We start from the raw sequence: 57,671 nt of genomic DNA, 5'->3' as shown, positions 1-57,671 counted from the left end.
ATGCCACGGTTAGCAACAAGCTGCTTAAGGGATCTTGCAGGCGATTAAAAATCGGCAAGCAAAGATAGCCTAAAACTGCTCCTAGGAATACGCCACCCAGGGAAACCAACAGCATCTCTTTGATGCCTTGACTGACGGTAATGCTACCGGTGGAGTAAATGACCAACAGCAGATTGAAGGAAACTAAGGCGGCGGCATCGTTAAATAATGTTTCGCCTTCAACGATCGTTGAAAGCCGCGAAGGCACTCGCAATTCTTTAAAAACCGCGATCATGGAAACGGTGTCGGTGTTAGCCAAAATTACACCGATCAACAGCGCATTAATCCAATTCAGCCCTAGGCTCAGTTTCACCAAAACAGCAATGATCCCTGAGGAGAGCAAGGAGCCAGGAATTGCGAGCAGGGCGATCGGTTTGAAGGTGCTGCGAAGACGACTAATATCCGTGTTGATTGCCGCTTCAAAGATCAGAATTGGCAGAAAAAGATTGAGCACCAGCGACGGATCCAGGCCAAGGCGCTGGGATAGCAAGTCGGTGATGGGTAGCCCCGCCAGCACCAAGCCAGTGACATAGGGAATTCTCAACCGCTGAGTCACCAGAGCAACGGTGGTTGCCAGCAGGAGCAGGATAATGAGGATATTAATCAGTTCGGGAATGCTGCCGGTCGCTAAACTGCTGACCACTGAATCATTGGAATTGTGAACTGAATTGCTGTTTGCTAGGGATTGTGGCCGGGAGGAAAGAGTCAGAAACCAATCATGCTTCATGCGGTTTTCTCCTAGATGAATGACGAAGGTTAATGGCAAATTTACCCCGCTCTGATCTGGTTTTGAGGGGGGTAGGTATGGCCAGATTTCTGGCGAGCTGTTACGGTCGATCGCGCGGACGATCGCCCAATTAAGCCGATCGCCCAATTACAATCCCAGGGCGAACGGTTAGGTTAAATAGGTCAAAGTTAAGTCAAAGCTAGGCCGCTACGAGCGATCGAATCAGTTCCGCCAGTTGATCGACTTCCGCTTCTTGGGTGAAGTAATGGACACAGGCCCGCGCACAATCGGGATTGGGCAGGGTTCGTAGCAAATATTTTTGTTTTTCCAGGGTGGCCACGAGCGATCGAGCGTTGTGGGAGCCGCTGACCTTGAAGGAAATGAGGCCGGTTTGCGGCGGGTATGGCAGCCAACATTCCACTTGGGGAATGGTTTGCAGATGTTGCCAAAGGCGGCCGGCAAGCTGCACGATTCGATCGTACCGTTGCTGAGGCGTGCCCCAACGGCGGTGCAAGTCCAGAGCCGATTGGAGACCCAGCCCAAGCGCATAGGCGGAGGTGGCCACTTCAAAGCGCTGGCCGGTGGTTTTGTGGCCCGTGGGGTTGCCTTGGCGATCGGCCGTGATGCCACGCCAGCCCACAAAGGTTGGCTCCAGGCTCGATCGGGGATTAACATACAATCCCCCCAACCCATCAGGGCCACAGCACCACTTGTGGCCCGTAAAGGCATAGAAATCAATCTCTAACTCCGACAGATTCAAGGGCAACAGGCCCACCGATTGGGCCGCATCAACCAGGATTTGCACGGAGGGCTGTTGTTGGCGGCAAGCGCGGGCAATGGCTTGTACATCGAGAATTTCGCCCGTATTCCAAAGGGCATGGCTCACCAGCACCAAGCGGGTTTGGGGATGCAGATGGGCCAAAATGGCTTCCACGATCGGTTGCTCAGGGACTCGATCGCGCAGGGGAAACTGATCGATCATTACTCCCCAGCGCTGGGCGATCGCTTGGGCGGCGGCCACCACCCCCGGATGCTCGGAATCGCTGATCAATAGCCGATCGCCCGATCGCCAAGGCAATCCCCAAAGGGCAATGTTGCAACCAGCCGTCACATTCTCAGTCAGGGCGATCGTTTCCGGACTCACCTGCAATTCCTGAGCAATGGTTTGGCGGGTGGCGGCCAGTTGCGCATCAACCCAATCGCCCACGGCGCTGCTGAAGGGGCCCAATTGCTGCATCGTTTGCCAGGCTTGCACCATGGCTTCCAAGGATCCTTGGGGTAGTGGCCCTTGGCCGCCGTAGTTGAAATAGGTTTTGTTGTCTAAGGCGGGGAATTGGGAACGCACCTGATCAATGCTCCAGGGTTCTCCGTTCCTAGATTCTTGGTTCGTTTGTGCCATATCCCTGTTGCCCGCAACCACCATGTCTCCAAACACTCCTGCCAATAGGCTGCTAGTGGGTCTTGCCTGAGCCTTGCTCAGTTAATCTCAACGTTAATCTCAAAGTTTGTATCTGGCGGTTTCTATTCCACAGTTTCTGTCTCGCAGCAGCTATCCCGATGTTGCGATGTTGCGAGCATGAGCCAGGTTTTGCGAATCTTAACCAGCAGCCCAGTCGCGATCGGTTGCCCGTCGTTTGGTGTCATTCAAAGACTGTTTGACCCGCTCCAACACCCAACTGAAGGTTTCAAAAACCTGCCGGAGCGATTGTTCATCCCGCAGGGTTGAAAGGCTGAAGTTGGGGGCCCGGCGCTCCCGTGAGTCCGGCGGGAGGGCCAGGCCGATCGAGCTGAGGTGGCTGCGCAATTCCATCCATTCGTCATGGCGCGTGAAGGGATACCAAGAAGCGTAGGTGCTGGAATTGATTTCCAAGCCCCCATCAATCCCCACCTTGAACAGCTCATGGGACTCGCCACGCCCAAAATCACACATGGCCACAAACCCGCCGTAGGTGTCGCCCGTGCGCCAGTAGACCTCCACATTGGGATGATCGCTGCACCACTCGTAAATGTGGTGTGCAATGGCGGCTTCGTCTTCCCCCTGGCGGGTGCTGAATTCTTGGAAGAAGCTGTCTTCGTCCCAACGCCGCCGATCGAGGGCGGGGGAAGCGCTCTTGGAGTCGGTCATGCGCCCAATTAATCGGGGCACGAGGGTGCGAAATCCTTCATCGCTCACGTATTGGCGCAGTTCGATCGCCTGAACTTCTGCCGGATCCATCTGGGCGTTCAAAAATTCCACCGTCCGCACCAGTTCCGGCGAGAGGGCATCGGAAACCACCACAATTCGGATCCGGCCCGCTTGCAGGTTAGTTTTCACCTGTTGCCAAAAACGCTCTTCTTCCTCGTCATGGCCCAGGAAGTCTTCCACCACTTGATCAGGATCCCGATCGTTGGCGCGGCAGTTGGCTTCAAATTGGGCCAACATGGTTTCGATCGGCCAATATTGCGACAGGTTCGCGGCATATTCAATCGCCTGGCCAATCAGCTCTTGGGCCTGTTGACCGCCGCCGCGTCCGTGGCTGCAAAACACTTCCACCACCGTGGGCACACCGCTGCGATCAAGAAAAATCCGATCCAGAGACCAGCGATCGGCCCGTTCGTCATCAAAAATTACCGTGTTCTGGCGAGTGATGGCCAACCAGTCCTGATCACGGTTAATGAGGCTGCGATCGCCAGCCAATAGGTTGGGGTAAGTTTCCAAGAGTTCCTGAAGAAGCGTCACCGACCCATAGGGCTGCTCCATCATCTCCACGAGTCGCCCATCATTGCGTACGAAGTAAATTCCGCTGCTCATGCCTATTGCTCTTCAGTTGCTGCCGTGAACTGGTGATCGCCGGGGGGCCGTGGCGGCCCCCAATCCTTAGCACCGCTTGGGCGACGGACTCATTGGCGACGGATTAACTTGACCCGGGGCCGGATCACCAGCCCCTCCACACCCCGTTAAAAACCGCTTCTGCCGGCCCCGTCATGAGGATCCGATCGCTCACAGCATCCCAGGTGATCTGCAATGGGCCGCCGGGAAGCTCCACCGTAGCCACTCGATCGCTGTGGCCATTTAACACGGCTGCTACCAGTGTTGCACAGGCCCCCGTTCCACAGGCCAACGTAATGCCTGCGCCACGCTCCCAAACCCGCATTCGTAAATAATCGCGCCGAACCACTTCCACAAATTCCACATTGGTTTTTTGGGGGAAGGCCGGATGGCATTCGATTTGCGGGCCAATGACGGGCAGGTCGATCGCGCTCACATCCTCCACAAAGGTGACACAGTGGGGGTTTCCCATGCTGACGGTGGTTACCGTCCAATCCTGGTCAGCGGCCGTGAGCGATCGGGCCAAGGCCGTTTCGCCCGCTGTGCCCAAGGTGGTAGGAATCCGCTCGGCCGCCAAAATCGGCTGGCCCATGTCCACAGTCACCTGGCTATCGGCTTGAATGGTGGGAATAATGAAACCCGCCAGCGTGTGGACTTTGTAGGTTTTTTCGGTGTTTTCCAGGCCTTCCAGGGCCGCTAAATATTTGGCAAAACAGCGAATGCCATTGCCGCACATTTCCGGTTCGGAACCATCGGAGTTAAAAATTCGCATGGTGTAATCGGCTCCCTGCTCGCCGGGCAGCACGAAGATCACACCGTCGGCCCCAATGCCAAAATGGCGATCGCACAGTTGCACGGCCTGCTCAGGCGAGAGAATTGGCTCTGCTCGATCGCGGTTATCCAGCAGAATAAAGTCATTCCCTAATCCGTGATACTTTGCAAACGCAAGTCCCATTGAGCACTCCCTATGGCTGAAGAATTTAATACTGGGCTGCCCAGCACCCGTCAAGTGCAGACAGCCATTAAGAATAAGCAAGAAGTGGAACTAAAGCTGCTAACCAATGACCTAATTGCAGGCAAGGTGAAGTGGCAGGACAGCGATTGCATTTGCATTGTTGACCATTACGACCAGCCTACAATCGTTTGGCGACACGCGATCGCCTATCTCAAACCCAAGGCCTAGGGGCAACTCAGCGACTCATTCAGCGGCTGAACTGGCTGACCAGCAAACGATTGATTTTCCATGCCCCAGTCGTCGTAACAAGGGGCTTGAGCATCTTGCCCCCCACGATCTGCCAAGGGTGGAATCAGGGTTTCAGGCGATTTGTTTCAGGCGATTTGACGACAGGCCCTAGCCTTGACCCGATTGGGCAGAAGACTGGGCCGGCGAAGCTCCAGCCGGGCCAGCGCTCTCCTGCTGGCCCCGCAAGCTGCGAAAGTAGAGGGTTCCCACACCCCCCAAAAAGAGGCCATACCCGATCGCCTGAGCCAGGTAGAGATGGTCACGGTAGCCGAAAAGGGTTTTGAGCAATACGCCCGGCAACACCCGATCGCTCAAGGTCGCTGACCAATCCCAAACCAGGGGCCCCAGCAAGCAAGAATCGCCCCCCACGGCACAAAGGCCAGCCCAGGTGGGATGCAGTTGTCCCCAAAGAACCGTCGCCGCTTCCAGGTGCTTGAGCACGGAAATCACCAACGCGCCCACCACCAGCAGCAGGATTGTGCCCACCACTTGAAAAAACCGGCGCACGTTAATTTTGATGCCAAACCGGAATAGCAGCAGCCCCATGATGGCGGCTCCGATTACGCCCGCGATCGCCCCCACGGCGGCCCCGAGGCTTTCCTGAAACTGGGCGGCAATGAAAATGACTGTTTCCAGTCCCTCTTGCAGCACGGCGGCCGTAACCAAGCCAAAAATTTTCCAGGCGGCTCCTGCTTGCTCCCCGATCGCCCGCTGCACAGAGGATTGCACCTCTCCTTTCAGTTGTTTGGCCTGCTGAGTCATCCAAACCAACATCCAACTCAACAGACCAATGGCGATCGCGCCCAGGATCACTTTTAAGCCTTGAGTCCAAAAGGGGGCCCAAGGAGCAATCGATCGATCCAAGGCCCCGAATACCCCGGCTAGCCCAACGCCCACCAAGGCACTCAGGCACAACCCCGCCACAATGCCCCAAGCCACCGATCGGTTGAGGTGGGTTTGGCCCGCTTGTTGCAAACAGGCCAACACTAAGCCAATGATCAAAACCGCTTCAAACCCCTCGCGCAGGGCGATCGAAAAGGTTGGCAACGCATCCACAAGGTTCATGGCGGGGCAACCCCAATAGCATTAAATCGTTCGGCAATTGTTCAGCAATCATTCGGCGCTCTTCTCCAAGCTAGCGAGGAATGGCGCGATCGGCCAAGACAAGAACAAGATCGGCCGGCTAATTAGTCGGATCTGAATTGGTTGGTTACTGGGTTAATTGCTTGGCTGATTGCTGGGTTAATTACTTAACTGATTGCTTGCTTGATTGACTGAGCAATAATCTCGAAAAACATTCTTAAAAATATTCCCGCAAAATATTCCCTAAAAATATTCCCGCAACATTCCCAAAAAGATGCTCAAGCAACTTGCTTAAAAATATTCATTATCAGGATTTTACAAAAAATGGGCGATCGAACCGCTTTCACGACCCGATCGCCCCTCAAAGACAACGAGAAAATCCCTAACGCAATGGACTAAACCAACTCCCTAGCGTCCTGCCAAACGGGCCAACGCAGCAATTCGGGACTCCGTGGAAGGATGGGTGGAGAACAAGTTGCGCAGCCAGTCTTTGGCGCTGGGGTTAATGATCAGCAAAGGCGAAAAGGCGGGATTGCCCTCCAAACGGGTAGCATCAGCCATCGTTTCTAAGCGCTTCAGGGCTCGAGCCAAGGCCATCGGATCGCCCGTTAACTCTGCGGCTCCCGCATCGGCCGAAAACTCCCGCGTTCGGGAAATGCCCAGTTGAATCACCGTGGCAGCGATCGGGGCCAAGAGCATGGCCAACAACCCGGCAAACGGATTGCCCCGATCGCGATCGCCCCCAAACCACATGGCCGCCTGCGCCAGGTAAGAAATCGCGCCCGCAATGGTGGCCGCCACTGCCTGGGTCAGGGTGTCGCGGTTGCGGATGTGGCTGAGTTCGTGGGCAATCACCGCCGCCAACTCATCTTCCGGCAAAATTTCCAGGATCCCTTCCGTCACAGCCACCGCCGCATGGTGGGGGTCACGACCGGTGGCAAAGGCATTAGCCATTGGGCTGGGGATGATGTGCAGGGTGGGCACGGGCATTCCCGCACGATCGCACAGTTGCTCCAACATGGCGTAAAGGTGGGGCGCTTGCGATCGATTCACGGGCTGGGCCCCATAGGCCGCCAGAGCGATTTTGTCCGAATAGAACCAGGATCCCAGGTTCATCACCGCTGCCAAAACCAGCCCCAGGAAGGCCCCGCGAGCACCTCCAAACAAAAGACCGCTGGCAAAAATCAGCAGGCCGCTCATGCTGGCGAGCAAAACCGTGGTTTTTAGTTGATTCATAGCACCAAACCGAAAGAAGAAATCGGCATCGGTGTTTGGAGTTTGGAAATCCGAAGACCGGCCGTTGCTTCAATTCTAGGAAGGATTTGGGGATGCGCACGCGGTGGGAATTTCCCCGCCGGAGGGTGGTTTTCCGCCATTTCCCCGATCGTCCCCAAAGTCCTAAGCCCAGAATCCTAAACCCAGAGTCCTAGGGGCTGAATCACGATTTAGGAAGCCTTGCGGCGAGTGCTACTCGATCGGGTCGATCGGGTGGTTTCGCCCTCCGGGGAATTGTCCTCGGTGGTTTTGGCTTTGCGGGTGCGAGTGGTCTTGGGAGCTGCTTCTGAGGCTGCTTCTGCGTCTGTGGTTTTTGTCTTGGTGGTTTTGCCGGTGGTTTTACCCGTCGTCTTGCTAGCGGTCTTGCTAGCGGTTTTCGTGGTTTTACCCGTGGTTTTTGTGGTTTTGCTAGTGGTTTTACGGGCAGTCTTTTTCTTGCTGCCCGCTTTGGCCGCCAACAATTCCAACGCCTCCGCCAAGGTCAGGCTCTCCACGGTTTGCCCTTCTGCCAATCCCGCATTCACCTTGCCGTGTTGGACATAGATGCCATAGGGCCCCTGATATAGGTTCACCGGTTCGTTGTCGTCCGGGTGGGGGCCCAACTCGCGAAGCGGGGTTTTCTGTTTGCGGCTGCGGCTGGCCTTCGGTTGGGCCAATAGCTCCAGGGCCCGTTCCAGGGTGATGGTGGTGACATCATCATCGGCCTTGAGCGATCGGTAATCTTGGCCCCCATCCTTGCCCATATCGTGAACAATGTAGGGGCCAAAACGCCCAAGGCTGGCTTTGACGGGGCGGCCGGTCTCCGGGTGCTGCCCCAACAAGCGCGGCAAAGAGAGCAAACCCAAGGCCAGCTCAAGGGTCAGGTTTTCGGGGGTCACGCCTCGGGGTAAGGAGGTGCGTTTGGGTTTGGGATTTTCGTCAGTCACTTCGCCCAACTGCACGTAGGGCCCATAGGCTCCCGTCAGCACGTAAATGGATTCGCCGGTTTCGGGATGGTTGCCGATCGAAGCGGGGCCTTCAGTCTTTTGGCGAATCAGGGCGGAAATTTGCTCCGCGTCTAGATCGGCTGGAGTCAAATCCTTGGGCAGGGAGGCTTTGATCGTTGCGCCCTGGTCGTCCACGACTTCCACATAGGCTCCGTAGCGGCCAATCCGAATATCGGCGTTCAAATCTTCCAAAACGATCGTGCGGGCTTCGGCCGGGTCGATCGCGCTTTCGCGCACCTTCACCTGAGTATCCAGCCCCCCATCACCCAAGTAGAACTGACGCAGATAGGGCAGCCAAGAGGTTTTGCCCGTGGAAATTTCGTCCAAGGTGCGTTCCATTTGGGCCGTGAACCCAAAGTCCACCAGGTCAGGAAAATGATTTTCCAGAAGCCCCGTGACCGCAAAGGCCGTGAATGTGGGAACCAGGGCATTGCCGAGCTGTTGGGCGTAGCCCCGATCGACGATCGTACCGATGATGCTGGCGTAGGTGCTGGGGCGGCCGATGCCTTCGTTTTCCAGCATTTTCACCAAGGCTGCTTCCGTGTATCGGGCGGGGGGTTGGGTGTCGTGGCGCAGGGCCTCCAGGTCTTGGCAATTGACCCGATCGCCCTTAGTCAAGGGCGGCAACAGCACTTCCCGATCCTCGATCGCCGCATCGGGATCATCTGACCCTTCCACATAGGCCCGGAAAAAGCCCGGGAAATCAATCCGCTTGCCGCTGGCCCGAAATTCAGCGTTTTCCACCCGAATTTGGGCCGAAACGAAGGTTTGGCGCGCGTCGGCCATTTGGCAAGCCACCGTCCGTTTCCAGATCAGATCGTATAGTTGCAGTTCCCGTCCGCTGAGGCCCGTTTGTTGCGGCGTGCGGAACGTGCTGCCGGCCGGGCGGATTGCTTCGTGGGCTTCTTGGGCCCCCTTGGCCTTGGTGGCATATTGACGCGGTTGGGGACTCAGGTAATTTGCGCCGTAGAGTTCCGTCACGCAAGCACGGGCCGCCTCGATCGCCTGTTGAGACAGGTGTACCGAGTCGGTTCGCATATAGGTGATATAGCCCTGCTCGTAGAGACTTTGGGCCGTGCGCATGGTGTCCCGGGCCGAGAGCCGCAGCTTGCGGTTCGCCTCCTGTTGCAAGGTGGAGGTGGTGAAGGGAGGCGATGGCTTGCGGGTGTTGGGTCGCTCCTCAATGTCTGCCACCGTCCAATCGCCCGATCGCAGGCGATCGCGCAGGGTTTGGGCCTGCTCCTCATTGAGCAAAACAACATTTTTGCCCGCCGCAATTTGCCCAGTAGCTTCGTCAAAATCCGCCCCCGTAGCCAATTTTTTGCCATCTAGGGCCACTAACTTGGCTTCAAAGGGGCGATCGTCCAAGCTGGTCAGCGCCGCCTTCAAGTCCCAATAGGTTCCGGTTTTGAACGCCCGCCGGGCCCGTTCCCGAATCACCAACATCCGCACCGCCACGGATTGCACCCGCCCTGCGGACAGGCCCGCTGCGATTTTTTTCCACAGCAAAGGTGACAGGGTATAGCCCACCAAGCGATCAAGAATTCGGCGGGTTTCTTGAGCATGAACGAGGTTATCGTTCACCTGGCGACAGTTTTGAATAGCCGATCGAATAGCCTCTTCCGTGATTTCATGGAAGACCATTCGTTTCACGGGCACTTTTGGTTTCAAAACCTGCAATAAATGCCAGCTAATGCTTTCCCCTTCTCGGTCTTCGTCAGTGGCCAAGACCAATTCATCGGCCAGCTTCAAAGAGTCTTGTAACTCTTTAACGACCTTTTTTTTGTCCTTGGGAATGACGTAAAGGGGTTCAAAGTTCTTTTCAATGTTGACCCCTAATTGGGCCCACTGTTCGCCCTTAACCGCCGCCGGAATCTCACTTGCCGATTGGGGCAAGTCGCGAATATGACCCATCGAAGCCGTTACCTGATAGCCAGACGGCAGAAAGTTGCGGATGGTTTTCGCTTTGGTCGGGGACTCGACAATAACAAGGGTTGTCATGGATGGCGGAGGGCTGACCCAGTATTCCTAATATATAGATAGATCGAAACTTGGATAGATGACAGCGCGATCGCGGTCACAGGCTGAGGCGGACGACGCGATCGGGACAAAACGGGCGATCGAAGTGGCTGCAAAGACTAGCCGTAAAGACTAATTGGACAGAGTGGAAGAAATTTCGGTAAATGTCAAGTCGCGATCGCTTCGGTGACAAGATTGGCCGGCTTGGATGCATGGTTGCTGCCATTGACCCGGCTTTTTTCCAACCGGCGGCCGTTTGCTCACGATCGATTGTGGATCCCCTTCAGTCCAGGCCGCAACGCCAGCCCTGAATGGTCGCCGCCATCATAGAATGGATCCCTTGGACTTCAGCATTTCAGAAAATTGGGTGGGATTGCCTTGCCGTTCGCTTCCCACTCAATTGTGCTCAATTCCCATCACGATCCAAGGGAGAACACCAACTGTGACATCCTTAACTGCCCCCGCCATTGACATTAACAGTTTGGCTCAGGAATTAGAGAATGAAAGCCCCCAAAAAATTCTCGATCGGGCCCTGAGTTTGTATGACAATATGGCCATTTCCTTCAGCGGCGCTGAGGATGTGGTTTTGATTGATATGGCTCACCGATTGGGCAAGCCCTTTCAAGTCTTCACCCTGGACACGGGGCGGTTACATGCGGAAACCTATCAACTGCTCGATCGCGTTCGTCAACGCTACAACATCTCGATCGATGTAATGTTTCCCGATGCAGCGGCCGTAGAAGCATTGGTGAACGCCAAGGGGCTATTTAGCTTCTATGAAGATGGCCATAAAGAGTGCTGTGGCATCCGTAAGGTTGCACCTCTGCGCCGTAAATTAGCCACTCTGGATGCTTGGATTACGGGGCAACGGAAAGATCAAAATCCTGCCACTCGGGATAGTGTCCCGATCGTGCAAGTAGATGGCGGATTTTCCACACCCGACCATCAATTGGTGAAGTTTAATCCGCTGGCTAATTGGTCTTCCAGCGATGTTTGGATGTACATTCGCGCCTATGAAGTGCCCTATAACGCACTTCACGAAAAGGGCTTTATCAGCATTGGTTGTGAGCCTTGCACTCGGCCCGTATTGCCCAACCAACATGAGCGGGAAGGTCGTTGGTGGTGGGAAGATGCAGGCAAAAAAGAATGCGGTCTCCATGCGGTGAACTTGAACGAGCAAAAGTAGGCTAGTGCTCCAACGATCAGTACAACCAAAACGGATAAAACCATGACAGACAAGGGGCTTAAGCCCCTTGTTACGCAGCTTAAGCCCCTGATCCCATCAGTTGAGTTTTCGTTGGTTGGCGTTAATTAATTGGCGTTAATTAATTGGCGTTAATTAACCACGGGTTGCAGGCTAACTTTTAAAAGCGGCAGCCGGTGCGCCCCAAGTGGGCAACAATTGAGCAGCCCGATCGCGTGAAAACTCAGCGATCGCATCCCAAGCCGTATCCAACGCCACCTGCATCAGGCGACTGGGTTCCAAATCATCCTTCACCAAATCCCACAGGCGTTGCAATTCAGCCCCATGGAGGCGATCGTCTTCCACTAGGGCTAGCAACAACCGTTGGCGCAGCAATTGCCCCTCTTCGGACATCAAGTAGCGCAATCCCAAACCGGCGGTGGGAACCAGGTCAAACCCGGAATCTGAACGGGCGATCGCCAGCATATTTTCCAGGCGTGTCCATTGAAATTTGCCATCTTCAAACAGCACTTCAATCAGACGGCGACGCAGTTGGGGCGATTCTCCCATCAACAACCGTCGCGCCACGTAAGGATAGGCAATTTCCAAAATTTTGAACTGAGGGTTCAAACTCAGAGCCAAGCCCTCTTGGGTGACGAGCGATCGAATAATCAAGGCAAATTTGGCCGGCACTCGGAACGGATAGTCATACATCAATTCCGAGAACCGATCGGTGACAGTTTTGAAGTTGAAGCTGCCCACATTCCGCCCGATCGCCTCGCCCAAAACCGACTCCAACGCCGGAATAATGGGACGAATATTCGTATTCGGAGCTAGGAAGCCGAGGCGTACAAAATCCCCCGCCAATTCCTCATACTTCCGGTTCAACAAATGCACCACCGAATCCACGATCGTTTCCTTGGTGGATTCGTTTAACTGATCCATCATCCCAAAATCAATGTAAGCCATTCGACCATCGCGCAGGGCAAACAGATTTCCCGGATGGGGATCCGCATGAAAAAAGCCAAATTCTAGAAGCTGTCGCAGGCCAGAAGTGACCCCAATCCCGATCAAAGAATCCCGATCCAGACCCGCTTCCCGCACCGAGTCCGTGTTGGTCAGCTTTAGGCCGTCAATCCATTCCAGCGTCAGCACCCGATGGCTACTGTAGTCCCAGTAAATTACTGGCACTTTGACCGTGGGATCATCACGGAAATTTTCACCAAATCGCTCGGCGTTGCGTCCTTCGTTTTGGTAATCAATTTCTTCAAAAAGTTTGCTGCCAAATTCATCCACAATCAGGGTCAAATCATGGCCCAAATTGAGCGGCAGCCAAGGAGCAGCCCAACTGGCACACCAGCGAATTAAGTACAAATCAAGAGTCAAGGTTGGCAGCAGATTCGGCCGCTGCACTTTCACGGCCACGTCCTCGCCGCTGTAGAGCTTGGCGCGGTAGACCTGTCCCAAGCTGGCCGCCGCGATCGGTTCGGGAGAAATTTCGCGGAAGATGTCCCGCAGGGGGCGATCCAAGTCCGCTTCAATGATGCTGAAAGCCAGTTCCGTCGAAAACGGCGGGAGCTGATCCTGAAGTTTTTCGAGTTCCGCCAAATAATCCACCCGCACCAGATCGGGCCGAGTGGACAGGGCTTGCCCAACTTTGATGAACGTGGGGCCCAAGTGAATCAAAATTTGACGCAGTTGCTCGGCTCGCTGGCCCACTTGGTCAGCCCGCTCGCCCAACAACTGATCGCCCAACCAGCCAAACACGAATGCAGCACTGAACCAAGCAATTTGCAGCAGCCGCAAGATACCAATCCAAGGTCGCCGGCCGTAAAATCGGGCAATTTCCTTGGGATTGTAGCGACGAGCGCGATTGCTGGTTGTGCCAGCGCGTAAATCTTCCAAAAGAACCGAAGTGGCGTTCACGCTAGCAGCCTCAACCAACCTAAAGCCGGTATTTATTTTAGCTGTAGCACCCGTATAGGAAACTACAAAAATCGAAAAACAATCAAAGCTTTTCGTTACAACCGGCTTGGGGAGTGTCGTCAAGTCACCTGAAACCCTGATGCTGTCGTTGTCGGATCGTGGGAAGCAAGGGGATGCAGCCCTTGGTTACAACCAGCCGATCGCGTCACCCCCGTTCGATCGCCCCCGTTCGATCGCCCGTGGAATTGGTGTTCCAATGGAGCGGCCCTGAAAATGATTACGCCCGATCAGCCTCGATCGCTTGAAAATCTTGAAAATAGGGTGTTTCAGCTCCTGCGCCACTGCCCGATCAAGGCTGATAAGCGAGCATTGGCAAACAAGTTCCAAATGAAAGTTCAAAAAATGTTCAAAAATTTTTGCCAAATGACTTGAGCAATTGCGATCACCATGCTAATCTTTGATTCTGCAAAGGCGGAAACGCACTGAGCGCGGGCGATTAGCACAGTGGTAGCGCACTTCCTTCACACGGAAGGGGTCACTGGTTCAAATCCAGTATCGCCCATTTAGACAAGGCTCAATAGTAAACAAGACTCAATGGCGGCGAATGGATCGGCATCGTAACGCCTGCCAAGAACTAACCAACCAGCTCAGCGCCAATTAGCTCAATGATTGATGGTTGATTCAGCTCCGTGATCACTGCCGAGGACTCATCTCAGTAGCTCAGCGATTGATGATTGAGCGAACAGCAATCAAGAATGTTGACTGCATCTAAATATTGCCTGTATCCACGATGGGCGGTGATAGAATTCCGTGAGTAGGTTATCGGCTCACTCACAACGCTTCAGAGCCGAACCATTCGCCCATGCCAAAGGTCACAACCACAACGTCTGAATCTGGCAGTTCGGGTTTGGTTTGGTTGGTGTTGCTGTTGGGTGTGGGGGCGATCGGGGGTGGTCTTTGGGGGCTAACGAGCTGGCTGTTGGGTCGATCGCCCGCCTTGCTCACCCAGGCCCGCCAAGCGCGATCGGCTCCTTCAATTCCCCGCCTTGCGGAAACCAACCAACAACTCACCCAGCAAATCAATTGGCTGCAATTGATCCCCCCTTGGCCCCTGTTGCCCCATGACCAGGCCCAAGCCCAATTGCCCACGCTCAAAGAGCAGCAAGCCGCCATTAACCGCGAGCTGACGATCGCCCGGGGCCTGAACACCGCTGAAAATGCGGCCATGAAAGCCGCCCGCTTGGTGCAAAATCCGCCCCACCCACCGGCCGTTTGGCAACAGGCCAAGCAGCAATGGCAGTTGGCCATTCAAACGTTGGCGAGTCTGCCGCCAGATGCGTTGACGGGGGCAGTGATTCAAAGCAAGCTAGCCACCTATCGATCGAACCTAGCAGCGATTGAGCAGCAATTGACCGTGTCAGTGCAGGCGGTGGAATTTAACAATCGCGGGGTTGAGGAACTGAACAACGAACGCTACCGCGAGGCGATCGCTTGGTTTCAGCAGGCCCTGGCTCACAACCCCAAGATGGCGGAGGCTCTGTTGGGGCAAGGGTTGGCGCAAATTGCCCTCCAAGACTATCGATCGGCACTGGAGTCCTTCAATCGATCGATTACCGCCAAGGGAGATTTTGTTGATCCATATCTCTATCGGGCGGAAACTCGCTATGAATTTGGCGATGCGGCCGGGGCAATGGCGGACTTAGACCAAGCAATTGCCTTGGATAGTCAACGGGCAACGGCCTATCTGCTGCGGGGGGTAATCCACTTTGCCGAAGACCAAGCCAATCAGGCCCGATCGGACTTAAACAAAGCCGTGGAACTGTTTTCGCAACAGCAAGATTTTGATTCTGCGACCCAAGCCCGCACCCTGCTGGCGCAACTGCCCGCTGAATTGCCGCCCGCTGAATTGCCGGTGACGGAATCTGCCCCGCCAGACAATCCAGCAGTGGCGGTGGAGGACGATGACGATGATGATGACGACGATTACAAGCGCCGTCGTCGCCTCTCGTTGCGGGATGTGCGATCGACCTGGGATCGGGTGCGCCGCTCTGGTCGCCGTCGCCGCTAGGTTTTGCGATCGATCACTTTCCCCATGCCCGCAGGCTGCCCAATTTCAGGATCCCTAACTGTCCATGACCGCGAACCGATCGAGCGTCAACACCTCAAGAACAATCTGGCTGGGAGCCAAGGCCGCCCAGGTGCAACGGGCGATCGCCCAAGGTCTTTGGGGCCCCTTTGATTGGGTGCTGACCCCTACCCGGCAGGCGGCTCGGGCGATCGGGGTGCAGGCTCAGTCTCTCGATCAACTCCTAAAGCGGTTGCGACTGGAGGGCAACCTGGCTCCGGTGCTGATGCGTCAGCGAGCTTTGCGCTCGGCTGTGGCGGCGGTTTGGCCTGAGGTGGAAGCGGGTCAATATGCCAATACGATCGCCCCCGTGATTCGGGAAATGTTGCACAACGGCTGGTCCCTGGCGATGGCGGCCCAGGAACCCACCTTGAGCGATCGGGCGCGGCGGTTGGTGACCATTGCCCAGGCTTATTTGCAAGCACTGCAATTATCGGGCGATCAGAAATTGGGCGATCAGAAATTGGGTGATCAACAACTGAGCGATCAGAAATGGGGCGATCAACAACTGGGCGATCAATCCATTCAGCGGCGAGCTGTTGATCGACCAGCCGATCGACTAGATGCGGCCCAAATTTATGGACAGGCGGCCCAGGCGATCGCCCAGGGCGCAGTAGATCCCCTGGTGTTGGGCCTGTGGGGCTATGGATACTTGGCTCCCGATGCGATCGCCCTTATCGATGCCCTGGCGGGGCCCGGCAGTTGCCTTTGGTGGCCAGATGACCCGGCTTTGCATCGGCTGCTACCGGCCTGGGAACAGCGGGGCTGGACGGTGCGATCGGCTGCGGAATTCTTTGCGGAATTCTCTGCGGAATCCGAGGCAACAGCCTCCCCAACCGAATGCCAACCCTGGCAACGGGCGATCGCCTTTCCCACCCTGGAGGACGAGGTGCGTTGGGTTCTGGCCAAGATCAAACAGCATCTTCATCAGGGTGTACCGGCGAACCAAATGGTGCTGATTGCCCGCGATGAGCAACGCTACGGGCCCAAGCTGTTGGAGGTGGCGCAGGAATTTGAAGTTCCGGTGCGGTTGCTGTACGGCGTGCCCCTCACGCAAACGCGGGTGGGCCATTGGGTGCAATGCCTGCTGGAAGCGGCCCAACAACAATGGGCCTATGAGCCAGCGGTGCAATTATTGCGCCACCCGCTCGGGCGCGATCGCCTAGAAGGTCAATGGGAAACGGCCCGCCGCCTACGCCCCGATCGCCCCAAGGCCTGGATTCATGCCGGTCTTGATCTCACCGATTTGGCCCCACCGGCCCAATCGGCCCACCGCAGTGCCACCCGTGAGCAGTGGGTGAGTTGGGTGCAGGACTGTGCCCGATCGCTGGAGATTCGATCGGGCGCACAGCATTGGCCCAGTGAAGCCAACGCCCTCAGCAGCCTGAATCACCACCTGATTGAGCTAGCCCGTCCCAGCCACGAAACATTAACCCTGGCCAACTTTGCCCAGGAATTGCGGGAACTGTTGAGCTTAATTTCCGTGCCCCGTCACCCCGGCCGAGGGGGCGTGGAATTGCACAGCCCCGCCAGCCTGATTGGGGCCCAATATCGCTACGGATTTGCCCTGGGGATGGTGGAAGGCTGGTGGCCCGCCCCGATCGCCCCAGATCTAGCCCTCGACTGGTTCGATCGACGCGCCCTCACCCAAGCCGGGTTTCCGATGGCTGGCACTGCCGAACTGGCAGATCAAGAACGCCTCCACAACAGCGCCGCCTTTGCCACCATCCAAGAGCAATTGGTGTTTAGCTATCCCCAGTGGCACGGCCAGCAACCCCAATCCCCCAGCGCCCTGCTCCGCGATCCCCAAATCAAACCCACTGAGCCGGAGCCGGTTCCCGATGTCAGCCCTTTGGCCAGTTGGCAGCGGTTTTTAACCCGCCCCGATCGCCCCGCAGACCTGGCCCAGGATCCCTTCGGCCCAGTGCTAGAGCGAGCTTGGCGAATGGAATACCAACGATTGCGCGGCGGCCAGCCCGATCGCCCGGAAGATTTGGCGTTTCACGGTTTCCTTGGCTCCTTCGCCACCATGGATCCCGATCGGCATACCTTCAGCGCCTCTCAAATCACCGACCTGGGGCAATGTCCGTTCAAATACTTCGCGCGGCGCGTCCTGCGGCTCCAAGAACCCCAAGAAACCGAAGCCGACTTGCCCCGCAACAGCAAAGGCAACCTTTACCACCGCGTTTTGCAAAAACTGGGAGAACAACAGCGCGATCGGCAAGCACCCGTTTTCAATGACCCTGAGCAACGGTTGGCGGCCCTCGAAACCTGGCTGACCGAAGCGGCCACCGAACTGCAACTGCCGCGCCACCTCACCTGGACAGCCCAGCGCCAAGAACTCCTGGCCCAATTGCAGTGGTTAATTTTGCAAGACACCTTTCTACCCGCCGAATCCACAATCCTCCATTGCGAAGTGCCCTTTGAAGGGGAGTGGCTGGGTCTGAAGGTGAAGGGCATGATCGATCGGGTGGATCAGTCCCCCGATGGCTTGGTTCTGATTGATTACAAAACTGGCAAAGCTGAAGGAGCCAAAGTCAAAGACCAAACCGGCCAAGCAAACCTGGATGTGCAACTGTTGGTTTATGCCAGCGCCGCCGCCCAACTGGCTCCCGAAACCCCCGTCGCCAAGGCCTATTACTACAGCTTGCGGGAAGCGAAACTCGTCTCGCCTCAACCGCTCACCAGTGACAACCCAGAGGTGGGAGCTTTGGTGCAACGGTTGCGCCACCACCTGGCCGCAGGGGAATATCCCGTGGATCCCGATCGGGAATACAAAGCCTGTCAGTTTTGCGAAGCCTCATCGGCCTGTCGTTGTGTCCAGGATGGCTGATTGCAAGTGGAATTCGCCCTACGATTGGCTGAACAACCGCCACAGAATGGTCTGAAATTAGGCTGGAAGTAGTCTGAAAATTTCCTGAATTTGAGACTCTTTTCCCTGCGATTGTTAGCCGTTACGATGCACGGGTGCTGATTCTCGATCGCGATCGGGTCGATCGCTCAGCCTCCTCCCCTTTCTCCCCCCTCCTTCCAGGTGTCTGAACGTCGCCGTTTTCGTCCGATCGACCAACGACCGTTCCAAAAAATTTGGATTGGGGCTACGTTCTTTGCAGTCACCCTCATCATCTCCGTCACGGGCTACATGATCGCCGGTTGGGGGTTTCTTGATGCCTTCTACATGACCATCATCACCGTCTTTGGCGTGGGTTATGGGGAAATTGGCCCCATGACCCCCCATTTGCGGGCCTTCACGATTTTTGTGATCATCGCGGGCACTTCTTCGGCGGTCTACACTGTAGGGGGGGTCTTCCAAGCCCTGGCCGAGGGCGAAATGAATCGGCTACTGGGGGCCAGGCGCATGAGTCGAGATATCGATCGCCTCAAAGATCATGTGATCATCTGCGGGTTGGGCCGCATTGGTCGGCTATTGGCCCGCAAGCTGGTGGAAACGGGCCAGCCCTTCGTGGTGATTGACTCCAATCCTGATCGGGTGGAGCGGGGTGTCAATCTGGGCTATTTGGTTTATGAAGGCAACGCCACCGATGAATCGGTTTTGCGAGCGGCGGGCATTGAGCGGGCCAAGGCCCTGGCCACGGTGTTGCCCGATGATGCGGAAAATGTGTTCATTACCCTGACCGCCCGGGGCATGAATCCCCACATGACGATCGTGGCTCGGGGCGAAGCGGCCAGCACCGAAAACAAGCTGAAGCTGGCCGGGGCCGATCGAGTGGTTTTGCCAGCTAATATTGGGGCGGAGCGGATTGCTCAAATTTTGAATCACCCCTCTGCCCTCTATTTTTTGGAAGAAGACAAGGGCCGAGCCACCCTCAGCGAAATGCTGTCGCGGTTGGATGTGAAGCTGGACGAAGTGCCCGTGCGCCCCCAATCCCCCTTGGATGGCCGGACGATCGGGGACGTGGAAGTCCGTGGCCATGGCACATTCATCGTTGTGGCCCTGCTGCAAAAGGACGGCAACACCATCATTCACCCACCCCAATCGACGCAACTTTATCCGGGCGATACGCTGATCGTGATGGGTCACAGCGACGATATGCCCACCTTCGTGTTTGGTCGGGAATATAGCCGCAACCACAACCGCAACCAACGCTATCGCGGCCTCCCTCGTTAGCGGGCAGCCACCAGTCTTAGACCGAGGTTCAAGGAACGAATGCCGCTAATTTCAGCCCCAATGACCAACGCTGACTTGGATTCGAGGCCCGTGGTCAATCATCGCCGCCCGTTGTCTTGCTGGGCGATCGGGATCGATCGGGCCGGGTGGTTGCGGGTTCGCCCCGCCCAAGTGCTGCGAGGGTTGCTGATGGTGGGGGTGTTGTTGTGGGGTTGGGGGTTAATGGCGTTGCCGGTACGGGCCGAGAGCCTGACGGATTTGCAACGGCTGTTTCGGAACACCGTTTGCCGCCACTGCGATCTCAGCTATGCCAACTTGGCGGGGGTAAACCTCAGTGATGCCTACTTGGGCGACACGGATTTGGTGGGAACTGATTTACAAGGGGCTTTGCTCGATCGGGCCAACTTGACCCGGGCCCGGGCAATTGGGGCCAGCTTTGCCCAGGTGCGTGCTGACCATGCCAACTTCAGCAACGCCGACCTCAGCGGAGCCAACCTCGCCCAAGCCCACCTGAAGGCAGCCCGCCTCAACCGCGCCACAATCGTTAGCGCATCGCTCGAAGGCAGCATCCTGCACCAGGCCGAACTCACCGAAGCGGACTTGCGAGACAGCAACCTCACCCGAGCCAACCTATCCCAAGCCGACTTAACCCGTGCGTCTTTGACCTATGCCCGCTTGAACCAGGCCGACCTACGGGGCAGCATTTTGCGAGGAGCCGACCTGCGCCAAACAGACTTCAGCGGCGCAGACTTAACCGGCGCAGACCTGACGGATACCAATCTGGAAAAGGCGATCCTTTGCGGCGCTCGTCTGGCCGATGGCAAAGTGTCGCGCCAAGGCTGTCCCCGATCGCCTGCGGGTGATACCATCAAAGGCGGAAAATTTTGACGCAAACGCATAGGGGACGGACATCATGGATATCATCACCCTTGGTTGGGTTGGCTTGCTGACGGTTTTCACCTTCTCGATTTCGATGGTGATTTGGGGCCGCAACGGCTTCTAAGTTCCCGGGGCTGTGGCCAAGTCTGTTGCCGAAGCTCGATGTTTAAGAATGCATTTCAGGGATCAATAAAGATTGTCGATCGGGTTGATTCATACACCCTCGATCGACAGTTTTGTTTAAGTGGCTTTATCTTGTTTTTTGACCCTTGATTTTTGATTTTTGGTGAGGATTCCCGTGGAAACTTCGGCCTTAACCGTTTTATCGATCGTGGCCATGGGCTTGATGGTGGTGGTTACGGGCGGCATTGTGTACCTAACGGCCGCTGAGTGGCGCGATCGCCGCCGCCAAAAAACTCCTCAAAAGCGCTAGGGCCCGTCGTCAAATCGCCTGAAACCCTGATTCCACCGTTGGCAGATCGTGGGAGACAAGGGGCTTGAGCATCTTGCTACCTAACGATTGGGTGGCGTTAACAGCCATATAATTTAACCCAGCGAATTAAGGCAGCTACGCTAGTAGGGTGGGCAGTGCCCACCAAATTCAGGTAAACAAATCCAGGAAGGCAAATCAAGGGGAATAGAAGCCTAGAAGCGCCCTTTTGAGTTTGCGCGTTCTTGGCTAGGTAGACTCTTTTGGGGCTAGATGAACTCTGGACTAGACTGCAAAATTTTCGGCTAGTTCCTGGCCTGTTGCTGATACATTGCTCGCAACACCAAGGCCGGATCAATCCAATCTTTCCCGTATTTAATACCCCAATGCAGGTGCGGCCCCGTGGTGCGGCCCGTCATGCCCACACGCCCAACCCGCATCCCCGTGGTTACCGTTTGCCCCTGGAAAATACGTAATCCCCCATCGGGATCGCTCAAATAGCGGCGACCTTGCCAGGTGGCCACCCGCCCCATCATGTGACAGTAGGTGTGTTCCCAAGCGCCGGACTGGATCGTGATTGCCGTGCCACACAGCCCACCGTCAGACACTCGGATGACTCGGCCGGCCCACCAACTGCGAATATAGCTACCTTTGGGGGCGGCCAGATCTAGGCCCTTGTGAAACTCCACGCTGCCCCCCCGACGACGGTAGCCAAAGGGCGAGGTATAGGTCTGGAAGTTCTCGACGGGAAATGAACCCTGTTGCCATGAGGTGCGACGGCCCGATCGATCCCATTGATTGCCTTGTCCCGAGTTGCCATAGGGATTGACATAGTTGGGATTGTAGCCCCCGGCATAGTTCCCAACGGAGTTGACCTGGTTAATATTCCTGTTGTAATTGCTGCCGGAATTATTACCATTATTACGAACAGGATTACCGTTGTTGTAACCGTTGCTGTAGCTGTTGTTGTAGTTGCTATAGCTGTTGAAATTGCTGGAGTTAGTTGGGCTATTGGTTGGGGAGTTTCGATTAGCAGGACGGTTGGCCGCTGGCTGTGCAGAATTGAATCGATTGTCTGAAGAATTTTGGTAATTGGTGTAGCTATTACTGTTCTGATAGCTGCTGTAATAGCTAGTCGCGTTGGCGCTTTGGCGTTGAGCTTGGGCAGTATAGTTCGTCACGTTCAAGGGCTGAACAGGGCGCATCTGCGGCTGCCAGTTTGGGTCGGCTTGGCCACGAACGATCGCTGCCGACTCGGCAATCTGTCGCCGAGAGTCCTCGATGATTTCGGCAGGGGGCGAGCTGGGAGGCGCGTCAAGGCTGGTGGTGGCGCTGTGCTGGGGGCGCTGCCACCAAGGGGCGATCGCCTCTGCTGACAACAGCCCCACCCCAAATAACCCCGCGATCGCCGCCAATTGCCAGTGGGCGCGAGCGAGGGCCCGGGGCGATCGGGCCTTGTCCGCTGAAGCCTCGCCAGTCAGGGGCAGGGAAGGAGGCTTGGAAAGTGAGAAGCCGTGGTTCGATCGAGCTGGGGGCAAAGCAGGACGGTGCAAGGTGCGTGGCGGCATGGGCGGTGGAGCGTTAGCGCCCGTCAACGTGACATAACGTCACCGACTCTACAAAAAAAAATTCGCTCCGTCCACTCCTGGCCAGCAAGCTAGCCCCGGAACGACGGATGCTGAATCCTAGGAAGTTGCCGATCGTTCAGCCCCCCAAGAAACGCAAGAATTTTGTTCTAAAAGGTTAGCCTAGGTGCAGGCTAGAGAAGAAAATGTGCTTTTTTATCCACAAAGCTTCGTTCAAGCTTCGTTGTAGCTCCATGGAAAACACTGGGGCAACCTCTACATCTTTTCTGCAATCATGGGGCCATGGTTCTGCGAAAGAGGCTGAGCCATTAACCTTTTAAGAATCCAGCAAAAAAACACAAATGCCTTGGAGATTAATCGATCTCAAGGGAAATTTCTGAGATAGAAGGTCTTTAGATAGAATGAACCCAGGGTGGATTTTAGAACAATCAGGAATGGTGGGTTAGCCCTTGGGTATTGTCTGGGAAAGAGTCTTGGGGGAATTGCTCAAGACTAGGCACAGAATTAAGTGCTTAAGGCTGGGCGCTTAAGACTAAGTGCTTAAGACCCAAGACCCATGATTGGACTGAGGTGATGCTGAGCTGAGGTGATGCTGAAGTGATCGAGTTCCTTGTCAAGTTGCACTACAAGCTATTACAGCGGGTCTGATTATGAATGACCAACAACAGTTGGGGTTACCTGGCCGATCGAATCAATTTCTGACCTATTGGCAATGGGGAAATCTGAGCGATCGACCGCTACTGCTGTTGCACGGGCTGGGCGATTGTGCGGCGGTTTGGGAAGGAGCAGCCCAAGAGCTGGCCAAAAAAGGCTATGGCGTGGTTGCGCCGGATTTGCCCGGCCATGGGAACAGCAGCAAGGGCGATCGCCCCTACACCACCGAAGCAATCGTTGAAGACTTGGAAGCCCTTTGTAATCACCTGGGCTGGTCTCGGGTGACGGTGGTGGGCCACTCTTGGATGGGCAAGGTTGCCACCCGTTGGATGCAGGATCTGCCCCAGCGATTTCAGCAGGCAGTCATTGTTGATCCATTTTTTATTGGCAAAATGCCTGATTGGTTGCGTTTAAGCTTCCCAATTTTGTATCGAACCCTGCCATTTTTGAAGCTAACGGGCCCGTTTCCGGATCAAACTTCAGCGGAAGACTGTGCTCGGCAACTCAAGCAATATCGTGAGTGGAATCCATGGCAAGCGGCGGCCTTTGCGGCAAATCTGGAACAGAAAGATGATGGTACTTGGGGTAGCAAACTAGATTTGCTGGCGCGCGATCGCGTGTTTGAAGATGTGCTTGGAATTGCGGGCTTCCAAAAGTCAGTTTCCTTGCCCACGTTGTTGATTTTGCCGGAACAGGGCTTGAATCAATTTGCTTGGCAAACTCGCGATTTCCATCAGTTCTGCGAGCGGCTGACGGTGCAGACGGTTCCCGGCAATCACTGGCCCTTTCTGAATGACCCGATCGGGTTTGCAGAAACGATTGATCGATGGCTCATTGCGCCCGCCCAAGAACGCCATAATTTTGGTCAAGTGGCGCAATTTGATGTGGTCTGAACGCTGGGTCTGAACGCTGGGTATGAACGCTGGGTATGAGGGCTGGATTACTCTGTGCAACCATCCTGAACGAGGCTCAACAACCAACCGAAGATTCACCGAACAGCGGTGCTGAGGGACGGAACTGCTGTTGAGAGCATGTTTTTGGTTAAGCTGTTTGTTGAGATCGCGTTGTTGAGATCGCGTTGTTGAGATCGTGCTTAGACGGCAAGTGGTTTGGATCGCGATCGCGTGATTGGGGGCAATTGGAACCCAAGCGATTCAGACCTGCGTGATTCAGACCCACGTGATTCAGACCCGGATAATTTTTTTAGATTGGCACTCGCCCAAGGAGATGTTCCCGTGCCGACGGATGCCCAGCCTGTGACCGAAGAAGCCTTTGGAATTGTGCCGATTTATTTGCCCCAGTCGGGCGATCGAGCAGAGGCTTTGTTTTTGCTCGTGCAGCACCGGGCAGGACATTGGGCGTTTCCCAAGGGCCATGCGGAGCCGGGCGAAAGTGCCCTTGAAACAGCGCTTCGGGAATTTACCGAAGAAACCGGCATTCAACATTGCACTCCCGTCACCGATGTGCAGTTTGTTGAAACCTACTGCCGACAGAATAAACTGGTGCAAAAAACGGTGACTTATTTTCCTGCTTGGGTTTTGGATCGGGAAACCAACCTGCAACCGGAGGAAATCCAAGACAGTGCTTGGTTGACAGCGGAAGAAGCCCGATCGCGCATTACGTTCCCGGCTAATCGGGGGGTTCTTGAATCGGCGCTGGAATGGCTGCAAGCCCTGGCAACTTTGCCTATTCAAACCGAAGAGTAACGCAGCTCCGTTGCGCTAATTCCCGTTAATGCAACTCCAATTAGCGCCAACCCCAATTAGCCCCGCATTTCTTGCCCCGTATTTCTTGCCCAAGCCCCTTCGCCCATGCTGCTCGATCGCCCCGTATTGTTTACCCTTCTGGTTGTCGCGACGCTAACCATTGGCGTGGGGGCGATCGGGCTATTCATTGGTGCCATAGCAAGGCTCTTGGGTCGGCGTTGCCTGCGCAAAAGTCTCGTCGCGGCCTATGGCAGCGCCTTGGTAGGTGGAGCCTTGGGGGCCTTGGCTTCCTTATCGGTGACCTTCCCAGTCTCCCTGTTGAGCCTGGGCATGGCAGGCGCTTTTGCGGCCACCCCGATCGGCACACTCATCGTTCTCTATGTGACGAAAACCCGCCGTCCCCGTCGCCGCCGCGCTTCCACCTGAGCATTCAGCGGGCCCAAAAACCCGCCCCCAACTCCCTTAGTCACGGGCTGAAGGTTTGCTTGACTCTTGCCATTGCGACCCACCCACGGGACTCGGCAAGGCTCAAGACTCGTCGTAGGCCTCCAAATCCAGTAAGTAGATGTAAGGCTCAACCAGCTCTGGCCGCTGAAAGGCGATCGCCCGCAGCAAGTGCCAGTCTCGCAACCCCTCAAAGGGCGTGGCATAATCATCCCGCTCCAATCGGAGCGCCAACTCGGCCACATCTTCCTCAGTCATTTGGGCAACGGCCGGTTGTGAAATATGCAGTACTTCCACGGTTAAACCTCCTCCAAGCCCTAGACTGATCTTAAGCCGGATGAACCACCAAACAATCAATTTTCCTTGTTTTGGTACGTTAGTTCATGAAAGCGGCCATCGTTCGCTTAAAAGTTAAACCAAAAGTTAAGCCACCAACTAAACCACCGGCTAACTCAAACACCAGATAAGAAGCACTAGAGGGTTTCTAGGTAGCGCAATAGGTCGGCCATGTCTTGGGGAGCTGGCTGAAACTGAGGCATGGGGGGCGTTTTGCCGCTAATCACCTGTTCAATCAGGGCAACTTCTGATTTGCGGCTGGCCACATCAAGCAAGCTGGGGCCCACATGACCCGCGCCATCAGCCCCATGACAAACGGCGCAGTTCATGGAAAAAATTGCTTCTCCCCGATCGCGATCGCCCTGCAAAGCTAAGACACTTTCCGCGTAGGGATCCATGGGCTGAAACCACTGGCCCAAGGACCAGACCATCAGCAAAACGGACAGGACAAGGAGTATCGCGATCGCAAGGGTACGACGCGCCCAAGGTTGGACTGGGGACTGATTAACTGGCGTTTCCAAGGCGATCGCGTTGCTGAGGAACCGACATGAAAGTTTTCATTTAATAACATAGCTCAAAGGTTGCCCTCGGGCCGCCGAAGTTCCCCCCTACTCGCCCACTCAGGACAGAATCAGTTTTCGGGCTGAGAAGCCGGTAAAATCGGAGGGCGCGTTGCCCGATCGGGAACAGCCGCCGCACCAGATCCGCAGTTTTCACTGCTGGAATCTGACTAAGTGCTTTAAAAATGACTTAATGTTTTAGACGATTTAGGGAAGGAGAATCCGCCGTGATCGAACCTCGCTTGCTCGGTATTGTCTTGGGTCTGATTTTGGTGACGCTGAGTGGCCTGTTTTTCGCAGCCTATCAGCAATATCGTCGCGGCAATCAGTTTGATCTGTAGGTTGATTTGGCCCCGATCGACCCGCTCGATCGTCCCATTCAATTTGAACCTGTGTTTGGAATTCGCGCATCCTTGCGATCGCAATTCCAACCTTAATTCAATCGCTGTATTCACAGCAACAATGCAGTGGAGGCCCGTTTTAAGCAGGTCTCCACACTTTTTTGATCATGAATTACAGCCTTTACCCAAAACACTTGGTGCGACATATCGTAGATACCATGGAGCAATGATGAGGTGGGCAATGCCCACCCTACGGTCTTTGATTATGACTACTTCCTCATGATCACAATTATTTGTCCATTCATTTGCTCATTAAAAATATTTGCTCATTAAAAAGCGCCCAGCCCAAAGGCCGAGCGCTGATGAATCTTCAATTCGATCCGGCTTCGTCTCAGTAAGCTGGACTAGGGAGCCAGGGCACTACCCCGCAGCAAACTCCCGATCGTCTTCGCCGTAATCTTCAGTTGAGTCAGCGGATTGGCAGGCACAACCGTCTTGTACAAATAGCTGTCAAAGGTCAGCTTTTGCACATCGATGTCTTCGCACATTTCCACAAAGGCTTCGCGCGTCGCATCGGAACGGTAAAACACCCGTTGCAGCAGATCCAGCACCAAATAGGTTGCACCATACTGCTTATCCCAACGCTTCAGATACTGCTTCAGATCCGCTTCATTGGGAACGCGCTGGCCCTTGTTGGAAAATTCCACAATGGTTTCTGCGCACATCCGAGCCGACTTGGCCGCGAAGTAAATCCCTTCGCCAGAAGACTTGGTGACCGTACCGGCCGCATCACCCACCAGGGCCACACGACCCACCACCCGACGGGGGCGGGGATGTTCCGGAATCGGGTGTGCTTCAACCTTGATGATTTGCCCACCTTCGAGGCGCTTGGCTGCTCGGGCCCGAATGCCCGCTTGCAGTTCCTTGATTCGGGCTTGGTTCACGCGCATTGTGCCCGTGCCCACCGCCACGTGGTCATATTTGGGGAACACCCAGGCGTAAAAGTCGGGGGAAACATCGTCACCGACGTACATTTCCGCCAAGTCCTGGTAGTAATCCATCTTGTCTTCGGGCAGACGGATCCGCTCTTGGAAGGCGATCGCGTAGTTGTAGTCCCCCGCGTCGATCGCCTTGGCAATCCGGGAGTTAGCCCCATCAGCCCCAATCACCAAATCCACTTGCAGGGTTTTGGCCACGCCCGCCACCGAACCATCGGAGTGGTCAGCATAGTGCAGGGTGTAGGGAGCCTTGTCACTGCTGGGAATTTCCAGCTTGTGTACCGTGCCGTTAATCAGGTTCGCCCCCAGCTTCACCGCCCGATCGCGCATGAACCCGTCCAGGACTTCCCGGCGGCACATACCGATATATTCATCAGGCTTGAGGGTTGAACCGATGTTCACCTCAATATTGGACGGTGAGATCATCTTCATCTTCCGCACGCGGCGATCGATAATCTCCGGCGGAAGTTCAAACTCACCAACCATGCATAGGGGAATTGCGCCGCCGCAGGGCTTGGCGTTGTCCAGCTTGCGCTCGAACAGATAGGTCTCAATTCCAGCTTTAGCGAGCGTTTCTGCGGCTGAGGAACCGGCCGGCCCGCCGCCAACAACAGCAACCCGTAACACGAACAGCTTCTCCTAATTACGCGTGTGGCTGAGGCTTCGACATCACCCTCGTCCTGATGAAATTTCGATCGCGCCTTAGATCCAACCGCACTGCCCAACGGCTCACAGAGGGGTCTAATTCAGAACTCAAAATTCAATCAAGGCGAGGAGCTTTGAGAAGGCTTGCGATTTTGTTCTGGACTCCAAAGCCACGCGATTAACATGGGTTACTGCCGCCGTTGAGTTGTCCCCGTCTACTGAACGGATTAACCCGTCACTGTCCGATAACCGTTGGATCACCCGTCGATTACTGACTGGATCATTCACCGCGCTGCCCACGGATAAGCAGAGGCGAAAGGGGGCAATAAACCGCAAAAACCGCTCTGGCCGCCCAAAGATTGGATGTCATCCTATCACGGTGGTTTCCTGTGGCTGGGCGTGCCCCAAGCTTCTATAACGAGAATGCAACAGAGTTTAACGATCTGATACCCCCCGTTAACCAACATTGAGATCTATGAGCTGGGTTTTCGGGCCATCAAGCCTCGGGAATGGAGCAACGGGCCGGGGGCTAGGGCGATGGTTGACTGGGGGCCCGCCAAGAGACCTAAGGGCATGGGCAAAAATCAGCTAAAAACAAGCACAAATAGTCGTAAACAGGTGCAGATAGACACAAATAAGCACAAAAAGATAAAAAGATACAAAAAATAAATCGAGGAACTGGACGCTCCTCGATCGCTTAGTTTGATATTCATCAACCGGGTTCAGCAGTCGATCGCCCATGAATCAGCCACATGAATCAGCCAATTAATGGCGAGGAATCGCCACTGAACCCATTAAGAACCTCATTCCTAGAGGAGTCCCAATACCCCTAAATATTCAGTCACGACGAGGAGAAAAACCAACGAGCGCGAGGCAGGTGACCAAACGCTTAACTTAACCCTTGAGGATCAGCTCTCTGGGCTATTCAGTCCAATTGGAGCCGAGATAGGGTTCATCTTCAAAAGGCTGCACGCCAACTGCGGGATAGTCGTCGTGGTCGGGCGCGAAAATTTCACCAAAGCCTTCCAAGACGTATTGCATTGAGGATGAGAGCGAAGTCCAGAATTGCATAACCTAACCTCCGGCTCCATCAATTAAGAGGGAATGAAATGGCTTACCTTCAGCATAGGGAAGTTTCCTGAGAGCTGGGATCGCTCCGTGATAAATCGATGAATTTCGATGAATTTCTCAATGTTTTGTGTGCTAATTTTGCGCAGGAACTTCCTGGAAATTGAGAATTTCAAACAATTCTTAGCGACTTGCCAGCTTTGCAAGTCCCCCCAGTGACTGCTCAGATGTTTCTTCAGGATTCGCTGTCGTTAACCTGTTCTATGGCCATTCGGATTTACGGTAACCGATCGCTGAAAACGCTACCTGGCCAAACAACCCGGCCGACTGTTTCGCGGGTGCGGGAGGCGTTGTTTCAAATTTGGCAAGGAGCGATCGGGGGCTGTCGTTGGCTGGACATTTGCGCCGGATCCGGATCCATGGGAGCGGAGGCCCTGGCGCGGGGGGCGGCTTTGGTGGTGGGGGTGGAACAGTTGCCCCAAGCCTGCGGAGTGATTCGAGACAATTGGCAACGCATTGCCCGATCGCCCCAACGGTTTGAAATTGTGCGGGGAGATGCGCCACGGGTCTTGGCTCGGTTGCGGGGCCAACGGTTCGATCGCATCTATTTCGATCCGCCCTATGCCGGTGACCTGTATGAATCGGTTTTGCAGGTTGTGGCTGAGGCACAATTGTTGGCGGAGGCGGGTGAATGTGCCGTTGAGTTTAATCCTCGACAGTGGCAGCCGCCGCTTCAGGTGGGCCAGCTCCGGTGCGATCGGGTCAAGACCTATGGCAACTGTGCCCTGGCTTTTTATGGCTGGTCTGAGGCAACCGTACCCGAGGAAACCCTAGACCTTGCCTGAAGCGGCTCTGGCTGATGGAGTTTGTTCCAAGCTTGCATGGCTTGTATGGATCTTCCTGTGCAGATCTTCTGGTGTAGATTTTCCTGTCTAGATCCTTTGGTGTAGATCCTCTTGTATAGCCCTGCTGGTTGTATAGCCCTGCTGGTTGTATAGCCCTGCTAGTTGTATAGCCCTGCTAGTTGTATAGCCCCGCTGGTGTCGGTCTTTTTGGGTCGATTTTGTACAGAAACGATGACTCAATCCCTTCCAACCAGTCCCGCAGTCCGCAACAGGTAGTCTGGCACACAGCAACGGTGGCAACGGCTACACCATACTCGATGGTCGGGAACCCAGCGTGCGAAGCGATCGCCGCTGTCTGTCCGGGGGCCATGAAACCGCGAATTATCATTTGTGGCTTGGGGCGCACGGGTTACAAGGTTTTTAATTTGTTGCACCAGCAGGGGGCGGCGGTCACAGGCATTAGCGATCGCCCTTTGCCGGGAATGAACAATGCGCAGGTGGTGGTGGGGGATCCCACTTCGGCGGCGGTGTTGCTGTCGGCGGGGCTTGCCACAGCCCAAACCCTGGTGTTGGTGGGCGATCGGGACTCGCAGAATTTAGCGATCTTGATGCAGGCGCGGTTGTTAAACCCCAATTTGCGGGTGGTGCATCGCCTCTATAACGCCCAGTTGGGCGATCGCCTGGATTCCACCTTGGCGGATCACAATAGTTTGAGCGTGTCGGCCTTGGCGGCTCCGGCGTTTGTGTTTGCGGCCTTGGGCAGTCGGGCGATCGGGCAAGTGCGACTGTTCGATCGCCTTTGGCCGATGCGGGAAGAGGCGATCGATTTTGGCCATCCCTGGTTGGGGCGACGGCTTTCGGAACTGTGGGACGATCGGGATCGGATGCTGATCGACTATTTGCCGGTTACACCAGTCGATCGAGTGAGCCATCGTTACGAAGCAGAAGACCCACACCGAGAGGGCCAGCGCGAGACCCAGCGCGAGGCCGCACGCGATTTTTCCCGGGATCTCCAGGGTTATCCCGATGAGCCACGAGGCGACGTGCGATTTGCGGATCGCCCCAACTTGGTGGCCGCCCTCAGCCTGGCCCGGGAACTGCAAGTGGGCGATCGGCTGATTGTGGCCACGCGCCCCACGCGCCGACCGTCCCAACTAAAACGTCGTCAACGGCTACAAAGTTTTTTCGATGGTTTGGGGCGATTGGGTCACCAAGGCCGCCCGGCGGCGATCGCCTTTGTGGTGTTATTGCTGGCGATTGTGGTGTCCACCATTCTCTATGACGTGGCTGCCAACACCCATCTATCGCTGATTGAAGCGTTCTATTTTGCCGTGGGCACAATTACCGGGGCCGGCGGCAAGGAAGATATGCTCGATCGGGCCCCCGATGCCCTCAAAATCTACACCGCTCTGTTGATGTTGGTGGGCGCTGGCATTGTCGGGATTTGCTACGCCCTGCTGAACGATTACATCTTGGGAACTCGGTTTCAGCAGGTTTTGGAGGTGGTGCGGCTGCCCAAACGCGGCCACTTCATTGTGGCCGGGTTGGGAGGGTTAGGCCTCAAAACTGCCCGAGAACTGCGGGCCCAAGGTTGCGAAGTGGTGGCGATCGAACAAGATCCCCATAATCGATTTTTGGCCACCGCCCGATCGCTGCAAATCCCCGTGGTGATTGGAGATGCTACCCTGCCAGAAACCTTAGTTGCCGTTGGGGTTGAGCGTGCTGAAGCGCTCCTAACCACAACTCAGGATGAACTGGCTAACCTGGAGATTGGGCTAAATGCTCGTACCATCGCCCCCCGACTAACGATTGTGTTGCGCAATCAGGATCCCCAATCGGCCATGATGATGCAGCAGGTTTTTGAATTTGAAACGGTGCTCAGTCCCGTGGAGCTAGCTGCGCCGGCCTTTGCGGCGGCCGCCTTGGGAGGGCGGATCTTGGGCAGCGGGGTCACGGGCGATCGGCTGTGGGTGGCCCTCGGAACCCTGATTACTCCGCTCCATCCCCTTTGTGGCATGGATGTGGAAACTGCGGCCATTCACCTCGACTTTGTGCCGCTATATCTGGAGCGCCCCGACCACGCCACCATCCACGGCTGGGAACTGCTACGAACCGTTTTGGGGGCCCATGATGTTCTGTATCTGTCCATTCCCGCCTGCTACCTCGATCGATTATGGCGTTTGGCGAGCAATCGAATCCTGAATCAACATCACGACAAGCAATTTCGACGGATCGATCGCTAAAACTCCCCATCGCACCACCGCCCAAAAAGCAGCTCGATCGCTGAATTTCGCATGGCTTTCCACGATATTTCCTGATTTTCCTTGCCACACCTAGCGGCGATGGAACCGTATCTTTAACCCAACTTGAACAACAGCTCGCCACAGGGGCCCGATAACTGCGGTATGATCAGGAGCATCAGATAATTAAGAAAAAATTAATAACAAAAATAAATATGTATTTGTACTCAGACCTGAGCGACATCAGCCGTTTCATCCGATGTTTAATCAGATGTTTGATTAGATCTTTAATCTGTCACTTTCTCTCAGCGTTAATCTGTCGTTTTCCTTTACCCCGAAAGATTCGCAGTTTCTTAAGAACACCAGGGCGCAATTCAGCTTTTATTAAGTACGCAAATTTCTACTAAAACCCCATGGCCTCTTCTAGCTTATCCTTCCTTTCTGTGGCCAAGCAGCTTCAATTTCAGCTTCAGCAGTGGAAAGCAGTCGTGATTAACTTCAAACCAACCGCCATTCGTTCCAAAATTGCCAGTGGCTATTTAATCGCTTTGGGCATTCCAATCATTGGAGCCTCAATTGGAATTTTGATTGGCAATCATTATCAAGCAGCCGCCGATCAAAAATTAGCAGAATATCGCGAAGATCAAAAGCGATTGCTGGATTTACAAATCAATATTTTGTCCAACTTGCCTGCAAAATCCCTGAGTCCCTTTACCAATGATCCAGTAGCCTTTCGTAAGGCGGGTCAAGCTTTGATGAAGCGGATTGGAACTGTCAGCGAGTTGACAAAAGGAATGGCCATGGATGATCGGCCCTTATTCACCAAAAATAGAACTGCTTTTAGCCAGTATGTAACGGTGGTGGCAGAGTTTTCAAGATTTGTAAATCAATCCATTGAAGCAATTCAACCGCTCGCAGGTAACCCCAAAAATCAGCCCAAAATCGACACGGAAATTGGCAAACTCCTCCGCAGCCAAGAATTTAATAACTTCATTGCTTTCACCAATGTTTTGGAATCCTTAAATATTGATGCTAATCAAGAACTATTGACCGCGGTTCAGGAACGGCGCGAAGCCGAAAACTTTCGGCTAATGATGGCGATCGGGAGTATTTTCCTGGCGTTATTGGTGTCGGTGTTGCTCGGTAATTACACCAGCCGCACGATCGCCCAACCGATCGAAGATCTGGCCAGCCTTGCCCAACAGGTGACCCACGATGCCAACACCCGATTGCGGGCTGATGTCACGACCGTTGACGAGGTGGGAACCTTAGCCCAATCCGTGAATCAATTGATTGAATGGGTGGAAAACTACACGCGAGACTTGCAAGCGGCCCAACTGCAACTGGTGCAAACAGAAAAGATGTCTAGCTTGGGAGAGTTGGTGGGCGGTTTGGCCCATGAGATCAACAATCCCATCAGCTTTATTTATGGCAATTTGGGCTATGTCGATCAGTATGTTTCTGATCTGATTTATTTGGTGAAATATTATCAGGAAAAATACCCCCAAGATGAAACTGATGTTGATATGGAAGAAAAAATTGAAGAACTGGAATTCGTGATCGAAGATCTGCCTAAATTACTCATTTCTATGAAATCAGGTGCAGAACGAATTCGAGAACTCGTGGTGTCGTTGCGCAATTTTTCACGGTTGGATGAAGCAGATCTCAAAACCGTTGATTTGCATGAGGGGCTAGAAAATACTCTTTTGATGTTGAACTATCGCCTACAGCATTGTCGCTTGGAGGATGATATTAAAATCACCAAGCACTATGGCGACCTGCCGGAAGTTGAATGCTATCCAGCACAGCTCAATCAGGTTTTCATGAATGTGTTAGACAATGCGATCGATGTTTTGAGTGATGAATCAATCCTCCATCCTGAAATTACGCTCAGCACTCGAGTTCTTGATTCCCAATGGGTGCAACTGAGCATTGCCGATAATGGCCCAGGAATCGAAGAAGCGATTCAAAGTAAGTTGTTCGACCCGTTTTTCACCACTAAGCCGATCGGGCAGGGAACGGGCTTGGGCTTGGCGATCGCCTATCAGGTGGTGCAGCAACACGAAGGGCAAATTCAAGTGATTTCAGCACCGGGTCAAGGAACCACCATTCAAATTGAGTTGCCAGTTCGACAAAAATTGGAAACCGAGGACACTGTGAAACCAGTTCTGGAAAAGGCTTTGGCATAGTAATCCAACGCATGAATCCAGTGCATGAATCTGGTGTGTACACTTGGTGCATGAGTTGAGCGCATAAGTTACATCAATTCGATGACTGAAATTTCTGTAAACCGTTGGCAATCCACAGACCACGCCCTGAGTTATTTGGCCCGGGCTGATCGAATTCCGCGTCGCACTGAAGGGGAAGCGGCTCTGCTGGAACAAGTGCCGCGAACCGTGCGTAGAATTTTGGATTTGGGTACGGGCAATGGGCGATTACTAGCATTGCTCAAGGTCGATCGCCCGGCGGCGGCAGGCGTGGCGCTGGATTTTTCGGAAACGATGTTGGCGGCGGTGCGCGATCGCTTTGTGGCCGATGACAAGGTGACGGTGGTGGCCCACAACCTTGATACAGCTTTGCCAGAGTTAGGGCGATTTGATGCGATCGTGTCGAGTTTTGCGATTCATCACCTCAGCCACGATCGCAAGCGATCGCTCTATCAAGAGGTGTTTCAACGATTGGAGCCGGGGGGCATTTTCGCCAACTTGGAACATGTGGCTTCGCCAACGCCCCAGCTTCATGAGCAGTTTTTGAAAGCCATTGGCTATCGACTGGAAGAAGATGATCCGTCAAACCAATTGCTAGATGTTGAAACGCAGCTTCAATGGTTTCGAAATATTGGTTTTCAGCAGGTTGATTGCTATTGGAAGTGGTTGGAAATGGCGCTATTGATTGGTCTCAAGCCAGCCTAGTTTTTTGAGAATTGATGAGCGAATTTCAGGATATTTTCTGGATTTTTGCGTTTTAAATTCAGCACAATCGGTTACAGTTCTTTACAATCGAATTGAACGAAGCCAATCAGGCCGCAACCCTAGGCTGCGACAACGGGGCAAGATGGCCGAGCCGATCGCCTGCTGGATCCGGAGCCGGGGCATCGAAAGCTTGCCTGAAGCCTGTCTGAGCGATGCCGGTTGGGGTTGCGGTTGCCCGGCCCTTTCACCCATTTGTAAAGCACTTTAGAAAACCCGAAGCCCTATGACTGCGCTGGTTTCCCCGACTGAATCCCTGGCCCAGGAGGCCTTTCAAACCTGGCTGTGGCGTGGCTACCGAGTGCAATGGTTAGCCCAGGGCAGCGGCCAGCCGATCGTGCTGTTGCATGGGTTTGGGGCTTCGATCGGCCATTGGCGCAAAAATATCCCCGTTCTGGCCGCGGCCGGCTACCGGGTCTATGCGATCGATCTGTTGGGGTTCGGCGGTTCCCAAAAGCCCCCGATCGATTACAGCATGGAGCTTTGGCAAGATTTGGTTTTGGATTTTTGGGCTGAATTCATCCAAGAACCAGCCCTGTGGGTGGGTAACTCGATCGGGGCACTGTTGGCCCTGATGTTGTCGGCGGCGGCTCCGGAACATACCCGAGGAACGGTGTTGCTGAACTGTGCCGGGGGGCTAAATCACCGCCCCGAGGAATTAAACCCGGTGTTGCGGTTGGTGATGGGTACGTTTGCCCAAGTGGTGAATACCCCAGGCATTGGGCGGTTTATGTTCAATCAAATTCGCCAAAAACACCGGATTCGCGGCACGCTTAAGCAGGTTTATGGCAACCCAGAAGCCGTTACGCCGGAACTGGTGGATTTGCTGCATGAACCTTCTGGGGATGAAGGCGCATACGAAACCTTTGCCTCGATTTTGGCTGCACCGCCGGGCCCCAAACCCGAAACGCTGCTGCCGCAAATTGCCGGGCCCCTGTTGGTGTTGTGGGGAGAAACGGATCCTTGGACACCGATTCAGGGGGCCAAAATCTATCAGGATTTGGCGAAAACGGCGGGCGATCGGGTGACGTTTGTGTCAATTCCCAAGACGGGTCATTGTCCCCATGATGAGCGTCCCGAAGTTGTCAACTCGGCGATCGTCAACTGGCTGAGTCAGATGGCCTGAGTGGGGCAGAAAATTTTTGATGTTTAACCTTTGGCGCTAAATCTTTGATGCTGAATCTTTGACGTTTAACCTTTGATTAGCCGCGCAACGAGGGCCCGTTGCGCCTAATTCACGCTGCGGCCGGGCCGATCGCGTTGCAAAACCTTGCAAAATTCAAGTCAAGTTGACCGCCAAGCCTGGCCCAATGGCAATATAGACGGGCCCGATGAAATGAGGAACTCGGCCCCCTTGTGATCGGCTGTTCCAGCATTTGGGAATTAGCCCCAGTCCATCCCGCGATCGGGGTCGTCCAGAGTTAATCAACCGCAACGTCAATCAACGGACAGGTGCTGTGTCAGTGCCGTACCCGCTGGCGTGCTGATTACGCGCAAATTACGAGGCACAGTTCTAAGCTGGCCGCTGATCGCATGACCGCCAATCCATCTTCCACCTCCCGATCGAACCGTCGCGCCCAAGCTGTCAAGTTTGTGAGGCGCTGGCATTTGGTGCTGTGGACTGAGCGGCTGCTGATCCTTGTGGCTTGGCTGAATTTGATGCTGGTGGCGTTCCACATTACCTATGTGCCGCTGCGATCGTGGTATTTGCGCGCGGCTCTGCTGGTGCGAGATTGGGGCACGGAAGTTCCCTTGCTGGGCCAAGTGGTGGGGCCACCGGGAGAAGTGCGGCTATTTTATGACCCGATCGTTGGGATCGAGCCGGAACGCCAAACCCAGGCCTATCTGAAAGTGGTTGATCAATTGGTGACGGTGCTGGAGCGCGGGGGAGTGGACTCGCCTCAGGTGTCGCCCCTGCTAGCGGATCTGCGTGATCGCAGCCAGGAAATGATTAACCAAAATCCTTTCACCCTATCCGATCGCACCGGTAGCTTGGAAATTATTAAAAACCGAATGCGCGATCGACTGGGCGTGGAGTCCTCCAAACGTGCCTTTGACACCTTTTGGAGCGTTGACTATCTTCGTTCGCGCACCTGGACCAGGGAACTCCGATTTTTTGATCGGGAAATTCGGTTTCAACTGCAAAGTAACTATTTCCGCAGCATTGGAGAAGACGGGCGACCCGCCGACTATTTTGGAATTTTAGATACGCCCTTTGTCATTTTGTTTGCGGTGGAATTTGTGGTGCGGACTTTGTGGATTCGTCGCCGCTATTCTGCCCTCAGTTGGCAAGCCGCCGCCTTCAGCCATTGGTGGGATCTGTTGTTCATTAGTCCCTTCTTCCGCTGGTTGCGAATTATTCCCGTGGTGATTCGTAGTAACAAGGCGCAATTCCCCAACCTGGAACCCATTCGGGCCCTGATCAGCCGAGGAATTTTGGCGGGCATTGCTTCAGAATTAACGGAAGTGGTGGTGCTGGAATTTATCTATGGTCTCCAGAGTTCGGTGAAATCCGGCAGCCTGTCCCAGCAAATTTTGGATGTGGCGAATAATCCCTATGTGGAAGTGAATGACGTAAACGAGATTCAGGCGATTTTTGATCGGGTTTTACAACTGAGTCTCTATCGCGTGCTGCCGGAAATTCAAGAGGATTTAGCCAAACTTTTGGCCTATCAAATGGAGTCGGTTTTGGCTCGCACGCCAACCTATCAAGCCCTGCGAGCTTTTCCGGGGTTCAGCAATTTTTCAAATCAGTTGGCGGGGCAAATTGCGGCCAATCTATCTGCCATTGCCACTAATGTGCCCCAAAAGGCCTACAAAACCTTTGCAGTTGCTGATCCTGAGGCGGAAAAGTTGCTTGAAAAGTTAGTCGAGGATGCTTCGCTTGCATTCCGCAAGGGATTGGCAGAACCCAAAACTCAGCAGGAGTTGCAAGAGCTGATTTTTGATTTGTTAGAAGAGCTGAAGTTGAGCTACATCAAACGATCGCGCGATCGGGCGGATTCGTTGCAAATTTTGCAGGAAACGGAGCAGTTGCGGCTCAAGGCGGGTAAGCCCAAACTTTGATGTTGCTCAGCAGCTTGGATTTCGCTCAGTCCAAACCCAGCCAGCACAGACCAGCCGATCGCAACCGAGATTTCTTAACTCACGCTTAACGAACATGCTTAACTAAACTGTCGTTGGGCAAAGCGCTGAGCAACGGTTAAGCGGCAGGTGATGTTATGCAAGTGGTGAAAACGGTGGCGGCCTTGCGCTGCGCAATGGAATTGTTTCGATCGAGCGCTGCTGGCATCGCGATCGGCTTGGCTCCCACCATGGGGGCCTTGCATGAGGGCCATCGCAGCCTGATGACCCGGGCCCGATCACAATGTGGCCGGGTGGTGGTCAGCATCTTTGTCAATCCACTGCAATTTGGCCCCCAAGAAGATCTGGAGCGCTACCCTCGAAATTTGGCGGCGGATTTGGCCCTTTGCGAAGCGGCGGGCGTGGATTTGGTCTTTGTCCCCACGCCTGCGGCATTGGGCGTGGCAGCCGATCGCGCGGAACTGACCCAAGTGGTGCCGCCGGACGGCTTGGCCAACGTGCTCTGTGGGCGATCGCGGCCGGGGCATTTCCAAGGGGTAACCACGATCGTGACCAAGCTGTTGAATGTGGTGCAGCCTGATTTGGCCTTTTTTGGCCAAAAGGATGCCCAGCAGGTGGCGATTTTGCGGCGGTTGGTGGCGGATTTGAACCTGCCGGTGGAGCTGATTACCTGCCCGATCGTCCGGGAGAGCGACGGTTTGGCCCTCAGCTCCCGTAACCAATACCTGAGCGCTCCGGAACGACAGCAGGCCTTGGCCATTTTCCAAAGTCTGCAAGGGGCGATCGCCCAGTTCCAGGCCGGCGAGCGATCGGCGGCGGCCCTGCTGGAACCGGTGCGATCGACCCTGAGCCAAGCGCCGGGCCTGAACCTGGACTATGCCGAGCTGGTGGATCCCGACTCCCTCACGCCTCTCCAAACCCTGGAGCAGGCGGGCCTGTTGGCGGTGGCGGCCCAGGTGGGATCGGCACGACTGATTGACAATGTGATTCTGCAAACGCGCCGGCCGATTGTGGCGATCGATGGGCCGGCGGGCGCGGGCAAGTCCACCGTAACCCGACGGGTGGCCCAACAATTGGGGTTGCTTTATTTGGATACGGGAGCCATGTATCGATCGGTGGCTTGGTTGGCCCTCGATCGGGGTCTGGATCCCGCCGATCGCCTGGCCATGGCCGAGCTATCCGCCGATTGCACCATCCGCTTTGGCGAGCCGGTGACCCCCGGCGGCGAACAGCGCGTTTGGATTAATGGCCAAGAGGTGACCAGTTTGATTCGGACTCCGACCGTCACGGCCCAGGTGTCCGTGGTGGCGGCCCATCCGGAGGTGCGGCGGGCCCTGGTGGCCCAGCAACGGGCGATCGGGCGTTGTGGCGGTCTCGTGGCCGAAGGACGCGACATTGGCACCCATGTTTTTCCCGAGGCGGAGGTGAAAATCTTTTTGACCGCCACCCCCCGAGAGCGGGCCAAGCGACGGCTCCAGGATTGGCGCGATCGGGGCCAAACCGACCTGCCCGACCTGGACAGCCTTGAAGCCGCCATTACCGAGCGCGATGATCAAGACAGCAACCGCGCGGTGGCCCCCATGGTTAAGGCGATTGACGCTTGGGAGTTGATCACCGATGGCATGACGATCGAGCAAGTGGTGCAAGCGATTGTGGCGCGGGTTTCTTAGGGGCTGTCATCCTGGGACTGAATTTCGATTCGGGGCAACTGGTGACGATCTCCGGGGCGGAGTAGGCGCGATCCCTTGGGTTCAAAATCCGATGACAGGCCCTAATCCTAGGCGGCGACGGTGGCCAACGCTTGGGTGGCCGGGGCGATCGAACCGGGGGCAGCGCGTTGGGCCGGAATCGCCACCATGAACTCCGTGCCCCAGGCGGGATCCGTGGTGCAAATCAGTTGACCGTCGTGTTTTTCCACCACGATTTGATACCCGATCGCCAGGCCCAACCCCGTGCCGCGGCCCACCGGCTTCGTGGTGAAGAAGGGATCAAACATCCGTTGCTGCACCGATTCCGGAATCCCGGGGCCATTGTCCCGAATCCGCACCACAAACAAACCATCGCTCGATCGCGCCTCCGTGGAAATCACAATTTCCGGGTGTGGACATTGGCCCCGCAACGCCGCCTCTTCCAGCGCATCCACCGCATTCACCAGCAAGTTCACAAACACCTGGCTCATCAAACCGGGGTAGCAGTCCACGGGCCAAGCCTCGTCGTATTGGGTCACCACATGAATTGTGGGCGACGAGCCATTACCCTTTAATCGATGCCCCAAAATCATCAGGGTGCTGGTGAGGGCTTCGTGCAAATCCACACAGCGCATTTCCTGGCCATCCATGCGCGAAAAATTGCGCAAATCATGCACAATATTGCGAATTCGTTCTGTGCCTTCGCGCATCGATCGCACCACCTTTGGCAAATCATCCACCAGGAAATCCAGGTTTAAATCATCCTGGTAATCCCTAATTTCTTCAGGGGGATGGGGATAGGTTGCTTGATACATTTCCAGCAGCGTTAGCAACCCATTCATATATTCCTGAACATAGTCCAAATTGCCATAAACAAATGAGGTGGGATTATTAATCTCGTGGGCAATTCCGGCCAACATTTGCCCCAAGCTGGACATCTTTTCAGTCTGAATGAGTTGGGCTTCCGTGTCCTTCAAATCCGTGAGGGCGGCCGACAATTCACGGGTGCGCTCTTCCACTCGCTGCTCCAAGGCCAAATTGGCTTGTTCCAGATGATCGTTTGCCTGTTCCAATTTTTCAAAGGAGGCTTTTAATTGCCGACCCATGGAATCAAAGGAATGGGAGAGCGCACTGAGTTCCACAATGGGCGATCGGGGCGGCAGGGTTTGTTTTTGATCGATCGCAAACCGTTCCGCCGCTTCGGCTAACTGTTGCACGGGCCGGCTGATAGTTCGAGTGGTGACCACTCCCAACACCACCGATCCCGCCACGGCCAGGGCGCAAATCCAAATGGTTTGTTCAGTGCTGCGATCCACTTCCCGGGTCAAGTCCGATCGGGGGATGGCCAACAGGATTTGCCAATCTAAGCCCTCTAAACCATTCCAACTGGCCGATCGCACAAAATAAGGCTGATCTTGCAAGGGGGTTTCTAGCTCCACATTTTGCAAAAGCTGCCCATCTTTGGCCCGCACCAGACCCCCCAAAGATTTCAACACCCGATCGTTGGTGTTATCCATCGACAGGCGCTGAATGGAACCGCTTTCTTGCGAGAAACTATTACCCGTCGAGGCAGCAATCACCTTACCGTCCCGCTCCAACAAATAGACCCTGGCGTTAGGGGTAATGTGGAGAGATTGGAGTTGTTGTTGCAAGGCATCAAACAGAAAATCAATGCCAATCACACCCTTGAGCGATCGATTCTTTTCGCTATAAACGGGGTAACTGGCAGACACCGCCAATCGCTTGGTGGGTTCACCGGTTTCCCAGGTATAAATGGAACTCCAGGTGGGGCCTTTTGCTCGAACGCCTGCTAAATACCAATCATCCGTTCGCGGTTCATAATCATACAAATCAAGCTGTTTTTTGATCTGCCCATTGCTGTCTAACAACGATCGTTTAATCTTGCCCGGATGCTGTTGGGGATCAATTACCTCCGAGACCAAATCGCCATTGCTCAGCCGTTCAATCCCAACAAACAACCCTCGAGGATTGGCAAAGTTAATGTAGGTCATGCCGGGATAAATCCGCATACTCTGCCAGAGTTGCTGTTGGATGGCTCCCAAGTCTTCGGAGGAGATCACATCCCGAGCCAGAAGCTGACCATTGATGGCATTGATTTGATGAGGCTGCCGCAACTCCTGTAACAACTTAGCCTCGACCATTTCAACCGTGTGGTTTTCCAGATGATCCACCATCCGACCAACGGCCTGGCGACTATTTTGGATCGACCAATAGGCACTGAGACCAACAGCCAAGCCCACTTCCAGGCAAAACGGAATAATTAGCAAAAACTTAAGACGAATCCAAGCACCTTTGCGGATTCCGGCCCCTTTGGCTGCACCACTCGATCGCCGTTGATGTTGAACCATCGTCATAGTCGCCATCCACTTTCCTAAAGGAATAGTTGTAAACCGTCAGTTGGAAAAAACTAGGGAAGGCTCGATCGAGTTGCGAGTCCACGGCAGAACATCCCAGACAGATGCTCAGCAAACGACGCTTCCGACAACAATTGGTATGCCAGGATACCATCCGACTTCGATTGTGACTTAGGAAATTTAGACTGATTTGAAAGTTCTTTGGAAGTTTTTAAGTTTAAATTTGGCGAAATTGACTAATTTTGTTTAGATTTAAGGGGTTTTTTCAATTCCGAAGCGCTGTTGCTCGCCCGGAGCAATCGTTTCGCCCGCCATTTCCAGGATATTGCTCGCCCCTTCAGGATGGAATCCGGCGGCCCTGGAGCTTTGAGCAAAAGGCATCAGAATAGAAACGGCCGGCGAATATTGCTGCTGGTGGCCATCCAGTGTTTGATGGGTGGTTTGGCATGTTGGGTGGTTGGGTTTGTGCCTGGCTCTTGCAGTAGGAGGTTAAAAACGTGGCTAGCGGATTTGTTTCGCAATCGATCGCCCCTGGGGCAACATTCCCGAGCGCAGATCCCCATCAGTTTGCAGTGCGGCATATTGGGCCCGACCCGATCGAAACGGCCGCCATGCTGGAGGCCATGGGGCTGGAGTCGATCGCGCAATTAATCGATAAAACAATCCCGGCAGATATTCGACTGAATCGATCGCTCCAGTTGCCCCCGGCGATGACAGAAACGGCGGCCCTGGCTCGGTTACGGGAGATTGCCAGCCAAAACCAAATTTGGCGATCGTTCATTGGCACGGGCTACTACGGTTGCCTTGTGCCCGGCGTGATTCAGCGGAATGTGTTGGAAAATCCCGGCTGGTACACGGCCTACACACCCTACCAGGCAGAAATTGCCCAGGGTCGGCTGGAGGCGCTGCTGAATTTCCAAACCCTGGTTTGTGATCTGACCGGGCTGGAAGTTGCCAATGCGTCCTTGCTGGATGAGGCGACGGCGGCGGCGGAAGCCATGGCCCTCAGCTATGGCGCGACCAAATCGAAAACGGCGCGGGCTTTTGTGGCCGATCGCGGTTGCCATCCCCAAACGATCGCCCTGTTGCAAACCCGGGCCCAACCGCTGGGGATTCAGGTGATTGTGACGGACTGGCGATCGCTGACGGCGGAGGACTGGACGGCGCGCGGCATTTTCGGGGCGATCGTCCAATACCCGACTACCTTGGGGGCGATCGAGGACTACCGGCAATTGGTGGAGCAAGCCCACGCCGCCGATGCGTTGGTGACGGCGGCCACGGATCTGTTGGCCCTGACGTTGCTGGAACCGCCGGGAGATTGGGGCGCAGACATTGCGATCGGCAGTTCCCAGCGGTTCGGCGTGCCCCTCGGCTATGGCGGCCCCCATGCGGCCTTTTTTGCGACGCGCGATCGGTTCAAGCGGCAAATGCCCGGCCGGATCGTCGGGGTTTCCAAGGATGCCCAGGGCAAGCCGGCCCTGCGCCTGTCGCTGCAAACCCGCGAGCAACATATCCGCCGCGACAAGGCTACAAGCAACATTTGCACGGCCCAGGTACTGTTGGCGGTGATGGCGGCCATGTATGCCACCTACCACGGGCCGGCGGGCTTGCGAGCGATCGCCCAGCGGGTGCGCCACCAAACCGTCAGCCTGGCCCAGGCCTTGCAGTCCTTGGGTTACGACCTGGCGGAAACCGCCCAACTGTTCGACACGATCGCCCTGAAACCCACGGCGCGATCGCCCCATCGATCGGCCGCCGAGGTGCAAATCTCCGCCGAAGTGCGCCAGGTAAATTTGCGCTACCTGCCCGACGGAGCGATCGCCCTCAGTCTGGACGAAACGACCACCGAGCAGGATTTGGAGCAACTGATCAAGATCTTTGGCGGCCAGGCGATCGCCCCCGTGGAACCGCCCGCCCTGACGCGATCGCGCACCAGCGACTACTTAACCCACCCGGTTTTTAACCGCTACCACAGCGAAACGGAACTGCTGCGGTACTTGCACCGCCTGGAAGCCAAAGACCTGGCCCTGAATCAGTCGATGATTCCGCTCGGGTCTTGCACCATGAAGCTGAACGCCACGGCGGAAATGATTCCCGTCACCTGGCCGGAATTTGGCAATCTGCACCCCCACGCGCCCCGATCGCAGGCGGCCGGCTACCAAATTCTGTTTGAGGAACTGGAGCAGGATTTGGCGGAAATCACCGGCTTTGCGGCCGTGTCCCTGCAACCGAACGCCGGTTCCCAAGGGGAATATGCCGGATTGCTGACCATTCGCCACTACCACGCGGCCCGGGGCCAGGGCGATCGCACCGTTTGCCTGATTCCCCAGTCCGCCCACGGCACAAACCCCGCCAGCGCCGTGATGGTGGGGCTGCAAGTGGTTCCGGTGGCCTGCGATGCCAACGGCAACATCGACCTCGACGACCTGCGAGCCAAGGCCGACCAACACGCCGATCACCTGGGCGCGTTGATGATCACCTATCCCTCCACCCACGGCGTATTTGAGACGGCGATTCGGGAAATCTGCGCGATCGTCCACGATCGGGGCGGACAGGTCTACATGGACGGCGCGAACCTGAACGCCCAGGTGGGCCTCTGTCGTCCCGGCGATTTCGGGGCCGATGTGTGCCACCTGAATTTGCACAAAACCTTTTGTATTCCCCACGGTGGCGGCGGCCCCGGCATGGGGCCGATCGGGGTGGCGGCGCACCTGGCTCCCTTCCTGCCCCCCACCGATTGGCAGGCGATCGCCCAGGCCCCCACGGGCGACGGTTCGATCGGCTTGGTGTCCGCGGCCCCCTTCGGCAGCGCCAGCATTCTGCCCATTTCCTGGATGTACATTCGGATGATGGGCGCAGACGGCCTAAAACGGGCCACGGAACTGGCGATCCTGAACGCCAACTACATCGCCCACCGGCTCGATCGCCACTTCCCCGTGCTCTATCGCGGTGAGGCCGGCTTCGTGGCCCACGAGTGCATCCTCGACTTGCGAAGCGTGAAACAGTCGGCGGCGATCGAAGTGGATGACATCGCCAAACGGCTGATGGACTACGGCTTCCACGCGCCCACCGTTTCCTGGCCCGTGTTGGGCACAATCATGGTCGAACCCACCGAAAGCGAATCGAAAGCCGAAATCGATCGCTTCTGTGATGCCCTGATCGCCATTCGGGAAGAAATCCGGGCGATCGAATCTGGCTCCATGCCCCGGGACAACAACGCCCTGAAGCACGCACCCCACACCGCCGAGGTGCTGCTGAAGGCCGACTGGGATCGCCCCTACAGCCGCGAGCAGGGAGCCTACCCCGCCCCCTGGACGCGCGAAGTGAAATACTGGCCGCCGGTCTCCCGGATCGACAACGCCTGGGGCGATCGCAACCTGGTTTGCTCTTGTTTGCCCATGGAGGCCTACGCCGAACCCAGCTAAAACCACCTGAAATTAGCGGGTGATCGCATCATCAAGCCCGATCAACCTTGGACAGATGCGATCGCCCACAATTACTAATCGGTTTGGGGCTGATTAACCGATTTGCCAGGGTTAATCAGCCTCATTGCCGAGAAGACTGAAACGGCTAATTTTCTTGGCTGCCATCGTCGTAGCAAGGGGCTTAAGCCCTTTGTCTGCCAACAGTTTTGCAGTAACAGATCAGGGTTTTCAGCAATTTGAAAATGCCCCTTAATCATCCTCGGAGTGATCGCTACTCCAAAACAATTCCAAGGCTGATTCATCCACAAGATAAGCTGAGGTTGGATCGCCAATGACCCGCTTGCCCACCCTTGGAAAAATAGCCATATCCAAGGGCTTGTTTTCACCACCCATCAGATAAACCAACTCTTCATCAAAGGGATTGCGCAAGTGGTGCGGCTGTTGCGGAATGCCAAATCCCATGAAGTCTCCGGGCCCCACTTCATATTCCGCCTCACCAATTTCCGCAATGCCCCGACCTGACAAAATATAAACCCACTCTTCTTCGGTTTGGTGGGCATGGTAAATAAACGATTCTTTGCCAGGCGGCACTCGGGCGATCGTGATGCCAATCTGTTTGAGGCCGGCTACACGACCCAAAAACCGTAAATCAATTTCCGAATTGGGATTCAGTGGATGTTGAAATTTGACTGCATCCATCGCATCAATTTCAGATGCTTTGATCAAGGCAGGTGGCTTTTCAGGATTCATGATCTGGACTCTCTAGGATGATGTATGAACTGAAACCAGACGAGCTGTTTTTGGATCACACTGAAACTGATCGATCGTGCCCTCCTGAATTTTTTGAATTGTGGCTTCAATCACCGCCAACGGCTCGAAAAATCATTTTTTAGGGTTTACAGGCTTTCCCAATCGATCAAATAGTTGCAACGCCAAACAGGCACAATCAAAATTCCATGGAATCGCAGTTACCGATTAAATTGGGCTTTGATCGGGCGGATTTTGATCGGAGGATGGCGGTTCAGTATTCTCGGTTGTCGTCTGGGTGGTATCTGGGTTGCTAGGGGGCGTTTGCAGTTGTTGCATGAACCAAGCCGCCGCGGCCGTGTTGGTTTCCGTGGCCAGTCGCTCCAGGGTTTGTTCTAGGAGGGCGATCGGCAAACCGGCTAACACCTGCGATTTCTCTAGTAATAGATAGTGACCCGATTCATCCAAACCAAAGGCGAAAATTCGCAATCCCTTAACATCAACCACCCAATATTCAGGAATCCCTAAACTCGCATAGAGCTGTTTTTGTTCATCCAGATCTAGGCTGAGGGTGGTGTCAGCAATTTCGCCCACTAAGTCTGGCTGGCGATCGCGTTGTAAATTAATTCGACGCGGCTGGCCCGGTTGCCATTGGGGAATATTATCCCCTCGATAGAGCACCAAATCGGGTGAACAGGCGTGGGTCTCCGGTGCTTCCAGCAAGCAGCGACCATAGGATTGCAGGGTGGTTTCTGGATGGAGAAATGCCCAAAATCCAAAAATCATCGTGATCAAATCGCTAAATGCCGCATGATTCGGCCCTTCAAATCCCATATTGACCCACAGCCAGTCGTGATGAAATGCAATTTTTTGCCAATTTGAATTGGAATCGCGAACCGCTAGATAATCTGCCCAGGTGGCATCATGGCGCTGCCAGCTAGATGCCAGTGGTGGTGTGGTTGGTCTATCCAGTGCTAGGGTCATCGATCGCCTCCTAGGATCTCTGATCTGCTCTCACTTTGCTGGCCAAAAATGCGATCAATGTGATCGCTGCTGTTATATAAATTCTCTTCGCAAGTCAGCTTTCAATCAGGTCTCTAATCAAGATTGTGATCGTGTCAAGATTGTGATCGTGTTAGTTGGGTTTTGGGTAGGTGTTGCCAATGGGGTTCCCGATCGCGCTGGTGGGGCAATTGTCCGCAGGGTCTGAGGTTAGCGGATTTTGCTGATCTGCAAAGGTGCGTAAACCATCCAAAACATTCAGAATTTGAGCAGTGTTCAGGCGATCGAGTGCCTCTTGGCCCTGACTGGCCCAGGTAACCCAAGGCTCCGTTCCGCTGGCCGCTGACCACTGGGCCAACTGCTCCACGAAACTACGCATCTGGCGCAGGGTCATGGTTTGGCGCAGGGATCCTTCATAAACCAAAAGCCACGATCGCACCATCAGGGGATTGGGGGCCGCGTCGGTGGGTTGCATCGGGGCGATCGCCCGGCTCTGTGCCGCTAAATCCGTTGGGGCCAGAGGCGGTGGGGGTTGCTCTGCGGCCTGTTGCAAGGCAGCTTTCAGAGCCACGTCCAGGCTGGAGGGGCGGCCTGTTCCTGAGCTAATCGGGGCGATGGCTGAGATCGGGGGTTGGGTTGGGCTAGGACTGTTGGGCGGCCACTCTGTGGGCGGTTTTACGGGTAATTCTGAGGGTGATTTTGAGGGTGATTTTGAGGGTGATTCTGGGGCTAGCTCTGGAGCCAGACCAAAGTCTAACGCCTTGAACGCTAGGGCCCGATCTCCCATTGATCCCATTGCTAGGTTTGGTTCCAGCTCCGGTGCGAATTTCGGTTCCGACTTCCATGATGATTGCGGCATCCAGTCCTCAAAATTCTCCAAACCTTTCCAGGCCGCTAGCGTTTCCAGACCGTTGGGGTGGGGTTGGTCTGGGGCAATGGGATGCGGGTTCGATCGCCCCGCGATCGGTGTTGGAACCACCGGAACCGCCGGAAAGTACAAACAAAACTGGCTGCCCTGCCCCAAGGTGCTGCGTACTTGGATTGTGCCCCCCAGCATGGCCGTGAGCCGCTTGACGATCGCCAGTCCCAACCCCGTGCCGCCATATTCTCGTTCACACTGCCCTTCGCTTTGAATAAAGGCCTCAAAAATTCGAGCCTGCTGGTCGGGCGCAATGCCAATTCCCGTATCTGTGACCGTCAACCGCAGATTTAGCGTGGGTTCCGGAAGGGCTTCGGGGTTGGGTTGTCCCGTAAAGTTGGGATTAACGAATGTGGGATGCATGGGGGACTGGTGCGGGGGGGTTGCGCGATCGGGGTTGTTGGCCGCCTGGGGAACCGCATGGCTGGGAATGGTTTGCAGGGAAATCGTGACATGGCCACGCTCGGTGAACTTCACGGCATTGCCCACCAAGTTGACTAAAATTTGTCGGAGGCGCACGGAATCAAAGGTGATCAGCTCAGGGATCCGATCGGCCACGGCCACCTGCACCTGAATGCCTTTTTGTTGGGCTGCTACCGTAAACATTTCTGCCACTTCACGCAACACCAAGCGCGGTCGAATGGGGCCCCAGTGCAAAACCAGTTTTCCCGCTTCAATTTTTGAGAGATCCAACAAATCGTTAATTAAAGCCAACAGGGTTTCCCCGCTTTGGGTCATGACCTGAAGCCAAGATCGGGTTTTGGGGTCTCGGGCTTCCCGTTGCAGCAGTTCACAAAACCCCAAAATGGAGTTCATGGGGGTGCGAATTTCGTGGCTGAGGTTCGCTAAAAATTCGCTCTTGGCACGGTTGGCCAAGTCGGCAGCTTCTTTGGCTTGGCGCAGGGCGGCTTCGGCGGTGGCGCGGGATTGGGCCATGGCCATCAATGTGCCGACTTGCTGGGCCCATTTGATGCTGCTGGGTTCCCAAGCGGCGGGCTGGTTCATGGCCAAAACAAAGCAAGCCACCAGTTCACTGCGGTAGTGAATGGGCAACACCCCGATCGAACTCATGCCCTGTTCAGCTAACCAGTGGTCAATGGCAGCGTTCAGGGAATTTGAGCGATCCGTCGGATCTGGCAACAGGATCGGTTCCGATCGATCCAGGCGATCGCCCAACCAATTCAACGGCAACAACAGCGTTGAGGGATCGGGTGTGAGCGGACAAGCCACCTGATCCGTGGGCCGCAACCAATAGCCATCCAGGCTCCAGGGCTGACCAGCGGCCGGCCGCGAACAAAACCAGGCATGGCTCAGATGCAGGGCGGAAACCACCGTGGAGAGCGTGGTGGCCAGGGCAACGCCAATCTCTTCGTTCAAAAACTGCTGGGATAGGCTGGCTAAGACCCGATCGCGGTGCGATCGCCGTTGCAAAACCTCCAGCAGCCGTTTCAGATCCGTAATGTCGTTGGCTGTGCCCAACAACAGTTGCGGCCGCCCCTGCTCATCCAAGCTAAAAACCGTTTCCCGACTGCTGAGGGTGCGCCATTCTCCATTGGCATGACGCATTCGATATTCCCGTTCCAAAACCTGGCCCACCTCAGTTCGCGCACAGGTGCGCCCATATTGCAGCAGCGCCAACCAGTCATCGGGATGGAGCACATCCACAAAGGAGCCTTGGGCCATCCGCTGAATTTCCGGCACTGAGTAGCCCAGCAGGGTTTCCACCGCTTGATTGACATAGACCAACTCTTGATCCAACAGGTTGTAGAGGTAGAGCAAGTTGGGGGTGGAGTCGGCCAACTGCTGCACAAACCGCTGGCTTTCGGCCAGTTGGGCCGTGCGCTCCTGAACGCGCTGTTCTAGCTGTTCGTTCAGTTGGCGCAAGGCTCCTTCAACGGCCTTGAGGGGGGTGATGTCTGCAATGTTGCCCAGCAGTTGGGTGGGATTACCTTGGCGATCGCGCGAGAAGATCGTTAACCGCTCAAAGAGCCAGCGCCATTCCCCATCCGATCGCTGCATTCGATATTCCCGCTCGCAAATTTCCCCATCCGCACAGCCCAAAACGGTGCCGTAATGATGGGCTAGGCGCTCAAAATCGTCGGGATGCACCAGGCGCACCACCATGGCGCTGGTCATGGCTTGAATTTCTCGAGGGGTGTAGCCCAAAATATCCTGCACTGCGTGGTTGATGTAGAGGGTGCGGTGCTGGGTCAGGTCGTAGAGATAAACCATGTTGGGGTTGGCATCGGCCATTTTTTGCAGCATATGTTGACTGTGGGCCAGGTCGGTGGACTGTTCGGCGGCGCGGGCCGCTAATTCCGTGTTGAGGCGATCGATCGCGCGGTTCGCCCGCTGCCGTTCCAGCTCGGCCGCAGCCCGGGCTGCAAAAATTCGCAAAATGGTGATGTGGTTGGGATCCTCGGGCAACGGCTGCGTATCCATCACAATCAAGGCCCCGATCGTTGTGCCTTGGGAGTCTTGGAGGGGCACGCCTGCATAGCTTTCGGCTCCCAGGTTGCGCAGGTTGGTTCCTTGGGGAAATTGGGATTGCAAATTTTGCCCACAGGTGTAGGTTTGGCCGCCAAAGACGATGGCACAGGGGTGATGGGTCCAGTAATAGGCAAAGCTGGTTCCCCATTCCGTTTGATTCCACCAGGCCAACACTTCCGCTTGGTTGCATCGATAATCCATGACGCTGGTGAGGAATGCATAGCGAACGCCCAGGGATTCCGCTAACAGCCGCACGCAGTTCTCAAAAAAGGCCTTGCCGATGCTGGTGGTGGCTTCGACCAAGGCCCGCAACATGGCTTCCCGGCGCTGGAGGTCGCTGATGTCTTGGAAGGCTAAGAATAAACAGGCTTGGCCATCCAGTTCGATCGGGGCGGCAGACAGTTGCACCAATTTGCGCTGGCCGTTGAGATCATGAATCGCCAGTTCCGGGGACTGGTAATAGCGACCGGTTTGGATGGTGGAGCGAATTTGTTGATAGTCCCGATCGCGCAAAAATCCCTGAAGCGATTGCACGCTGAGGCCTTGCACTTCCGCTGGCAAATAGCCGGCCAAGCGTGTGAAGGCTTCATTGGCCTCCAAAATCAAACCTGCGCCGTTCAAAATTAGGCCAGGAGAAGGATTAAGTCGAAAAACCGCCATCCAGCGCGATTCGGCCAGGCGCAGGGCTTGGGCAATGGACTGACTGACCCGATCGCGATCGGGATTGCGATAAATCAAGGCGCGATCGGTGGCGGCCAAGGTTGGGAGGTGCGATCGGTGCCAGGGGCGATCAAATCCAAGTTTGCTAGATCCAGGTTTGCTGAATTCAGGTTTGCTGAATTCAGGCTTGCTGGATTCAGGCTTGCTGGATTCAGGTTTTGCCGACCCAGATTGTATGCAATTCGGCTCGATCGCCCCCCCAGACCCGTTGGATCTAGCCGATTCTGACAGGCCTGGCTCAGGAACTTCCACCACCGCCTGCGTTTCGGCGGCCTGCTCCAATCCTTCCAGCCGCAAGCCCACCGCCAACGACAGGGCCACCGCTTGCAATTCCCGCTGGGCCGCAATGGACAGGGGCGGTACTGGAGCCGACTGCACGGCCATGAGCCAACCCCAATGGCGTTGTTGGGGGGCAATGGGAATCGCCACAAAACATTGAATTTGCAAGGCCTTGAGATGTTGCCAGAGCAAGGGCGATCGTCCTTGTAACGGCCCCGCCACCCCAATCACTGGCTCCAACGCCGTAATGGGCAGCAGCGGAAACTGCAACGGAAACTCCCCACCCAAGCGGCTGTCCTCGTCGGGGCGGCTGGATTCATAAACCACCTGCAATCCTTGGTTTTGGATCCGCTGGGCAATCAACACCGCATCCACCCCCAACTGAAGCCGCAAATCATGCAGGGCGGCTTGGGCAATGCGCGGCCAGCGATCGCCCCGGGCCAACCGCTCCATCACTCGCTGGGCCAGATTTCCCGTTTCCGTTGCCCGCTGTTCGCGCGATCGCTCAACGCTGTGGCCCATGTCCGGGCGATCGAGAAAGGTCTCACTCAGTGCCATAGCAAAAACGAACCGCACCTCAGTTTGGGATAGGCGGAACCTTCTATTCTGCATTTGCACTAGGAGGCTGGGGTAATGGTGCTCGATCGCCATTACCGCCCAAGAATCCTTCGAGGCTTCCCAATTGTTGGCCGAAACTCTCGGGTTTCCTCAGATGCTTGCCAGCCAATGAACTGGCGAGCAAATTTCCCAGAAATGCCGCCAAGAAATGCTTCTAGGAAAGATCGCCAAGGCTATCCCCCAAGGACATTACCCAGAGATATTGCCCAGAAACAGGTCTGAGCAAACCAGGATCCGCACACTAGGAATTGGCAATTGGCAAGCTGCACTTGAACTCAGGTTCTATTTCAATTGTGTCTTTTTTAAACTGTAATGGCCTTAAATGATCAAATTGTGTCGATCGACCCAACGAAGGCGCGATCGCACATCACCGCCAATCAATATTTGTTGCTGTATATCAATATCTGTTGATCATTTACTGATCACTTTTTACTGATTATCTCATTTTTTACTGATTATTTATTAATCTCTATTAATTTCTGTCGATTTCTATCAAATTTTGCCTTTAAAAGCGTGAGTTTAAAATATAAAACGAGCTTGAATATGAGCTTAGAAAAATGAATCTACAGTCATATCAAAAATCAACAGCCATATCAAACTGCAAAGGGGGCGCACGGCCGCACGCCCCAATCCGAACTGTCAGAAATTAGGGCCTGTCGTCATTCCCTAGGATCAGGCGGAAACGATTGATTTTCCATGTCCCAGTCGTCGGAACAAGGGGCTTGAGCATCTTGTTCCCCACGATCTGCCAACGGTGGAATCAGGGTTTCAGGCGATTTGACGACAGGCCCTACGGCAAAAATTTAGCCTAAGCTTGACCGCAATTGCAGCCGGAATTGCCACAGCAAGCGCCGCCTTCATGGCCGTTGGCGCAGGCTTCGCTGCAATAGTGTTTTCCGTCTTTTTGGATGGCGGTTGCCAAGTCCACGGTGCAGAGGCAGGGGCCGCAGTCGCATTTTTGAGTGGTCGTCGTCATGGGTTGCTCCTAGCAATCTCACTGAGCAGTGAGGCGAGTGGGTTGAAGATCCCTAAGATCCCCGATCGAGGATGGTGCGTCGCTGGGTCATTGGTTGTTGTCCAAGGGGGAGTTCCCCGAGTTCTGGGCCCGGCATGGGGTTCCAAAACTGAATGAATCCAAGCCATGACCTGATCGCGATTGGCGTTTGAGGTGGGAATCTCAAAGTTGGGGTCTAAGTTGGGGTCTAAGTTGAAACCTAAGTTGATTTTAGGTCAGCCTTAGATGAATAGCTGAACGTTTGTTCAGATGTTGCTACTTTAGCATGACTTTTCCCGCGATTGTCAAGGGTCGATCGGGGAAAGGGAAAATTTTCCGAGAATGCTGAAGCCCTTAAGCCATGCCCCTAGGCAATTTTGATGACCCTAGGCATCGCTCAACTGCCAGCAACTGGCGATCGGCATTCGCCAACCCACCCCAAAGGCCTGATCGCTAACCTTGAGCACCGGGGGCGTTTGTCGCCGTTTAAATTCAGCCCGAGCGACCAGGTGCATCACCCGCCGCACGGTGGCTGACTCGTGACCAGCAGCCACCAAATCCGCGAGGGACTGCCGACGATTCACCAGGCGATCGAGAATGTCATCCAAAATTTCGTAAGGGGGCAAGGAATCTTGATCCAGTTGGTCGGGGCGCAGTTCGGCGCTGGGGGGCTTGTTCAGCACGTTGCTGGGCACAATTTCCGCCCCCTGGGACACCAACCGCGCAAAGGCAGCCGCGCCCACTTGCCCCTGATTGAGCCAATGGCAGAGGGAATAGACGCGGGTTTTGGGCACATCGGCGATCGCGGCCAAGCCACCGTTGGTGTCGCCATACAGGGTGCAATAGCCCACAGCCATTTCAGATTTGTTGCCTGTGGAAATAAGCAAATAGCCAAACTTGTTGGCCAAGGCCATTAACAAATTGCCGCGAATGCGCGATTGCAGATTCTCTTCGGTCACATCCGGTTGGGTTTGGGCAAAGGGTTCCGCTAGGGTTTGCTCAAAGGTGGCCATCAAGTCCCCGATCGGAAGTTTCAGGGTTTGGAAACCCAAATTTTCCGCCAGGGCCAGGGCATCAGTGATCGAGTGGTCGGAACTGTAAGGGGAAGGCATCAACACGCCCAAAACGTTTTCGGCCCCCAATGCCGCCACCGCCAAGGCTCCAACCAAGGTGGAATCAATCCCCCCGCTGAGGCCCAGCACAATTTTGCGAAAGCCACATTTGCGGGCATAGTCCCGAATGCCCAACACGAGGGCTGACCACAGTTCCGCATCGGTGCTGGGAGCCAGGGGAGCTAACAATCCAGTTTGTTCTGGCAGGGGTTGCTCATCTGCCAACAGGGGCAAGCTGTGGGGCCAAGATCCTTCCTGGCCAGTGACCACAAAATCGCGGGTTTCCGGATTAAATTCCGTGATGATTAACCCGGTTTCAAAGCTCGCTCCCCGGGCCGCGATCGCCCCTGTGCGACTGATGACCAAGCTGGTGCCATCAAAGATCAGATCATCATTGCTGCCCACCTGATTGACATAGGCGATCGGGAAACCATAATTCAAAACCGAATGTTGCAGCATTTCTTCGCGCAACCGAGGCTTCCCGATCGTGTAGGGCGATGCGGACAGATTCACCACCCAATCCACATCACAATCCGCCAATTCCGCCAGGGGATCCACATCATAGAATTTGCGGCCCCAAAACTGATTGTTGTTCCAAATATCCTCACAGATTGTTACGCCGATTTTGATGTCATCGAGCGTGAACCATTCCGCTTTTTTACCCGGCTCAAAATAGCGCCCCTCATCAAAAACATCATAGGTGGGCAGCAGTCGTTTACTAAACACATGCCGCAGGGCACAACTATCAATCAGCACTGCGCTATTAAAGAGACTTTTTCCACCTTCGGTCGCCAACAAATTGCCAATGATTGTCCCCGTCAGCACGGCCAGATTAGGCGGCAGCTCACGGGCCAGCTTGGTCAACTGTTGTTTGGTGGCTTCCAAAAAGCTGGGCCAAGCCAACAAATCGCGCGGTGGATATCCACAAAGGGCTAATTCCGGAACCACCAACAGCCGCGCACCTTGGCGACTGGCCTGCTGGGCAGCGTTGAGGATGGCACGGGCGTTTCCCGCCAAATCTCCGACCACAAGGTTCAGTTGAGCGAGGGCAATTTTCATGGGGGCAAGCGGGGGAGGATCGATCGGGATATCGACGGAACTACGAAATTATCGATATAGCCTATCGGCAAATTAGCGATCGCGTAATGGGAATTGATCTGCAATTTGCCGAGTCGATCGCCCCTTTCCTTGGGGCCCCGGTGCTTTTGTTGCGCCACCGTGGAGAACAGGCTGAAATGTCTGTTCTGGAATCGTTAGCCGTTGATTAGCCCCCAAACATCAACCGTTTGATTGGATTTGATCGGCTTTGATTCGGACTAGGTCGCATTTAGTCCCGTTGAATCCATGTTCCAAGGCCTAGCTGGCTTGGGGGTGATAGGGATGAGGATGGGGATATTGATGGTGGTGATGTTGGCGCTGAAGTTGGGCCATGTGATGGAAGAGTTTCCAGCAATATTCTTCTGGCAAGCCGCAGGTAGTGGCTCCGCGCATCACGACGGTGAAATACCAATCATTGGGGGCCAGTTCGCGGGGCAATTTGTCCACAACCACGTAGGTGCGCACGTCGCGGTAGGTTTGTCCCTGGCTAGTAACGGTGATGGTTTCGCGACGGTAGCCGCCTCGGGGCACATCTTCGCGATCGTCCAGTTGGTCGCTTAAGCGCCAGGGCAGGGCATAAAGAACCCCAAAAACGCGCGATCGGGCATCGGGAACCACATCCAACACGCCGCATTCTCGCCGGGGCGATCGCCAGTTAAACCCCAACCGATAACCCTCAAGCATGGCCGTGCCCACCAGGTAAGGATAAGCCGGCTCTCCGAGGGTGCGCTGCAAATCCACCGGGCACATGCAGGAGCCATAGGCAAAGTACAGAAACGTGGGTTCAGCGAGAGAACCGTTGGTCAGTGAGGCTTGGGGGGCGACGGGTGCGGCGATCGGGGCGGGGCGAGAGGGGTTCATCGGCAGACGGAGGTGGATGGGGAAACGTTGATCCGATTGTCACCGCTGGGGGCTGTTGGGTTACGGAGGATTAAGCATTCGATCGAACCCGAAGCGAAGGGGTCAGCAGCGAGCAAGATTGTGCCAGCATTGTGCTGGTTTGCATCCTAGCAAAACTGTTTACCGAAATACAACTAAAACTCGATCGAAAAACCGTAGATTCAACGGTAGATTCAGATTACGTTACCGAGTTCCGAAGCCCATGCGATCGATTGCCGAGATCAACGACAAAATCCGAAGTGGCCAAGTCACCGTTTGGACGGCCGAAGAACTGAAAGCCCAAGTGGCCACAATCGGCATCCAGGCGGCGGCCGCGCGGGTAGACGTGGTGGTGACCGGAACCTTTGAACCCATGGAGGCTTCTGGGGCCTTTCTGAACCTGGGGCAAACGGATCCACCGATCAAAATTCGCCGTTGCTGGCTCGATGGCGTGCCGGCCTATGCGGGCTTTGGGGCGGTGGACTTATATTTGGGAGCCAGCCACCCGGTGGAATTCGCCGACGGGGAAGCACCCGAAGAAGGCCGCGATCGGGGCGGTGGCCATGTCATTGAAAGCTTGATCGCGGGGCATTCGGTGCAACTGCGGGCGATCGGACATGTGACCGACTGCTATCCCCGAGGCTCCTTTGAAACCTCGATCTCCCGCGACACGATCAACCAATTTTATCTCTACAACCCCCGCAACCTCTACCAAAACTTCATCGTGGGCGTGAATGGAGGCGATCGACTGCTCAATACCTACCTGGGCCCCTTGCAGCCCAACCTGGGCAATGCGGTCTATGTCAGCGGCGGGGCCTTGTCTCCCTTGCTGAATGATCCGGAACTGCGGCTGTTGGGCATTGGCAGCCGCATTTGGTTGGCTGGCAGCCAGGGTTACATTGCCTGGGAAGGAACTCAGCATTTTCCGCTGCAAAAACGCCTCCCAAACCAAACCCCGATCGGCCCGGCGGCCACCCTGGCTTTGGTGGGAGATGC

The 57,671-nt window shown here is 55.2% G+C and carries 44 protein-coding genes and 1 tRNA gene (2 of these 45 running past the window's edge); 24 read left to right on the top strand and 21 right to left on the bottom strand.

Features of this window, described 5'->3' with window-relative positions:
* From VPK24_RS05475 to dapF, 4 genes are all read right to left on the bottom strand, one after another.
* Window positions 1–766, bottom strand: the 5' end (the start) of a protein-coding gene (locus tag VPK24_RS05475) for a cation:proton antiporter (protein ID WP_393011115.1). 887 nt of this gene lie to the left of the window's left edge; only the first 766 of its 1,653 coding nucleotides appear in the window; the start codon lies at window positions 764–766; the stop codon falls past the left edge of the window.
* A 199-nt stretch (window positions 767–965) separates the two neighbouring features.
* Complete coding sequence (locus tag VPK24_RS05470) at window positions 966–2,165, bottom strand: aminotransferase class V-fold PLP-dependent enzyme (protein WP_393011113.1); 1,200 nt, start codon at window positions 2,163–2,165, stop codon at window positions 966–968.
* Between the two features lie 198 nt (window positions 2,166–2,363).
* A complete protein-coding gene (locus VPK24_RS05465) occupies window positions 2,364–3,557 on the bottom strand; it encodes a hypothetical protein (RefSeq protein ID WP_393011111.1) in 1,194 nt (397 codons plus the stop codon).
* 124 nt (window positions 3,558–3,681) lie between these two features.
* A complete protein-coding gene (dapF, locus tag VPK24_RS05460; RefSeq protein ID WP_393011109.1) occupies window positions 3,682–4,530 on the bottom strand; it encodes a diaminopimelate epimerase in 849 nt (282 codons plus the stop codon).
* A gap of 12 nt (window positions 4,531–4,542) precedes the next feature.
* Between dapF and VPK24_RS05455 the strand changes: the two genes are divergently transcribed.
* A complete protein-coding gene (locus VPK24_RS05455; protein WP_393011107.1) occupies window positions 4,543–4,758 on the top strand; it encodes an Hfq-related RNA-binding protein in 216 nt (71 codons plus the stop codon).
* 168 nt (window positions 4,759–4,926) lie between these two features.
* On the opposite strand, the gene VPK24_RS05450 is transcribed toward VPK24_RS05455, so the two are convergent.
* From VPK24_RS05450 to topA, 3 genes are all read right to left on the bottom strand, one after another.
* Entirely contained in the window at window positions 4,927–5,883 is a 957-nt protein-coding gene (locus VPK24_RS05450; RefSeq protein WP_393011105.1) for an FTR1 family iron permease, read from the bottom strand.
* Window positions 5,884–6,309: 426 nt separating this feature from the next.
* Window positions 6,310–7,137: a M48 family metalloprotease gene (locus tag VPK24_RS05445; protein WP_393011103.1), complete on the bottom strand. Its 828-nt coding sequence runs from the start codon at window positions 7,135–7,137 to the stop codon at window positions 6,310–6,312.
* A 209-nt stretch (window positions 7,138–7,346) separates the two neighbouring features.
* The gene (topA, locus tag VPK24_RS05440; protein WP_393011101.1) at window positions 7,347–10,163 is read right to left on the bottom strand and encodes a type I DNA topoisomerase; all 2,817 of its coding nucleotides are present in this window, start codon (window positions 10,161–10,163) and stop codon (window positions 7,347–7,349) included.
* A gap of 460 nt (window positions 10,164–10,623) precedes the next feature.
* Here topA and VPK24_RS05435 point away from each other — a divergent pair, with 460 nt between their 5' ends.
* The gene (locus VPK24_RS05435) at window positions 10,624–11,367 is read left to right on the top strand and encodes a phosphoadenylyl-sulfate reductase (RefSeq protein WP_393011099.1); all 744 of its coding nucleotides are present in this window, start codon (window positions 10,624–10,626) and stop codon (window positions 11,365–11,367) included.
* Window positions 11,368–11,538: 171 nt separating this feature from the next.
* On the opposite strand, the gene VPK24_RS05430 is transcribed toward VPK24_RS05435, so the two are convergent.
* The gene (locus tag VPK24_RS05430; protein WP_393011097.1) at window positions 11,539–13,290 is read right to left on the bottom strand and encodes an ABC1 kinase family protein; all 1,752 of its coding nucleotides are present in this window, start codon (window positions 13,288–13,290) and stop codon (window positions 11,539–11,541) included.
* Window positions 13,291–13,472: 182 nt separating this feature from the next.
* Here VPK24_RS05430 and VPK24_RS05425 point away from each other — a divergent pair, with 182 nt between their 5' ends.
* The 8 genes from VPK24_RS05425 to VPK24_RS05390 all read left to right on the top strand — a co-directional run bounded on the left by VPK24_RS05425 (window position 13,473) and on the right by VPK24_RS05390 (window position 20,856).
* Window positions 13,473–13,595: a hypothetical protein gene (locus VPK24_RS05425; RefSeq protein ID WP_393011095.1), complete on the top strand. Its 123-nt coding sequence runs from the start codon at window positions 13,473–13,475 to the stop codon at window positions 13,593–13,595.
* Window positions 13,596–13,780: 185 nt separating this feature from the next.
* A tRNA-Val gene (locus tag VPK24_RS05420) sits at window positions 13,781–13,852 on the top strand.
* 300 nt (window positions 13,853–14,152) lie between these two features.
* Window positions 14,153–15,358 (top strand): tetratricopeptide repeat protein, encoded by a 1,206-nt coding sequence (locus VPK24_RS05415; protein ID WP_393011093.1) that lies wholly within the window; start codon window positions 14,153–14,155, stop codon window positions 15,356–15,358.
* Between the two features lie 64 nt (window positions 15,359–15,422).
* On the top strand, window positions 15,423–18,248 hold the full coding sequence (locus VPK24_RS05410; RefSeq protein WP_393011091.1) for a PD-(D/E)XK nuclease family protein: 2,826 nt from the start codon (window positions 15,423–15,425) through the stop codon (window positions 18,246–18,248).
* Between the two features lie 201 nt (window positions 18,249–18,449).
* Window positions 18,450–19,544, top strand: coding sequence for a potassium channel family protein (locus tag VPK24_RS05405; RefSeq protein ID WP_393011089.1), 1,095 nt, complete (start codon window positions 18,450–18,452; stop codon window positions 19,542–19,544).
* A gap of 90 nt (window positions 19,545–19,634) precedes the next feature.
* Window positions 19,635–20,432 carry a pentapeptide repeat-containing protein gene (locus VPK24_RS05400; protein ID WP_393011087.1) on the top strand — a complete coding sequence of 266 codons (798 nt, stop codon included), beginning with the start codon at window positions 19,635–19,637 and terminating at the stop codon, window positions 20,430–20,432.
* Between the two features lie 25 nt (window positions 20,433–20,457).
* Window positions 20,458–20,547 (top strand): cytochrome b6-f complex subunit PetN, encoded by a 90-nt coding sequence (gene petN, locus VPK24_RS05395; RefSeq protein ID WP_099531567.1) that lies wholly within the window; start codon window positions 20,458–20,460, stop codon window positions 20,545–20,547.
* Between the two features lie 174 nt (window positions 20,548–20,721).
* Entirely contained in the window at window positions 20,722–20,856 is a 135-nt protein-coding gene (locus VPK24_RS05390; RefSeq protein ID WP_255407478.1) for a hypothetical protein, read from the top strand.
* A 302-nt stretch (window positions 20,857–21,158) separates the two neighbouring features.
* Here the strand turns inward: VPK24_RS05390 and VPK24_RS05385 are convergent, their stop codons facing one another.
* The gene (locus VPK24_RS05385; protein WP_370567064.1) at window positions 21,159–21,737 is read right to left on the bottom strand and encodes a M23 family metallopeptidase; all 579 of its coding nucleotides are present in this window, start codon (window positions 21,735–21,737) and stop codon (window positions 21,159–21,161) included.
* 1,352 nt (window positions 21,738–23,089) lie between these two features.
* Between VPK24_RS05385 and VPK24_RS05380 the strand changes: the two genes are divergently transcribed.
* The 3 genes from VPK24_RS05380 (at window position 23,090) to VPK24_RS05370 (ending at window position 25,225) form a co-directional block, all read left to right on the top strand.
* Complete coding sequence (locus VPK24_RS05380) at window positions 23,090–23,986, top strand: alpha/beta fold hydrolase (RefSeq protein ID WP_190529893.1); 897 nt, start codon at window positions 23,090–23,092, stop codon at window positions 23,984–23,986.
* A 342-nt stretch (window positions 23,987–24,328) separates the two neighbouring features.
* On the top strand, window positions 24,329–24,799 hold the full coding sequence (locus VPK24_RS05375) for a bis(5'-nucleosyl)-tetraphosphatase (protein ID WP_199291319.1): 471 nt from the start codon (window positions 24,329–24,331) through the stop codon (window positions 24,797–24,799).
* 105 nt (window positions 24,800–24,904) lie between these two features.
* Entirely contained in the window at window positions 24,905–25,225 is a 321-nt protein-coding gene (locus VPK24_RS05370) for a hypothetical protein (protein ID WP_393011083.1), read from the top strand.
* A 102-nt stretch (window positions 25,226–25,327) separates the two neighbouring features.
* Here the strand turns inward: VPK24_RS05370 and isiD are convergent, their stop codons facing one another.
* Together isiD and VPK24_RS05360 are read right to left on the bottom strand one after the other, a co-directional pair.
* Window positions 25,328–25,501 carry a protein IsiD gene (gene isiD / locus VPK24_RS05365; RefSeq protein ID WP_393011207.1) on the bottom strand — a complete coding sequence of 58 codons (174 nt, stop codon included), beginning with the start codon at window positions 25,499–25,501 and terminating at the stop codon, window positions 25,328–25,330.
* 215 nt (window positions 25,502–25,716) lie between these two features.
* On the bottom strand, window positions 25,717–26,010 hold the full coding sequence (locus VPK24_RS05360; RefSeq protein WP_393011081.1) for a c-type cytochrome: 294 nt from the start codon (window positions 26,008–26,010) through the stop codon (window positions 25,717–25,719).
* Window positions 26,011–26,366: 356 nt separating this feature from the next.
* On the opposite strand from VPK24_RS05360, the gene petG reads away from it, so the two are divergent.
* Window positions 26,367–26,480 (top strand): cytochrome b6-f complex subunit V, encoded by a 114-nt coding sequence (gene petG / locus VPK24_RS05355; RefSeq protein ID WP_099531563.1) that lies wholly within the window; start codon window positions 26,367–26,369, stop codon window positions 26,478–26,480.
* Between the two features lie 404 nt (window positions 26,481–26,884).
* On the opposite strand, the gene chlP is transcribed toward petG, so the two are convergent.
* Both chlP and VPK24_RS05345 read right to left on the bottom strand, forming a co-directional pair.
* Entirely contained in the window at window positions 26,885–28,105 is a 1,221-nt protein-coding gene (chlP, locus tag VPK24_RS05350) for a geranylgeranyl reductase (protein ID WP_393011079.1), read from the bottom strand.
* Between the two features lie 939 nt (window positions 28,106–29,044).
* Window positions 29,045–29,194, bottom strand: coding sequence for an isochorismate synthase (locus VPK24_RS05345; RefSeq protein ID WP_099531561.1), 150 nt, complete (start codon window positions 29,192–29,194; stop codon window positions 29,045–29,047).
* A gap of 260 nt (window positions 29,195–29,454) precedes the next feature.
* Between VPK24_RS05345 and rsmD the strand changes: the two genes are divergently transcribed.
* The 7 genes from rsmD (at window position 29,455) to VPK24_RS05310 (ending at window position 39,999) form a co-directional block, all read left to right on the top strand.
* Window positions 29,455–30,036 carry a 16S rRNA (guanine(966)-N(2))-methyltransferase RsmD gene (gene rsmD / locus VPK24_RS05340; RefSeq protein WP_393011077.1) on the top strand — a complete coding sequence of 194 codons (582 nt, stop codon included), beginning with the start codon at window positions 29,455–29,457 and terminating at the stop codon, window positions 30,034–30,036.
* 368 nt (window positions 30,037–30,404) lie between these two features.
* Window positions 30,405–32,279 (top strand): potassium channel family protein, encoded by a 1,875-nt coding sequence (locus VPK24_RS05335; RefSeq protein WP_393011075.1) that lies wholly within the window; start codon window positions 30,405–30,407, stop codon window positions 32,277–32,279.
* 410 nt (window positions 32,280–32,689) lie between these two features.
* Window positions 32,690–34,465: a sensor histidine kinase gene (locus VPK24_RS05330; RefSeq protein WP_393011073.1), complete on the top strand. Its 1,776-nt coding sequence runs from the start codon at window positions 32,690–32,692 to the stop codon at window positions 34,463–34,465.
* Window positions 34,466–34,546: 81 nt separating this feature from the next.
* Window positions 34,547–35,188 (top strand): class I SAM-dependent methyltransferase, encoded by a 642-nt coding sequence (locus VPK24_RS05325; protein WP_393011071.1) that lies wholly within the window; start codon window positions 34,547–34,549, stop codon window positions 35,186–35,188.
* 283 nt (window positions 35,189–35,471) lie between these two features.
* Window positions 35,472–36,371: an alpha/beta fold hydrolase gene (locus tag VPK24_RS05320; RefSeq protein ID WP_393011069.1), complete on the top strand. Its 900-nt coding sequence runs from the start codon at window positions 35,472–35,474 to the stop codon at window positions 36,369–36,371.
* 407 nt (window positions 36,372–36,778) lie between these two features.
* Window positions 36,779–38,311, top strand: a complete 1,533-nt coding sequence (locus VPK24_RS05315; RefSeq protein WP_393011067.1) for a hypothetical protein — start codon at window positions 36,779–36,781, stop codon at window positions 38,309–38,311.
* A 155-nt stretch (window positions 38,312–38,466) separates the two neighbouring features.
* A complete protein-coding gene (locus VPK24_RS05310) occupies window positions 38,467–39,999 on the top strand; it encodes a bifunctional pantoate--beta-alanine ligase/(d)CMP kinase (protein WP_393011065.1) in 1,533 nt (510 codons plus the stop codon).
* Window positions 40,000–40,106: 107 nt separating this feature from the next.
* On the opposite strand, the gene VPK24_RS05305 is transcribed toward VPK24_RS05310, so the two are convergent.
* Together VPK24_RS05305 and VPK24_RS05300 are read right to left on the bottom strand one after the other, a co-directional pair.
* Window positions 40,107–42,401: an ATP-binding protein gene (locus tag VPK24_RS05305; protein ID WP_393011063.1), complete on the bottom strand. Its 2,295-nt coding sequence runs from the start codon at window positions 42,399–42,401 to the stop codon at window positions 40,107–40,109.
* A gap of 243 nt (window positions 42,402–42,644) precedes the next feature.
* On the bottom strand, window positions 42,645–42,773 hold the full coding sequence (locus tag VPK24_RS05300; RefSeq protein ID WP_393011061.1) for a hypothetical protein: 129 nt from the start codon (window positions 42,771–42,773) through the stop codon (window positions 42,645–42,647).
* 143 nt (window positions 42,774–42,916) lie between these two features.
* Between VPK24_RS05300 and gcvP the strand changes: the two genes are divergently transcribed.
* Window positions 42,917–45,817, top strand: a complete 2,901-nt coding sequence (gene gcvP, locus VPK24_RS05295) for an aminomethyl-transferring glycine dehydrogenase (RefSeq protein ID WP_393011205.1) — start codon at window positions 42,917–42,919, stop codon at window positions 45,815–45,817.
* A gap of 249 nt (window positions 45,818–46,066) precedes the next feature.
* Here the strand turns inward: gcvP and VPK24_RS05290 are convergent, their stop codons facing one another.
* From VPK24_RS05290 to VPK24_RS05270, 5 genes are all read right to left on the bottom strand, one after another.
* The gene (locus VPK24_RS05290) at window positions 46,067–46,567 is read right to left on the bottom strand and encodes a cupin domain-containing protein (RefSeq protein ID WP_393011059.1); all 501 of its coding nucleotides are present in this window, start codon (window positions 46,565–46,567) and stop codon (window positions 46,067–46,069) included.
* A gap of 225 nt (window positions 46,568–46,792) precedes the next feature.
* A complete protein-coding gene (locus VPK24_RS05285) occupies window positions 46,793–47,548 on the bottom strand; it encodes a Uma2 family endonuclease (protein ID WP_393011057.1) in 756 nt (251 codons plus the stop codon).
* Between the two features lie 151 nt (window positions 47,549–47,699).
* A complete protein-coding gene (locus tag VPK24_RS05280) occupies window positions 47,700–52,532 on the bottom strand; it encodes a PAS domain-containing protein (protein ID WP_393011055.1) in 4,833 nt (1,610 codons plus the stop codon).
* Window positions 52,533–53,400: 868 nt separating this feature from the next.
* Complete coding sequence (locus VPK24_RS05275) at window positions 53,401–53,568, bottom strand: metallothionein (RefSeq protein ID WP_099532687.1); 168 nt, start codon at window positions 53,566–53,568, stop codon at window positions 53,401–53,403.
* A 404-nt stretch (window positions 53,569–53,972) separates the two neighbouring features.
* A complete protein-coding gene (locus VPK24_RS05270) occupies window positions 53,973–55,757 on the bottom strand; it encodes an NAD+ synthase (RefSeq protein ID WP_393011053.1) in 1,785 nt (594 codons plus the stop codon).
* An 86-nt stretch (window positions 55,758–55,843) separates the two neighbouring features.
* Here VPK24_RS05270 and VPK24_RS05265 point away from each other — a divergent pair, with 86 nt between their 5' ends.
* Entirely contained in the window at window positions 55,844–55,966 is a 123-nt protein-coding gene (locus tag VPK24_RS05265; protein WP_393011051.1) for a hypothetical protein, read from the top strand.
* 88 nt (window positions 55,967–56,054) lie between these two features.
* On the opposite strand, the gene VPK24_RS05260 is transcribed toward VPK24_RS05265, so the two are convergent.
* Window positions 56,055–56,657: a gamma-glutamylcyclotransferase gene (locus VPK24_RS05260; protein ID WP_393011049.1), complete on the bottom strand. Its 603-nt coding sequence runs from the start codon at window positions 56,655–56,657 to the stop codon at window positions 56,055–56,057.
* Window positions 56,658–56,898: 241 nt separating this feature from the next.
* Between VPK24_RS05260 and VPK24_RS05255 the strand changes: the two genes are divergently transcribed.
* On the top strand, window positions 56,899–57,671 hold the 5' portion of the coding sequence (locus VPK24_RS05255; protein WP_393011047.1) for a homocysteine biosynthesis protein. Its footprint extends 424 nt past the window's final position; 773 of the gene's 1,197 nt are visible here — the first part of the coding sequence; the start codon lies at window positions 56,899–56,901; the stop codon falls past the right edge of the window.

This window comes from Limnothrix redekei LRLZ20PSL1 (assembly GCF_043235035.1).
Classification (GTDB): Bacteria; Cyanobacteriota; Cyanobacteriia; order CACIAM-69d; family CACIAM-69d; genus CACIAM-69d.
The sequence above is the reverse complement of the archived record's forward strand: the minus strand, read 5'-3'. Positions and strand labels throughout refer to the sequence as shown.

Excerpts from the sequence above, each read along its gene's own strand:
- VPK24_RS05380 (WP_190529893.1), top strand. The coding sequence starts at position 23,090 with ATGAATGACCAACAACAGTTGGGGTTACCTGGCCGATCGAATCAATTT.
- VPK24_RS05305 (WP_393011063.1), bottom strand. The coding sequence starts at position 42,401 with ATGGCGACTATGACGATGGTTCAACATCAACGGCGATCGAGTGGTGCA.
- VPK24_RS05345 (WP_099531561.1), bottom strand. The coding sequence starts at position 29,194 with ATGCAATTCTGGACTTCGCTCTCATCCTCAATGCAATACGTCTTGGAA.
- VPK24_RS05280 (WP_393011055.1), bottom strand. The coding sequence starts at position 52,532 with ATGGCACTGAGTGAGACCTTTCTCGATCGCCCGGACATGGGCCACAGC.
- VPK24_RS05415 (WP_393011093.1), top strand. The coding sequence starts at position 14,153 with ATGCCAAAGGTCACAACCACAACGTCTGAATCTGGCAGTTCGGGTTTG.
- VPK24_RS05470 (WP_393011113.1), bottom strand. The coding sequence starts at position 2,165 with ATGGCACAAACGAACCAAGAATCTAGGAACGGAGAACCCTGGAGCATT.
- VPK24_RS05325 (WP_393011071.1), top strand. The coding sequence starts at position 34,547 with ATGACTGAAATTTCTGTAAACCGTTGGCAATCCACAGACCACGCCCTG.
- VPK24_RS05445 (WP_393011103.1), bottom strand. The coding sequence starts at position 7,137 with ATGAATCAACTAAAAACCACGGTTTTGCTCGCCAGCATGAGCGGCCTG.
- topA (WP_393011101.1), bottom strand. The coding sequence starts at position 10,163 with ATGACAACCCTTGTTATTGTCGAGTCCCCGACCAAAGCGAAAACCATC.
- VPK24_RS05465 (WP_393011111.1), bottom strand. The coding sequence starts at position 3,557 with ATGAGCAGCGGAATTTACTTCGTACGCAATGATGGGCGACTCGTGGAG.
- VPK24_RS05320 (WP_393011069.1), top strand. The coding sequence starts at position 35,472 with ATGACTGCGCTGGTTTCCCCGACTGAATCCCTGGCCCAGGAGGCCTTT.
- VPK24_RS05300 (WP_393011061.1), bottom strand. The coding sequence starts at position 42,773 with ATGCCTTTTGCTCAAAGCTCCAGGGCCGCCGGATTCCATCCTGAAGGG.
- dapF (WP_393011109.1), bottom strand. The coding sequence starts at position 4,530 with ATGGGACTTGCGTTTGCAAAGTATCACGGATTAGGGAATGACTTTATT.
- VPK24_RS05270 (WP_393011053.1), bottom strand. The coding sequence starts at position 55,757 with ATGAAAATTGCCCTCGCTCAACTGAACCTTGTGGTCGGAGATTTGGCG.
- VPK24_RS05360 (WP_393011081.1), bottom strand. The coding sequence starts at position 26,010 with ATGGTCTGGTCCTTGGGCCAGTGGTTTCAGCCCATGGATCCCTACGCG.
- VPK24_RS05450 (WP_393011105.1), bottom strand. The coding sequence starts at position 5,883 with ATGAACCTTGTGGATGCGTTGCCAACCTTTTCGATCGCCCTGCGCGAG.
- VPK24_RS05315 (WP_393011067.1), top strand. The coding sequence starts at position 36,779 with ATGACCGCCAATCCATCTTCCACCTCCCGATCGAACCGTCGCGCCCAA.
- VPK24_RS05310 (WP_393011065.1), top strand. The coding sequence starts at position 38,467 with ATGCAAGTGGTGAAAACGGTGGCGGCCTTGCGCTGCGCAATGGAATTG.
- VPK24_RS05370 (WP_393011083.1), top strand. The coding sequence starts at position 24,905 with ATGCTGCTCGATCGCCCCGTATTGTTTACCCTTCTGGTTGTCGCGACG.
- VPK24_RS05455 (WP_393011107.1), top strand. The coding sequence starts at position 4,543 with ATGGCTGAAGAATTTAATACTGGGCTGCCCAGCACCCGTCAAGTGCAG.
- VPK24_RS05335 (WP_393011075.1), top strand. The coding sequence starts at position 30,405 with ATGAAACCGCGAATTATCATTTGTGGCTTGGGGCGCACGGGTTACAAG.
- VPK24_RS05330 (WP_393011073.1), top strand. The coding sequence starts at position 32,690 with ATGGCCTCTTCTAGCTTATCCTTCCTTTCTGTGGCCAAGCAGCTTCAA.
- VPK24_RS05285 (WP_393011057.1), bottom strand. The coding sequence starts at position 47,548 with ATGACCCTAGCACTGGATAGACCAACCACACCACCACTGGCATCTAGC.
- VPK24_RS05275 (WP_099532687.1), bottom strand. The coding sequence starts at position 53,568 with ATGACGACGACCACTCAAAAATGCGACTGCGGCCCCTGCCTCTGCACC.
- VPK24_RS05265 (WP_393011051.1), top strand. The coding sequence starts at position 55,844 with ATGGGAATTGATCTGCAATTTGCCGAGTCGATCGCCCCTTTCCTTGGG.
- VPK24_RS05410 (WP_393011091.1), top strand. The coding sequence starts at position 15,423 with ATGACCGCGAACCGATCGAGCGTCAACACCTCAAGAACAATCTGGCTG.
- isiD (WP_393011207.1), bottom strand. The coding sequence starts at position 25,501 with ATGACTGAGGAAGATGTGGCCGAGTTGGCGCTCCGATTGGAGCGGGAT.
- rsmD (WP_393011077.1), top strand. The coding sequence starts at position 29,455 with ATGGCCATTCGGATTTACGGTAACCGATCGCTGAAAACGCTACCTGGC.
- petN (WP_099531567.1), top strand. The coding sequence starts at position 20,458 with ATGGATATCATCACCCTTGGTTGGGTTGGCTTGCTGACGGTTTTCACC.
- VPK24_RS05290 (WP_393011059.1), bottom strand. The coding sequence starts at position 46,567 with ATGAATCCTGAAAAGCCACCTGCCTTGATCAAAGCATCTGAAATTGAT.
- VPK24_RS05260 (WP_393011049.1), bottom strand. The coding sequence starts at position 56,657 with ATGAACCCCTCTCGCCCCGCCCCGATCGCCGCACCCGTCGCCCCCCAA.